The organism is Nostoc sp. ChiQUE02, assembly GCF_034531305.2.
In the GTDB taxonomy this organism is placed as follows: domain Bacteria; phylum Cyanobacteriota; class Cyanobacteriia; order Cyanobacteriales; family Nostocaceae; genus Nostoc.
Genome location: NZ_JAVRBN020000020.1, coordinates 1 through 57,671 on the forward strand (window position 1 = coordinate 1; position 57,671 = coordinate 57,671).

At 42.9% G+C, this 57,671-nt stretch carries 55 protein-coding genes and 1 pseudogene (1 of these 56 running past the window's edge); 31 read left to right on the top strand and 25 right to left on the bottom strand.

The genetic code is table 11. From position 1 onward, the window contains the following. Positions 1 to 340 precede the first annotated feature (340 nt). The 3 genes from RM347_RS20370 to RM347_RS20380 all read right to left on the bottom strand — a co-directional run bounded on the left by RM347_RS20370 (position 341) and on the right by RM347_RS20380 (position 3,622). Positions 341 to 1,048 (bottom strand): PEP-CTERM sorting domain-containing protein, encoded by a 708-nt coding sequence (locus tag RM347_RS20370; protein WP_322720155.1) that lies wholly within the window; start codon positions 1,046 to 1,048, stop codon positions 341 to 343. Between the two features lie 577 nt (positions 1,049 to 1,625). Beyond that, entirely contained in the window at positions 1,626 to 3,002 is a 1,377-nt protein-coding gene (locus tag RM347_RS20375) for an FAD-dependent oxidoreductase (protein WP_322720156.1), read from the bottom strand. A 452-nt stretch (positions 3,003 to 3,454) separates the two neighbouring features. Next, positions 3,455 to 3,622, bottom strand: a complete 168-nt coding sequence (locus tag RM347_RS20380; protein ID WP_428850586.1) for a hypothetical protein — start codon at positions 3,620 to 3,622, stop codon at positions 3,455 to 3,457. 72 nt (positions 3,623 to 3,694) lie between these two features. On the opposite strand from RM347_RS20380, the gene polA reads away from it, so the two are divergent. Continuing rightward, on the top strand, positions 3,695 to 6,637 hold the full coding sequence (gene polA / locus RM347_RS20385) for a DNA polymerase I (RefSeq protein WP_322720158.1): 2,943 nt from the start codon (positions 3,695 to 3,697) through the stop codon (positions 6,635 to 6,637). Positions 6,638 to 6,754: 117 nt separating this feature from the next. After that, a complete protein-coding gene (locus RM347_RS20390; protein WP_322720159.1) occupies positions 6,755 to 7,690 on the top strand; it encodes an ABC transporter substrate-binding protein in 936 nt (311 codons plus the stop codon). 131 nt (positions 7,691 to 7,821) lie between these two features. Here RM347_RS20390 and RM347_RS20395 read toward each other — a convergent pair whose 3' ends face one another. The 4 genes from RM347_RS20395 to RM347_RS20410 form a co-directional block, all read right to left on the bottom strand. Then, positions 7,822 to 8,790 carry an FTR1 family iron permease gene (locus tag RM347_RS20395; RefSeq protein WP_322720160.1) on the bottom strand — a complete coding sequence of 323 codons (969 nt, stop codon included), beginning with the start codon at positions 8,788 to 8,790 and terminating at the stop codon, positions 7,822 to 7,824. A gap of 120 nt (positions 8,791 to 8,910) precedes the next feature. Next, positions 8,911 to 9,345 carry a ferritin-like domain-containing protein gene (locus tag RM347_RS20400; protein WP_322720161.1) on the bottom strand — a complete coding sequence of 145 codons (435 nt, stop codon included), beginning with the start codon at positions 9,343 to 9,345 and terminating at the stop codon, positions 8,911 to 8,913. A 188-nt stretch (positions 9,346 to 9,533) separates the two neighbouring features. After that, positions 9,534 to 10,571, bottom strand: coding sequence for a helix-hairpin-helix domain-containing protein (locus tag RM347_RS20405; RefSeq protein WP_322720162.1), 1,038 nt, complete (start codon positions 10,569 to 10,571; stop codon positions 9,534 to 9,536). Positions 10,572 to 10,738: 167 nt separating this feature from the next. Further along, positions 10,739 to 11,764 (bottom strand): multicopper oxidase domain-containing protein, encoded by a 1,026-nt coding sequence (locus RM347_RS20410; RefSeq protein WP_322720163.1) that lies wholly within the window; start codon positions 11,762 to 11,764, stop codon positions 10,739 to 10,741. Positions 11,765 to 12,474: 710 nt separating this feature from the next. Between RM347_RS20410 and RM347_RS20415 the strand changes: the two genes are divergently transcribed. The 7 genes from RM347_RS20415 (at position 12,475) to RM347_RS20445 (ending at position 20,761) form a co-directional block, all read left to right on the top strand. Beyond that, positions 12,475 to 12,666, top strand: coding sequence for a CbtB domain-containing protein (locus tag RM347_RS20415; protein WP_292740972.1), 192 nt, complete (start codon positions 12,475 to 12,477; stop codon positions 12,664 to 12,666). A 623-nt stretch (positions 12,667 to 13,289) separates the two neighbouring features. Then, positions 13,290 to 14,459, top strand: a complete 1,170-nt coding sequence (locus RM347_RS20420; RefSeq protein ID WP_322720165.1) for a hypothetical protein — start codon at positions 13,290 to 13,292, stop codon at positions 14,457 to 14,459. 127 nt (positions 14,460 to 14,586) lie between these two features. Further along, a complete protein-coding gene (locus RM347_RS20425; protein WP_322720166.1) occupies positions 14,587 to 14,727 on the top strand; it encodes a hypothetical protein in 141 nt (46 codons plus the stop codon). A 295-nt stretch (positions 14,728 to 15,022) separates the two neighbouring features. After that, positions 15,023 to 16,519 carry a glycosyltransferase family 39 protein gene (locus tag RM347_RS20430; protein WP_322720167.1) on the top strand — a complete coding sequence of 499 codons (1,497 nt, stop codon included), beginning with the start codon at positions 15,023 to 15,025 and terminating at the stop codon, positions 16,517 to 16,519. Between the two features lie 104 nt (positions 16,520 to 16,623). Then, positions 16,624 to 17,769: a 7,8-didemethyl-8-hydroxy-5-deazariboflavin synthase subunit CofH gene (cofH, locus tag RM347_RS20435; RefSeq protein WP_416211923.1), complete on the top strand. Its 1,146-nt coding sequence runs from the start codon at positions 16,624 to 16,626 to the stop codon at positions 17,767 to 17,769. Between the two features lie 141 nt (positions 17,770 to 17,910). Further along, positions 17,911 to 18,315: a photosystem II protein Psb27 gene (psb27, locus tag RM347_RS20440; RefSeq protein ID WP_322720168.1), complete on the top strand. Its 405-nt coding sequence runs from the start codon at positions 17,911 to 17,913 to the stop codon at positions 18,313 to 18,315. Positions 18,316 to 19,261: 946 nt separating this feature from the next. Continuing rightward, positions 19,262 to 20,761, top strand: a complete 1,500-nt coding sequence (locus RM347_RS20445) for a family 10 glycosylhydrolase (RefSeq protein ID WP_322720169.1) — start codon at positions 19,262 to 19,264, stop codon at positions 20,759 to 20,761. A 107-nt stretch (positions 20,762 to 20,868) separates the two neighbouring features. Here the strand turns inward: RM347_RS20445 and RM347_RS20450 are convergent, their stop codons facing one another. From RM347_RS20450 to RM347_RS20460, 3 genes are all read right to left on the bottom strand, one after another. Beyond that, positions 20,869 to 21,465, bottom strand: coding sequence for a molybdenum cofactor guanylyltransferase (locus RM347_RS20450; RefSeq protein WP_322720170.1), 597 nt, complete (start codon positions 21,463 to 21,465; stop codon positions 20,869 to 20,871). 45 nt (positions 21,466 to 21,510) lie between these two features. Then, complete coding sequence (locus RM347_RS20455) at positions 21,511 to 23,568, bottom strand: thioredoxin domain-containing protein (RefSeq protein WP_322720171.1); 2,058 nt, start codon at positions 23,566 to 23,568, stop codon at positions 21,511 to 21,513. Between the two features lie 283 nt (positions 23,569 to 23,851). Beyond that, the gene (locus RM347_RS20460; RefSeq protein WP_322720172.1) at positions 23,852 to 24,007 is read right to left on the bottom strand and encodes a hypothetical protein; all 156 of its coding nucleotides are present in this window, start codon (positions 24,005 to 24,007) and stop codon (positions 23,852 to 23,854) included. A 478-nt stretch (positions 24,008 to 24,485) separates the two neighbouring features. On the opposite strand from RM347_RS20460, the gene clpP reads away from it, so the two are divergent. Continuing rightward, positions 24,486 to 25,097, top strand: coding sequence for an ATP-dependent Clp endopeptidase proteolytic subunit ClpP (gene clpP / locus RM347_RS20465; RefSeq protein ID WP_069068590.1), 612 nt, complete (start codon positions 24,486 to 24,488; stop codon positions 25,095 to 25,097). 380 nt (positions 25,098 to 25,477) lie between these two features. On the opposite strand, the gene RM347_RS20470 is transcribed toward clpP, so the two are convergent. From RM347_RS20470 to RM347_RS20480, 3 genes are all read right to left on the bottom strand, one after another. Then, a complete protein-coding gene (locus RM347_RS20470) occupies positions 25,478 to 25,675 on the bottom strand; it encodes a hypothetical protein (protein ID WP_416211924.1) in 198 nt (65 codons plus the stop codon). Between the two features lie 73 nt (positions 25,676 to 25,748). Then, positions 25,749 to 26,639 carry a hypothetical protein gene (locus RM347_RS20475; RefSeq protein ID WP_322720173.1) on the bottom strand — a complete coding sequence of 297 codons (891 nt, stop codon included), beginning with the start codon at positions 26,637 to 26,639 and terminating at the stop codon, positions 25,749 to 25,751. Positions 26,640 to 27,073: 434 nt separating this feature from the next. Further along, positions 27,074 to 27,223, bottom strand: a complete 150-nt coding sequence (locus RM347_RS20480; protein ID WP_322720174.1) for a hypothetical protein — start codon at positions 27,221 to 27,223, stop codon at positions 27,074 to 27,076. Positions 27,224 to 27,692: 469 nt separating this feature from the next. Here RM347_RS20480 and RM347_RS20485 point away from each other — a divergent pair, with 469 nt between their 5' ends. From RM347_RS20485 to RM347_RS20495, 3 genes are all read left to right on the top strand, one after another. After that, positions 27,693 to 30,047 carry a ribonuclease R family protein gene (locus tag RM347_RS20485; RefSeq protein WP_322720175.1) on the top strand — a complete coding sequence of 785 codons (2,355 nt, stop codon included), beginning with the start codon at positions 27,693 to 27,695 and terminating at the stop codon, positions 30,045 to 30,047. A gap of 17 nt (positions 30,048 to 30,064) precedes the next feature. Then, on the top strand, positions 30,065 to 30,685 hold the full coding sequence (locus RM347_RS20490) for a flavin prenyltransferase UbiX (RefSeq protein ID WP_322720176.1): 621 nt from the start codon (positions 30,065 to 30,067) through the stop codon (positions 30,683 to 30,685). Between the two features lie 173 nt (positions 30,686 to 30,858). Then, positions 30,859 to 31,560: a LapA family protein gene (locus RM347_RS20495; protein ID WP_322720177.1), complete on the top strand. Its 702-nt coding sequence runs from the start codon at positions 30,859 to 30,861 to the stop codon at positions 31,558 to 31,560. 19 nt (positions 31,561 to 31,579) lie between these two features. On the opposite strand, the gene RM347_RS20500 is transcribed toward RM347_RS20495, so the two are convergent. After that, positions 31,580 to 31,774: a hypothetical protein gene (locus RM347_RS20500; RefSeq protein WP_322720178.1), complete on the bottom strand. Its 195-nt coding sequence runs from the start codon at positions 31,772 to 31,774 to the stop codon at positions 31,580 to 31,582. A 526-nt stretch (positions 31,775 to 32,300) separates the two neighbouring features. Between RM347_RS20500 and RM347_RS20505 the strand changes: the two are divergent. Both RM347_RS20505 and RM347_RS20510 read left to right on the top strand, forming a co-directional pair. Next, positions 32,301 to 32,492, top strand: a pseudogene (locus RM347_RS20505) (NB-ARC domain-containing protein); the annotation flags it as partial. 174 nt (positions 32,493 to 32,666) lie between these two features. After that, positions 32,667 to 33,212, top strand: a complete 546-nt coding sequence (locus tag RM347_RS20510; protein ID WP_322720265.1) for a shikimate kinase — start codon at positions 32,667 to 32,669, stop codon at positions 33,210 to 33,212. Positions 33,213 to 33,223: 11 nt separating this feature from the next. Here the strand turns inward: RM347_RS20510 and RM347_RS20515 are convergent, their stop codons facing one another. After that, positions 33,224 to 33,847, bottom strand: a complete 624-nt coding sequence (locus RM347_RS20515; RefSeq protein WP_322720179.1) for a Uma2 family endonuclease — start codon at positions 33,845 to 33,847, stop codon at positions 33,224 to 33,226. Positions 33,848 to 34,058: 211 nt separating this feature from the next. Between RM347_RS20515 and RM347_RS20520 the strand changes: the two genes are divergently transcribed. Further along, positions 34,059 to 34,421, top strand: a complete 363-nt coding sequence (locus tag RM347_RS20520) for a pentapeptide repeat-containing protein (RefSeq protein WP_322720180.1) — start codon at positions 34,059 to 34,061, stop codon at positions 34,419 to 34,421. A gap of 162 nt (positions 34,422 to 34,583) precedes the next feature. Here RM347_RS20520 and RM347_RS20525 read toward each other — a convergent pair whose 3' ends face one another. From RM347_RS20525 to RM347_RS20535, 3 genes are read right to left on the bottom strand one after another with little or no spacing between them, the layout of a single operon-like run. Then, positions 34,584 to 34,877: a PIN domain-containing protein gene (locus RM347_RS20525; RefSeq protein ID WP_322720266.1), complete on the bottom strand. Its 294-nt coding sequence runs from the start codon at positions 34,875 to 34,877 to the stop codon at positions 34,584 to 34,586. After that, entirely contained in the window at positions 34,805 to 34,972 is a 168-nt protein-coding gene (locus tag RM347_RS20530) for a hypothetical protein (protein ID WP_322720181.1), read from the bottom strand. Before RM347_RS20530 ends, RM347_RS20525 begins: the two co-directional genes overlap by 73 nt. Beyond that, positions 34,962 to 35,189, bottom strand: coding sequence for a hypothetical protein (locus RM347_RS20535; RefSeq protein ID WP_322720182.1), 228 nt, complete (start codon positions 35,187 to 35,189; stop codon positions 34,962 to 34,964). Before RM347_RS20535 ends, RM347_RS20530 begins: the two co-directional genes overlap by 11 nt. A 291-nt stretch (positions 35,190 to 35,480) precedes the next feature. Here RM347_RS20535 and argB point away from each other — a divergent pair, with 291 nt between their 5' ends. After that, positions 35,481 to 36,377 (top strand): acetylglutamate kinase, encoded by an 897-nt coding sequence (gene argB, locus RM347_RS20540; RefSeq protein ID WP_322720267.1) that lies wholly within the window; start codon positions 35,481 to 35,483, stop codon positions 36,375 to 36,377. A gap of 163 nt (positions 36,378 to 36,540) precedes the next feature. Here the strand turns inward: argB and RM347_RS20545 are convergent, their stop codons facing one another. After that, positions 36,541 to 36,978, bottom strand: coding sequence for a hypothetical protein (locus RM347_RS20545; protein WP_322720183.1), 438 nt, complete (start codon positions 36,976 to 36,978; stop codon positions 36,541 to 36,543). A 169-nt stretch (positions 36,979 to 37,147) separates the two neighbouring features. Here RM347_RS20545 and RM347_RS20550 point away from each other — a divergent pair, with 169 nt between their 5' ends. Both RM347_RS20550 and RM347_RS20555 read left to right on the top strand, forming a co-directional pair. Beyond that, positions 37,148 to 37,690 (top strand): tetratricopeptide repeat protein, encoded by a 543-nt coding sequence (locus RM347_RS20550; RefSeq protein WP_322720184.1) that lies wholly within the window; start codon positions 37,148 to 37,150, stop codon positions 37,688 to 37,690. A 283-nt stretch (positions 37,691 to 37,973) separates the two neighbouring features. Then, complete coding sequence (locus RM347_RS20555) at positions 37,974 to 38,909, top strand: DUF3153 domain-containing protein (RefSeq protein ID WP_322720185.1); 936 nt, start codon at positions 37,974 to 37,976, stop codon at positions 38,907 to 38,909. Between the two features lie 26 nt (positions 38,910 to 38,935). On the opposite strand, the gene RM347_RS20560 is transcribed toward RM347_RS20555, so the two are convergent. After that, positions 38,936 to 39,310 carry a winged helix-turn-helix transcriptional regulator gene (locus tag RM347_RS20560; RefSeq protein WP_322720186.1) on the bottom strand — a complete coding sequence of 125 codons (375 nt, stop codon included), beginning with the start codon at positions 39,308 to 39,310 and terminating at the stop codon, positions 38,936 to 38,938. Positions 39,311 to 39,459: 149 nt separating this feature from the next. Between RM347_RS20560 and RM347_RS20565 the strand changes: the two genes are divergently transcribed. Continuing rightward, positions 39,460 to 40,077 carry an FMN-dependent NADH-azoreductase gene (locus tag RM347_RS20565; protein WP_322720187.1) on the top strand — a complete coding sequence of 206 codons (618 nt, stop codon included), beginning with the start codon at positions 39,460 to 39,462 and terminating at the stop codon, positions 40,075 to 40,077. A gap of 134 nt (positions 40,078 to 40,211) precedes the next feature. Here RM347_RS20565 and pdxH read toward each other — a convergent pair whose 3' ends face one another. Then, a complete protein-coding gene (pdxH, locus tag RM347_RS20570) occupies positions 40,212 to 40,856 on the bottom strand; it encodes a pyridoxamine 5'-phosphate oxidase (RefSeq protein WP_322720188.1) in 645 nt (214 codons plus the stop codon). Between the two features lie 127 nt (positions 40,857 to 40,983). Between pdxH and RM347_RS20575 the strand changes: the two genes are divergently transcribed. The 3 genes from RM347_RS20575 (at position 40,984) to RM347_RS20585 (ending at position 44,711) form a co-directional block, all read left to right on the top strand. Then, positions 40,984 to 42,069, top strand: coding sequence for an AI-2E family transporter (locus RM347_RS20575; protein WP_322720189.1), 1,086 nt, complete (start codon positions 40,984 to 40,986; stop codon positions 42,067 to 42,069). Positions 42,070 to 42,479: 410 nt separating this feature from the next. After that, entirely contained in the window at positions 42,480 to 43,310 is an 831-nt protein-coding gene (locus tag RM347_RS20580; protein ID WP_322720190.1) for a ScpA family protein, read from the top strand. Between the two features lie 231 nt (positions 43,311 to 43,541). Continuing rightward, the gene (locus RM347_RS20585; RefSeq protein WP_322720191.1) at positions 43,542 to 44,711 is read left to right on the top strand and encodes an NDP-sugar synthase; all 1,170 of its coding nucleotides are present in this window, start codon (positions 43,542 to 43,544) and stop codon (positions 44,709 to 44,711) included. Positions 44,712 to 44,946: 235 nt separating this feature from the next. On the opposite strand, the gene speA is transcribed toward RM347_RS20585, so the two are convergent. Continuing rightward, positions 44,947 to 46,962 carry a biosynthetic arginine decarboxylase gene (speA, locus tag RM347_RS20590; RefSeq protein ID WP_322720192.1) on the bottom strand — a complete coding sequence of 672 codons (2,016 nt, stop codon included), beginning with the start codon at positions 46,960 to 46,962 and terminating at the stop codon, positions 44,947 to 44,949. Between the two features lie 250 nt (positions 46,963 to 47,212). Between speA and ndk the strand changes: the two genes are divergently transcribed. After that, positions 47,213 to 47,662, top strand: a complete 450-nt coding sequence (ndk, locus tag RM347_RS20595; RefSeq protein WP_322720193.1) for a nucleoside-diphosphate kinase — start codon at positions 47,213 to 47,215, stop codon at positions 47,660 to 47,662. Between the two features lie 90 nt (positions 47,663 to 47,752). On the opposite strand, the gene RM347_RS20600 is transcribed toward ndk, so the two are convergent. Further along, on the bottom strand, positions 47,753 to 48,475 hold the full coding sequence (locus RM347_RS20600; RefSeq protein ID WP_322720194.1) for a TerC family protein: 723 nt from the start codon (positions 48,473 to 48,475) through the stop codon (positions 47,753 to 47,755). 1,070 nt (positions 48,476 to 49,545) lie between these two features. Here RM347_RS20600 and fldA point away from each other — a divergent pair. From fldA to RM347_RS20615, 3 genes are all read left to right on the top strand, one after another. Continuing rightward, positions 49,546 to 50,058: a flavodoxin FldA gene (gene fldA, locus RM347_RS20605; protein ID WP_322720195.1), complete on the top strand. Its 513-nt coding sequence runs from the start codon at positions 49,546 to 49,548 to the stop codon at positions 50,056 to 50,058. Between the two features lie 260 nt (positions 50,059 to 50,318). Continuing rightward, positions 50,319 to 51,071 (top strand): alpha/beta fold hydrolase, encoded by a 753-nt coding sequence (locus RM347_RS20610; RefSeq protein ID WP_322720196.1) that lies wholly within the window; start codon positions 50,319 to 50,321, stop codon positions 51,069 to 51,071. Between the two features lie 239 nt (positions 51,072 to 51,310). Further along, positions 51,311 to 52,174 (top strand): GNAT family N-acetyltransferase, encoded by an 864-nt coding sequence (locus RM347_RS20615; RefSeq protein WP_322720197.1) that lies wholly within the window; start codon positions 51,311 to 51,313, stop codon positions 52,172 to 52,174. A gap of 328 nt (positions 52,175 to 52,502) precedes the next feature. On the opposite strand, the gene RM347_RS20620 is transcribed toward RM347_RS20615, so the two are convergent. Then, positions 52,503 to 53,816 (bottom strand): ABC transporter ATP-binding protein, encoded by a 1,314-nt coding sequence (locus RM347_RS20620; protein WP_322720198.1) that lies wholly within the window; start codon positions 53,814 to 53,816, stop codon positions 52,503 to 52,505. Positions 53,817 to 53,995: 179 nt separating this feature from the next. On the opposite strand from RM347_RS20620, the gene RM347_RS20625 reads away from it, so the two are divergent. From RM347_RS20625 to RM347_RS20640, 4 genes are all read left to right on the top strand, one after another. Beyond that, entirely contained in the window at positions 53,996 to 55,252 is a 1,257-nt protein-coding gene (locus RM347_RS20625) for an FAD-dependent oxidoreductase (protein ID WP_322720199.1), read from the top strand. A 30-nt stretch (positions 55,253 to 55,282) separates the two neighbouring features. Next, positions 55,283 to 55,426 (top strand): hypothetical protein, encoded by a 144-nt coding sequence (locus RM347_RS20630; RefSeq protein WP_322720200.1) that lies wholly within the window; start codon positions 55,283 to 55,285, stop codon positions 55,424 to 55,426. Between the two features lie 122 nt (positions 55,427 to 55,548). Continuing rightward, the gene (locus RM347_RS20635; RefSeq protein ID WP_322720201.1) at positions 55,549 to 56,229 is read left to right on the top strand and encodes a single-stranded DNA-binding protein; all 681 of its coding nucleotides are present in this window, start codon (positions 55,549 to 55,551) and stop codon (positions 56,227 to 56,229) included. A gap of 296 nt (positions 56,230 to 56,525) precedes the next feature. Further along, on the top strand, positions 56,526 to 56,924 hold the full coding sequence (locus RM347_RS20640; protein WP_322720202.1) for an HNH endonuclease signature motif containing protein: 399 nt from the start codon (positions 56,526 to 56,528) through the stop codon (positions 56,922 to 56,924). 316 nt (positions 56,925 to 57,240) lie between these two features. On the opposite strand, the gene RM347_RS20645 is transcribed toward RM347_RS20640, so the two are convergent. After that, positions 57,241 to 57,671 carry the 3' portion of a hypothetical protein gene (locus RM347_RS20645; protein ID WP_322720203.1) on the bottom strand. It continues 364 nt past the right edge of the window, so 431 of the gene's 795 nt are visible here — the last part of the coding sequence; the start codon falls outside the window, past its right edge; it ends in the stop codon at positions 57,241 to 57,243.

A 57,671-nucleotide genomic window follows, 5' to 3' on the forward strand; every position in this document is an offset into this window, starting at 1 on the left:
GTTGCCAGCTTTCGTTGGGAGCCTTCTTGATTATTATATGCGTCAATTACTTTTTGACGGAGGTCAATGGAGTATGCTTTCATGCTAGATGCACTTTGCTGTTGACTTTGTTCATCCTCCCACATTTTGTATTTCACTCAAGCGAGAACCGCTATAATTCACTTTATATCAATAATATTTACGGTAATTACCAAAAATAGTATTTTTTAGATAATAAGAAAAATTCTGACTAATAGTCGCAACAAAAAAACCCGATTCTCGAAAAAATCGGGGATTTTAATTTAAATTAGATAGCCTGACCGATAGATGGGATGGGAAAAATCTACCTATTCAAGAAAGTCTATAAATTGGACACCTTGAGCCAGCTTTTTTTACGTTGTGACAACAGACAAAGCCCAGCAATTAAACCAACTCCAAGTGTGGCAGAGGGTTCAGGTACTGATTTTACATCATCGTAGTCATAAGTTACTTTGATACTTGCTTTGGCATATGTATCAACATAGGATCTGATGTTGCCCGATCCTGTAACTACTGAGTTGGCTAGAGCTGAGAACAAAAAGTCTATGTTGCCATTACCAATGAAAGACTGCAAGAATTGGGGATTAGTGAAAGACTGGGTAGCAGATTGTGTGGCAGTTAAGTTAGAAACAGTCTTTCCAGAGGTGCCACTATAATCAGTGATGTTGTCATATTTAGCAACTTGGTAACTGTAAGCATATTGCGGATTGAACCCCAATAGAGACTGATTATTTAGTTGCAAGCTGAAGTCACTAGTAAGATTTAGTGTCACCTGACTGGAGGTTGGACTCCTGTTTTCAAAACCTGCATTTCCAAGTACGTCCCCAGTAAATTCTATTGTTACACCTTGGAGTGTACCTAGAGATGAGTTAAATTGTTGGACGCTCAGAGGTGCATCAATGATATCTGTGAAATCGTAATTACTGGAACTAGTGTACGAGAGAGAAGCCGCGTTAGCCACTCCAGAAGTTGCAACAATTCCTGCCAAAGTTGTGGCAGCAGCTAGAGTGTTGAATAGTTTTGTTGTCATGAATGGAAGATGCTTTTCTAAAACGAATCATTACGGGATTGCTAACTTATTTCTAACTTTGAAACTTTGCTTATAGACTTGATAAATATACGTAAATTCCTGTAAAGTTTTTATGTTCAAATTCCTTCGATAAATGTACTTTTTATCGATATATATAAAGTTTTGTTAAGCCAAAGAGGCTTGATAGTGGTAGTGATATGTCGAAATATTAAGTTAGTTTTTGTTTGTTCCTGATAATTGAATTCTAGTAAGCAGGTCAATCTAATTAAACATAAAACGTTTAGGAGATAGATCCTCGACTTATGGTAAGAAGTTGGGGATCTGGCTATTCTGGTTATTATATTTATTTATACTCATGTACTTAATTCCTACCAAAAGTTGGTTCTACTTGGCTTCCGTACTAAAGCTGCAAATGCGTAGACATAATACATAAAATTATACATGCACTACATTAGTATCGGGGATAAATGAGCAATCAAATAGAGAACGGTTTTGTAGCCGAGTCAAGAGGATGACTTCCTAGCTTAGGCATCCACTTAATTAATGCCAACTGAAGTTGTGCATCAGTAAAATCTCTTCACATATTCGGACACCCTGGCATGTTATCCCCAAGCAGCAACCGTGCCAGACTGGGTAAAGCTTCACCATAGGTGGGATGGATGTGAACCGATCGCTCTAGCAACTGCCAGGTTGCTCCTGCTTCCATCAGGGATAAAAATACATGCACCAGTTCAGCAGTTTCGTACCCCACCAGGGTTGCTCCCAGGATTTTATCTGTGTCGCTGTCGATCACCATGCGATAAAATCCGAGGTCATGCCCCCACTCGATCGCACGCGCAATTTGGCTCATGGGTAACGTGACAGCACACGCGTTGATGTCTTGTTTCTGAGCCTGTTCTAACGTCATACCCACTCGCCCAACCTGGGGTTCTGTGTAGACCGCATAGCCAAGGATGCGATCGCTCCGTGTCCGGTTTTCTCCACACAAAATTGCTTTTAGGCGGCGATAGTCCTCCCACGACACATGGGTAAAGGCAGGCTGTTTGGCAGCATCCCCGATCGCATAGACTCCAGAACAGGTGGTATGGAACTGGTCATCAATTTTGACAAACCCTCGATCGTCTAGCTCAATTCTGCTGGCGGCTGCATTTAATGCACTTGTATTAGGTTTCCGTCCAATCACAACCAGCAACGCTTCTCCCTGGAGTTGTTCGCCACTGCTCAGGGTCAGGTTAAACACATTATTCTCGTGGGCGACGTGATTCACATTAACTCCAAAGTGGAGCTTAATCCCATCCTGCTTTAATGCTTCTGCTAAGACCTTACTGACATCAGCCTCTTCTCGATCAAGGACGCGATCGCCCCGCACAATTAACTGGGTTTGACTGCCCAAACGCGCTAGTCCTTGTCCCAATTCCAAGCCAATATAGCCACCTCCAATCACCAATAAATGGGCTGGTAAGGTATTCAAGTCAAAGAAGTTGCGGTTGGTCAGGTAGGGAGTTCCTGCAAGTCCGGGAATGTCAGGTATCAGCGCTGACGTACCCGTGTTAATGATTACCAGAGGAGCCTGAAGGATAACATCCCCACCTTTAACCGTCCGTTCACCCACAAAAGAAGCTTCGGTACAAATGACTTTGACACCCGCAGTCTCCAATCGCTTGCGAATCCCCTGATTAAAGCTGCTGCGGATTCCCCGAACTCGCTCCATGACAGCGGGAAAATCCACTTTTACCTCGGTGTGGATGCCTAACTTCTTACCTTGGCGCGCCCGCCCTGCTGTATGAGCCGCTGCTAAGAACGCTTTGGATGGAGTGCAGCCATAGTTGATGCAACTGCCGCCTAAAGCATCCCGCTCAAACAAGACAACCTTACGTCCCTCATTGGCAAAATCAGCCGCCAGTGGAATGCCTCCTTGACCACTGCCGATCACTATGACATCTGCTGTTTCCATTAGCGCTAAACTCCTTGGAGATAGTTTGCTTTCATAACACTCTCACCGAACAAGGTAAAAGTTAAAAGTTAAAAGAAAGAAAAAGAAAACTGTTTAATCACCATTATTTATTTATGGAACGAAGTAAAAACATTTGTTACCAGTCCTTGTAATAGATTTGCGTACCATCGTTAGTCGTGATTGTACTCATGTGGCTCCTATGTAAATTGTGAGCGTTTCGCAATCTGTATCTGGTTTGGACTGTAAAGATAACTGCATCCGCGATCAATAATTGATCGAGCAATTGCTACTTGATAGTTGATACATAACTGATTTCAGCAGTCTTATTTTGATGATCTGATTGCTCGCAAGGGTGGCTTATCGACCTTTCAATCAGTAGTTTTGATCCTTCAATTTTGGTTCAACTTAGATCGCTCAAGTTCTTTAATTTAAGATACCAGTTAACTTAGGACTTAAGACTTACGCACTACGTGACAGCAACTGGTAACGATAAAGGCAGGCAGAGCGATCGCTACAACATCCTCAGTAAGGGCAGCAGGAACTGTACCAATCCGTTCAATTGCGGCTATCCGCACCGCGCGACCCCCCATACGCACCGACCAGTGCACCCACAACACCAAAGAGCGCTCCAACAAGTGCAGAGCATTTGAAATTGCTAACTATGTGACAAAGCTTCTGGCTAAAATAGGGCTATGTCTGAAATCACTTCTGCAACTGCAACACGCCCCACGTTCATCCTCGTAGATGGACACTCCCTGGCCTATCGTTCATACTTTGCTTTCGCCAAAGGGCGAGATGGAGGACTGCGTACTAAAGCAGGCATTCCCACCAGCATATCTTTTGGTTTTGTGAAGTGCCTGCTGGAGGTAATGGCAACACAACAGCCCCAAGCAATGGCGATCGCTTTTGATTTGGGTGAGGCGACTTTTCGTCACGAAGCTGACGATACTTATAAAGCCGATCGCAAAGAAACACCAGAAGACTTCATTCCCGACTTAGCAAACCTGCATGAGTTGCTGAATGGCTTCAATCTCCCAATTTTCACTGCCCCTGGTTTCGAGGCAGATGATGTTTTGGGAACTTTAGCACAACGAGTAACTGCTGCTGGGTATAGGGTGAAGATTCTCACTGGCGATCGCGATTTATTTCAACTAATCGACTCTGACAAAGAAATCACTGTTCTGAATTTTAGTCCAGATGCCCTAAAACGCTCTACAAATAGCATCACTGAATTTGAAGCAGAACAAGTCAAAGAAAAAATGGGCGTTTTACCTTCACAAATTGTTGATTTTAAAGCTCTTTGTGGTGATAAATCGGATAATATTCCTGGGGTTAAGGGAATTGGGGAAAAGACAGCAGTGCAACTGCTAAATACCTATGGTTCCCTCGATCGTATTTATGCTGCGTTAGATGAAATTAAAGGCGCAACTCAGAAAAAACTGGCAACGGGTAAAGAAGATGCTGATAGGTCTCGCTATTTGGCAACTATAGTTCTGGATGTTCCTATAGAATTTGATTTAGAAGATTGCAAATTAAAAGGGTTTGATACAAGCGTCTTATCACCGATTTTAGAAAAGTTAGAATTCAAGTCTTTTTTAGGCAAGATAAACGACCTTCAGCAACGTTTTGGGGGCAAAGTTGCAGAAAAGCAAGAAGCCAAAACAGACGCAATTACTCCCAATTTTACTAACTCAGAATTCAGCGCTGATGAAGATAATGATTTATGGTTTTTCAGTGCTAGTGATACAGCAGCAGTTCCACAACAATCTACTTCCCCAATTACACCACGCATCATCAATACCGAAGCAAAACTGACTGAGTTAGTGAAACTTTTGCAAAAATTCACTAACCCAGAGACACCCGTTGCTTGGGATACTGAAACCACCGATTTAGAACCAAGAGATGCTGAGTTAGTAGGAATTGGGTGCTGTTGGGGAACGAAACCAGATGAGGTAGCCTATATTCCTGTGGGGCATAAAACTGGGGAAAATTTGAATAAAGATTTGGTGCTAGAAGCATTACGCCCACTTCTCGAAAGTGCTGATTATCCCAAAGCTTTACAAAATGCCAAATTTGACCGTTTAGTTCTAAAGTGTCAAGGAATTAATTTGGCGGGAGTGGTGTTTGATCCCATGCTGGCAAGTTACATTCTCAATCCAGATTCTAGTCATAATTTGATGGATTTGGCACAGCGATATTTGGGATTGATCGCAAAAAGTTACTTAGATTTAGTTCCTAAAGGTAAAACCATCGCTGATATAGATATTCCCGCCGTAGCAGATTACTGCGGTATGGATGCTTATTCTACCTTTGGTTTAGTGGCGAAATTGCGTGAGGATCTGGATAAAATTCCAGCTTTATCTAAGCTATTAGTGGAAGTGGAACAGCCGCTAGAAGCAGTTTTAGCTCAAATGGAATATACAGGCGTTCGCATCAATTCAGCTTATTTACAAGAACTTTCACAGCATTTAGAAACTGAGTTAGCCAGGTTAAAAGAGGAAGCAACTAAAATAGCTGGGGAAAATTTTAACTTGGGTTCTCCTAAGCAATTGAGCCAAATTTTGTTTGAAAAGCTGGGGTTAAGCACCAAACATTCTCGTAAAATCCAAACGGGCTACTCTACAGACGCAGCAACACTAGAAAAACTCCAAGAAGATGATAACACTGGATTTGTTGAAGCGATTATTGAGTATCGCACCCTATCTAAATTAAAGTCTACTTATGTTGATGCATTGCCAGCATTGGTGCGTCCAGATACTCAGCGGGTGCATACTGATTTTAACCAAGCAGCTACATCAACTGGTAGGTTATCTTCTTCTAATCCGAATTTGCAAAATATCCCCATTCGTACAGCTTTTAGTCGTCAAATTCGTAAGGCGTTTTTGCCTGAAGCTGGTTGGTTAATGGTGGCTGCTGATTACTCACAAATTGAATTGCGGATTTTGGCTCATTTAAGTCAAGAGCCGATATTAGTGCAAGCATATCAACAAAATGAAGATGTTCACACTGTTACGGCGCGGTTAGTATTTGAAAAAGAAAATATAACCTCGGAAGAACGAGGAATAGCAAAAACTATCAATTTTGGCGTGATTTATGGCATGGGTTCTCTAAGGTTTTCGCGCTCAACTGGGATAGATAAGTCCATTGCCAACGAGTTTATTAAGCGGTTTAATGAACGATATCCGAAAGTATTTGCATATTTGGAGCGAGTGAAAAAAGAAGCGATCGCTCTTGGTTATGTAGAAACTATTTTCGGTCGCCGTCGTTACTTTGACTTTACTAATAATAGTTTACGCAAATTAAAAGGCAGTAACCCAGAAGATATTGATCTGAGTAAATTAAAAAATCTGGGTGCTTATGATGCAGGTTTACTACGCTCCGCTGCTAATGCACCAATTCAAGGTTCCAACGCTGATATTATCAAAATTGCAATGGTGAGATTGCATGAGGTTTTGAAGAACTATCAGGCGCGTTTGTTGTTGCAAGTTCACGATGAATTAGTGTTTGAAATTCCCCCTCATGAGTGGGAAGAATTACAACTGCAAATTAAGTCGGTGATGGAAAATGCAGTCCAGTTGAGTGTGCCGTTACTAGTGGATGCACGTGTCGGTGAAAATTGGATGGAGACCAAATAAGTTGAACTGGGGATTGGAAGAATTACATTAGTATGGGCGTACATCTGTTTTCGTAATTACAACAGCCCTACTCCATATCGATCTTATACCATTCTTACCCCCAGAAGGAATTTTAATATGTATCGTCGTTGGCTCTTATCTACTTTAGCAATTTTGTTGAGTATAGTTTTAGTTGCTTGCACCACTGCAAATACTCAGCAGCCACAAACACAAGTGGAAAATACCACTGAGGCGACTAACGCGAACTCTCAGCAATTACCAAAAGGATCAGCAAAAAGAGTGGTTGCTCTTTCTTCTCTATCGGCTGATATTATCTCTCGACTCGATCAAACAAAAGTTGTTGGAATCACTGGTAGTAAATTATTTAAGAATGACTCAAGATTCAAGGATATTCCCCGCGTTAGCGAAGGTCAAAATCCACCAAATTTAGAGAAAGTTGTAGCACTCAAACCAGATTTAGTTATTGGTGCTGAAGGTTTTTCTAACATCCCAATTCAAAAACTTCAGCAGCTAGGAATTTCAACTTTGCTGACTAAGGTGAATAACTGGGAATCTTTAGAAGAACTTACGAAAACACTGGCTCAGTCAATTAATGCTGATCCTCAACCTTTGTTAAATCGTTACAAAACTTTCTTGCCAGATAAACCAACTCAGAGTCCTTCTACTCTAGCGCTGGTTAGTCGTCAACCAATTTTAGCGCCAAATAAAAACAGTTGGGCAGGGGATTTGCTGGCGAAATTCCAAGCGAAAAATATAGCAGCAGATTTACAAGGAAAAAGTCCAATTGGTGGCTATGTGACGCTTTCGGCTGAGAAAGTTTTAGAAGCAAATCCGGAGGTGATAATTTTAGTTAATCCTCCACAAGGAAATTCGGAAGTGGCGCTTTTAGATTCGTTGAAAAAGGAAGCTTTTTGGCAACAACTGCAAGCAACTAAAAATAACCGAGTCTATGTGTTTGATTATTTTGGTCTAGTGAATCCAGGTAGTATAGATGCAATTGAAAAGGCTTGTCAGCAGCTTAAGCAAGCGTTGTTCGTACCACAGGGCACTTAGCTGAATAAATATAAATTAAAATCTTGTTTTTAGGTTCTATCTTGATGATGAATAGGGGAGGCAGAACCTCCCAATAGGCATTCCCAGTCATTGACTGGGAACGAGGCAAAAATCTAAAGTTGACTGTGCTTTTAATCTTTTGCAGAACTAATTGGTTTTTGAGGAAAGCGGACATTCTTTTTACCTTCAGGAGAAGAACTTCCAAGGCTGCGGAAATACAGTCCTCCAATGGTGAGTAAAAATGTCATATATCCCACTGCTTGCACAAGATAGAGATTGTCTCTGTAACCAAATAAAGATTTGAGAATAATCCCAGGAAACTGCTCGTCAGGCAAGATTGTGGAAGTATTGGAAACCATTGGCCCCAAAATACAGGAGTGGACTTTTGTAAAACGTTCGTAATATAAACAAAGGCTTTCTGTCGCACGACTGCTAAGGGCAAGATTAGCCACAGCTTCGTCAAAGTGTTTCAAGGCTGAAACTACCAATCCAGCCACAATCAACACTAATAAAATGCCCATTACCTGGAAAAACTGGCGGATGTTAATTTTGACACCCCATTTAAATAGCATTACCCCAATGGCAGATGCCGCTACTAAACCAGCAATAGCGCCCAATGCTGGCATTAATCCCTGTTGAAAATTAGCTGCAACGAACAGAACAGTTTCAAAGCCTTCGCGGACAACGGCAATCAAAATTAAAGTAAAGACACCCCAGCCAGCATTTGAGTTTTGTGTCAGTGCTTCTGTTACTGCTCCCTCAACTGTAGCTTTCATGAATCTGGCTTGTTTAGTCATCCAGATTAGCATCCAACTGAGCATTGCGATCGCTAATACACTAAACACACCTTCTAGCGCTGGCTCAACTACCGTGGTGTATTGAGGATTCGCCGCTCCCAGTACTTGAATTACCCAACTGAATAACACACCTATTAAGGCACTGACGACAATGCCAACACCGACACCAGCATATACCCATGAATTGAGTCGGGATTGTTTAGCTTTTTTTAGCAAAGCTAGCACAATGCCAACAACAAGAGCAGCTTCCACTCCTTCTCGGAGTGTTATTACAAAAGTAGGTAGAGCAGTACTAAAATTCATCTTTTGTCCTTTGTCTTTTGTCCTTAGTCATTAGTCCTTTGTAATTAGTCCTTTGTCATCTGTCCTTTTAATTTGTTTTTGACTAATGACCAATGACTAAGGACTAATGACTAATGACTATTAACTAAAATCGCGTAGCATCTTTTTCAGTTCGAGATTATGCATCTCTTCTTGCCCAATCATACCGCGAGCGAATTCTTCAAGGTATATGCTGGCATTGGTGACAGTATCGAGCAATTTTTTATACAGTTCCAATGCCTTCTTTTCATGGGATAAGCTTTCTTCCAAGATATCCTTGACTTTATGCTGGTAGGTTTCTTCCATTGGGGCGATTTTCAGGGAAGGATGCCCATCTAAACCGGTGAGAATTTCTCCCACTTGTTCGGCATGAAGTAAAGATTCACTTGCCTGTGCTTTGAAAAAAGCCACAATTGGAATACGGTTAGGGCCAGTGACCATCAAAGAATAATGTGTATAGCGCACTACCCCTGCTAGTTCAAATTCCATGATGGCGTTCAGCAGGTCAATGGTCTTTTTCTGGTCAAGTTCTTGCATCAGTTGTTAGTTCAAGTAACGAATGGAGTGTAATTTAGTTAGGAGTTAGAAGTGAGAAGTTGGAAGTTAGTAGATCGCGATTCATAACTCATAATTCATAACTCCTAACTCTTGTATAGACGCGGTTAATCGCGTCTCTCCTAACTATTTTAAACTCCTTGCCATATACTTCCCATTAAATCAAAGTGTTATCGTTGTGCTTGAGTATTGGATTTGTCAACCACTTTTTGAGAGTTTTCCTCAATGGTTTTCACCAGCTTGGTAACATCATTAGGAGTTTTGACTGCTTTTGCTGGTGGGATAGCGGCGGGCCAAACTTTTATTAGTTCAGCGAAACTAGCATCGATCGCTTTGTGTGCTTCGGGATCTGCTTGAGCTACTTGACTAGAAATTCCTTTGTATAAATCATTGGCGTAAATGACAAAACCACGGGAATCTTGATACTCAATTGGCGCGGTTACTTTACCATCTGCGATCGCTGCGCCATATTCGGAGTTAGCTGAATCTAGCAATTCGTTAACTACCTGGAGCACAAATCCTGGCTTTGAACGTTGATCTGCTGGCAAAGCTGCGATCGCTCCATCAACCGCTTGCACTGAAGAAGTAAAATTAGTTTTAACTTTGCTATCCTTCGGACTAGATTTCACTAAATCTTGCAAACTCACCAATGTTGTTTTAAATTCTTTGACTTTGCGCTCATTCAATTGTTCTTCTACGTCAACGTAAATCTCCTCAACTGGATGTCCAATATGAGGTTCTGCTTGTTTTGGCTGATTTTGATCCAGAAGTTCTCGTGCTACCAAAAGATGCCCTTTCATTAAGCCTAATTTAGACATATAGTCAACATCTTTTGCCTCACCTGTGAGTACCACTTCTTGAACACCAACCTGGTCTTTAATTTGGTCGAACTGTTCTTGAGTAATTACTTTTTTAGTAACTAAATCTTCTGGGCTACCATAAGGACGAGCTGCCTGGATTTTGTTCGATAAAGCCGGAACACCTAGTTTTGCTTCAAACTTATCCAATTCTGACAATATAGCAGTGTTAATGTTAATTTTTTCTTTGCCACCGTGACCACTGTGACTGTTATTACTTGCTGCCTCTGTAGCTTGAGGGGTAGCAACTGGTGCTGATGGATTTTCTGCGGTTGGTGTACCGCTACAGGAACTCAAGGTAACTATTAAGGCTGCTGCTGCTGTTAAACAGATATAACGAAGTTTTATCATCTTTGCTCCTCGCACAACTAAAAAAGGTATTAATTGAAACATTGCAAACTATTACTAAAAGCTAGTTTGTTTGACACGTTGTCATAGATTTTACTGTCGCATATAATGATATTTTTTATCAACTACTTATCTAAAACTTTATTACAAATTACTAATAATATTATTTGTTAGGAATTTTTCATAGGATTTTGAGAGTTACTCTCAGCAAGTACTTCAAATTGACCCATGCAACCATTTTCTGCGATCGCATCCTGATGGGGATGGAACATATACTTACCTGGGTAGCGAAAAGAAAATTCTAAGATGTGCCTTTCTGCTACACCCATCGTCAGCACATCTGTTTTCTCGCTAGCAGTCATACTCATGCCATAGCGATAGACATCAAAGAAGTTGGCGTGGAGGTGAAACGTCACTGCCGGATCGTATTCAATGATGTTGAGAACATACAGCCGAATCAACTGATCTTTGTAAATGCGAATCGGATGATGCATGTAATGGTGGGGTAGACCGTTGAAGGCGTAATAATCGTTATGGCTATCATCATTCACGTCATATCCACCCATCACTAATACAATCTCATCAGCCGGGGGACGGGGAGTAGGTGGATCGATGATAAACATTCCGTACAGTCCCTTGGCGATGTGACGGGTGACTGGTTCAATATGGCAATGGTATAAGTGAACGCCATAAGGTTCAGCATCAAATTCATAAATTGTGGCACTACCATTGCTGATTGGGCGAACACCATCCATTTCCGCCGGATGAACGCCATGAAAATGCAAAGAGTGAGAATGTCCCGCATTGTTGAGAAATAGTACCCGAATGCGATCGCCTTGTTTTGCCCGTAACGTTGGCCCTGGTATGCGACCGTTTAAATCCCAAATGTTGTAAGAGACAGCACTATTGAGCTTAATGATGGAAGTACCCGCTGTTAACTGAAATTCTCGGATAGTCCGCCCATTTTCTTGCTTCACCGTCCCATAATCAAAATCCCTTAACATCTTCATCGGGTTAGTAACGTCGTTGGGTGCTTCCATTTCGAGTGGTGGCACTTTGACTATTGACTGACTTTGTAGATTTAGCATCTGCCAAAGTCCAGCTGCACCAGTTACTCCAGCACCTGCTAGGCCCAGCTTCAGTAATTGACGGCGGCTCCAGGGTTTTCCGTTACCCAGAGCGAAGTTGTTGGGCATGACATTTAATTACGGTTAGCACCAAAAAAGAATTGCAAAAGATTTTCAATTGCTTTTAAATATTAGAGGAATTAATAATTATTGTCAATAATTTTCCAGTGCTTTAAAACTTTTACTGAAGTTATTCAATCTAGAACAACCGAGAATCAGTCTCTAAAAACTCCAGCCAAATTTCCTTAATTCTAACGGTATTATTACGCTCGTTTATGTATAAATGATATTCAGAGAAAACTAACTGTTTTATACCTGTTCTTGATATGTTTATTGCTTTAGTAGTACTTGGAGTATAAACAGTGAGTATAATAGCATCTTGGATATGGACACAAGCAAATAACTGTCGGTAATCTGTGGTGTATTTAATTTGGTTAGAGATAGCATAAATCCCATATCAAGGAAATTTGGATGCTTGGCAACATAACCATTTTTAATTGTTTATTTTTATCTGTTATCTTCGTGTTATCAGGTTTGAAAATGCCATCGCTCAAAACCATGTGTCATTCTTTTGTTATTTGTATGGACTTTATGTGTAGATTTCTGCATCGTGATGAACTGATGTTCAAAGGATAGTATAGTATTCACTAAAGCCGAGTTACATAATACATTTGATACACACTTGTCAAACACAAAGTAGATCGTATATCTTTTTGCAATCAACCGGCATCATGCCTTTTGATTGATGAATTACCCAAAATTATTATAGGAGGTCAAAAATGACTACTTTTTCTCATATTTCACTATTGCAGAAGACCGCAGGTATTACCTTATCAAAACCTGTACAGGTAACGCTTTATATGCTGTTATCTTCTTTAGTTATCTGGACTGTTTTGTTCTCCACTTATCCTGCGGTTCATAACACAGCACACTCAGCACGTCACCACACCTTAGGCGTTGCATGTCACTAAATTATCAGAATCCCAAAATTTTTTAGGTGCATGAAGCTTTGCTAGGTCAAATAACAAAGTTACTACGCTAAAATAGTGCGGATTTCGCGCCAGTGTTTTTGCTTGGAAATAACTTTTAGGTTTTGTAGAGATGGGCAACAAACCATCTCTACATCACCTTAAATTGATTAAAGATAATGTCTGAGTTATGACTAATTCTTTGACTGGTATTCTTGTACTTAGTAATAATAACCTCTAAGGCTTATGTGCTGTACAAATTGGCTGTTATGTGCATAAGGATTGGTTCAGAAAACAAGTCCGTTGGTTCAGAACACAAGTCTGTTGGTTCAGAACACAAGTCCGTTGATTCAGAACACAAGTCTGTTGGTTCAGAACACAAGTCTGTTGATTTAGAACACAAAACCTACGCAGTATTGAAATCCGTAGCGATGCCTGTGCCCGCCGTACTCCAGAGGAGAAGCAAGCTACGTAGATCAAGTGCGTTAGCGCTTCGCACTATCTCCTATAGAATTTGGATGAAAATATTGCTAGCTATAAACACTACATTATAGTAACTTTCATCTACTGCTATTAAGGTTTAAGTTGCAGAGAGTACATCAGTTTCACATTTACCAGAAGTTTTTATGAAAAAATATCGACTGTTTGGAGTTATCAGCGCTGTTTGCATTGCTTTGTCAATTCTTTATTCTTTTGTGGGTAGTTCCCAAACTCCTAAATCCAGAGTGCTACTCTCCACCAACCCACCTTTAGAACGTATTCTCCCTTTTGAAGCAGAGGCAGAAAAACCACAATCTCCCGTTAAGCTGACGTTACAAGCTATTGATGCTGCGGGTAAATCTTTAGCAAATACCAAAATTAGTTTACAAATTCTGACACCACCGCGTAATCCTTGGTTAACAACAGATTTTCCCATTGTCGAGGGAACAAAATTGCTGCAAATGAATGCCACAGCACCTGATGGTAAGCTAGAAATTCAGCAGATGTTACCCATCCGTGGTAATTATCAACTGCAAGTGAATGTGTCACCTTTGGTAGCAAATGCCTTTGCTCCATATCAGCAAACCTTAAATCTGAATGTCCGAGAAAATCCAATAAAATATAAATATTTTGCTGCGATCGCAGCTATTTTACTGTCACTTGGATTGTTGGGTGGTTGGGTTATTGGCGGACAAGAAGAACTACAACAAGGAGAAATTGCACCACAGTCAGTCCGCCTTTTATTAAGTGCATTGACAGTAGTGGCTATAGTAACACTATTAGTTATCAACATTAGTGCAGAAGTGGCAGAAGCTCATGGTAGTGAACACCACTCAAGTACTACCGAAGCAATCGCACCATCATCTCAAAAATCTCAGGGATTGGAAATTAGTCTTGATGGAGATAAAAACGCGACTGTAGGAAAACTTGCAAATTTAGCGCTACAGGTAAAAGATAGTGCAACCGGACAACCTATCAAAGATGTAGCATTGCAGGTGAAAGCGATCGCCACAGAACATAATTTAACAGTCTTTGACTACAAGGGTATTCCCGACGAACAAGGTAAGTTAATATGGCAGGAACAATTTTTTGATGGTTCACCCCACAAAATCGAGGTGGAAGCAACTCCTCTAACAGGATCTAGCCGTCAATTTCCACCAGTGAAGGTAGCACAAGAAGTTGAAGTTGAAGCGATCGCACCACCAATTTATATCCGATTGATTGGTTTATTCTACTTTACAGCCTTTGTCGGTATTGGCATGGCGGTTGGTTTGTTAATACAGCACCGACGAACACCACAAGCAAGGGAAAATTAGTAAGTAGGTAAGAATAAATAAACCAGGAGCCAGAATACAGAATTAACGCAGTCTGCAACTTTCTCTCAAACCTAACCCCCAACCCCCTCCCTTGTAGGGAAGGGGAGTAAGACTTAGGTGATTTCTGATGAAAAAAATATCTATGTTGGCGAGTTTCGACTTACCTCGGCTCCGCTACTTCGACGCCGCTCAGTACAAGTCGGCACAAGTCGCTCAACTCTCGACCATTCAGTTGGTTGAGCGAAGTCGAAACCAACGGCTATGGTAATTTTATTACTAGAATTCATCTTAATGCCTAACGACAGGCTGATGCCAGCAGGGAGAGGAATGGAAGCGGGGTTTTAAGAATAAGTCGTACATTGCGTGAATTCAGAGATTAATTTTAAATATTTAAAAACTGGTATAAAAACTGCTACTGTACTTCATGAACTTGCAATCTGCGGTAGAGTTCGATATTTATGATAAACAGACAATCAATACTTGCAAAATATTTTCCTCCTATTTGGCTAAGATTTTTACTTATTATTTTATTAATATTAGGAATATCTTTTCGTTTTGCCTATTTGGATCGAAAAGTCTATTCGCACGATGAAGCTTATACCTCACTACGAATTTCTGGTTACACTAAGACAGAATTTGTTCAACAAGTGTTTAATGGTCGCGTGTTTGCTGTTGGAAATATACAAAAATATCAACAGCCTAATTCTGAAAAAGCTTTAATCAATACAATCAACTCTTTGGCGGTGGAAGATGCCCAGCATCCTCCATTTTATTACGTGATGGTTAGATTATGGATGCAATTTTTTGGCAATTCAGTAGCGACTACGAGAAGCTTATCAGCCATAATTAGCCTGCTAGCCTTTCCTTGCATTTATTGGCTGTGCTTAGAATTATTTCAGTCACCCATAACGGCATGGATCAGCGTAGCTTTTCTAACAGTCTCGCCCTTCCATGTGCTGTACGCCCAGGAGGCCAGGGAGTTCGGTTTGTGGATGGTGACTACTTTGCTAGGGAGTGCTGCACTGCTGCGAGCAATAAGACTGCGTAGCAAGAAGCTTTGGGGGATTTATGCAGTAACAGTGGCACTAGGATTGTACACCTTTTTATTTTCTGGGTTGCTTGCGATCGCCTACGGTATTTATGTATTTGCCATTGAAGGCTTTCGATTCACCAAAACCGTTAAAGTTTATCTAATAGCAACTAGTGCCGGGTTTTTAGCTTTCGTTCCTTGGATTTTAACTGTTATTAATAGCTTGCCTGAAATTGCTCGCACAACAGCCAGCGCTCAAACCAGACAATCTATGTCAGCTTTGGCTTTTGGTTGGATTAGCAATATTAGCTGTTTATTTGCTGATTTTTGGCGCTACGAACCATTTTTTCCAGATTTGAATTTGCCAGTTTTGCGCTGGGGTCGATTTTTAATTCCCTTACTAGTAATCTTGGTAGTGTATTCATTCTTATTTCTTTATCATCAAGCAGGAAAACGAGTTTGGTTATTTATTTTTATCTTAAGTGGAGTACCTGCTTTAGCTGTCATATTGCCTGATTTGATTATTGGAGGAAAGGTTAGTCTGCGACCTAGATATGTCATTCCGTGTTATGTAGGCATTCAGCTAGCTGTTGCTTATTTACTGGCGGCTCAAATTATTTCTTCTAAGTTAATAGCCCGCAAATTTTGGCAATTAATAATGGTAGTAGTAATTTCCGCTGGTGTTGTATCTTGTGCCGTCAGTTCTCAAGCCGAGACATGGTGGAATAAAAGCAGCCATGCCAACCCTCAAATAGCTCGCATCATCAATAAAGCCAATGACCCACTATTAATTAGTAGTAATTATTCTCTAAACATTGGCGATTTAATGTCTCTCATTCATCTGCTAGATCGTAAAGTGCAGATGCAACTGGTAATTGAACCAAGTATGCCAAATATTCCTGATAGTTTCAGTGATGTATTTGTGTATAATCCTTCTCAAGAATTTAAATATGAGCTAGAGAAGAAATACAAACTAGCCGATGTTTTCCAGTATAGTAGGCTGTGGCGGCTAGAACAGAAAAGCAGCTAAATTTTATATAACTGAGATTCTCCTGAGCTTGGTGGATTTATTAAGTAAAATTTTATTATTTTCCAGATTATAAAATTAAGATTTACTGAGAACTTAAGAAATTTATGCTGACAAAAATTACTGTTGAAAAAATTCTTGAGCGTGCCTTGATGGGGTACGACTTATCTCTCGAAGAGGGAGTGGTGTTACTACAACAAACTGACCCGGAAGCGATCGCAGCAATACGTGATACATCCGACACACTCCGCCACACTCAAGCAGGCGATACAGTTACATACGTAATTAATCGTAATATCAACTTTACTAATATTTGTGAGCAGCACTGTAGTTTTTGTGCTTTCCGTCGAGATGATGGTGATGTCGGTGCATACTGGTTAGATTCAGCGCAAATTTTGGAAAAGGCGACAGATGCGGTGCAACGGGGTGCGACGGAAATCTGTATGCAGGGCGGATTAAATCCACAAGCGCAGATAAATGGTAAATCTTTGCCCTATTATCTCAAGGTCGTAGAAACCATTAAACAGGAATTTCCTCAGATACATCTCCATGCTTTCTCTCCCCAGGAAGTGCAATTTATCGCCAGACTTGACGAACTTGAGTATGCTGATGTCATTACCGCTTTGCGCGATGCTGGTGTTGGCTCAATGCCGGGAACAGCAGCTGAAGTATTAGACGATGAAGTAAGGCGGATACTGTGTCCAGAGAAGATTGACGCAGCCACTTGGCTAGAAATTGTCAGCACCGCTCATAAATTAGGCTTGCATACCACTAGCACCATGTTATCTGGGCATATTGAAACCCACGAGCAGCAAATTGGGCATTTAGAAAAATTGCGATCGCTCCAAAAAACCGCCATCAATGAGGGATATCCAGCAAGGATCACAGAGTTTATTTTATTACCCTTCGTTGGGCAAGAAGCGCCCAAATCCTTACGTCGCCGTGTCGGACGCGATCAACCAGTTTTGAGTGATGCACTACTGCTAGGAGCTGTGGCGCGGATTTACTTGGGTAATTGGATTCCCAACCATCAGCAAAGTTGGGTAAAACTGGGGCTTGCTGGTGCAACGGAAGCCTTAGTTTGGGGTTGCAACGATATCGGCGGCACATTGATGGAGGAGCATATTACCACAATGGCAGGTGCTTTGGGTGGTACATGTATGGAAGTGGAAACCTTGCAAGCTGCGATCGCTTCTTTAGGACGACCTTATCAACAACGGGATACTCTTTATCAAAAAGTTATTAGTCATTAGGCATTGGGGATTAGGAACTGGTTATTAATTCTTCTCCCCCTGCCCCCTGCCCCCTTGCTTCTTCCCCACTCCCCACTCAATTGATCCCCAAGATACCAATCCAAGATAGGATGGACGTTGATTTACGTATTCTTTTACTTAATGCATATGAAGCGCTATTGGTCGCGTTTGCTTGCGCTGGTTTTGGTTATATCTATCGGCTTAATGGGTTGTTCTGGCAGTCCAGATAGTTTGACTGGGGATTACCGCCAAGACACCTTAGCTGTGGTCAATGTTATGAGACAAGCTCTGGATGTTTCACAAGATTCACCAGACAAAGCAGCAGTTCAAGCAGAAGCGCGTCAAAAAATTAATGACTTTTCAGCTCGCTACCAGCGGGTTAACTCTGTTTCTGGACTTGGCTCCTTTACAACCATGCGAACAGCCCTCAACTCCTTGGCTGGACATTACAGTTCTTACCCAAATCGTCCCGTACCCGAAAAACTCAAAACTCGTTTAGAGAAGGAGTTACAGCAGGTAGAGACGGCGTTGAAGCGTGGCGGTTAGCTATTAACTATTGCCTACTCCATCGTCAAGAGTTAAGAGTCAAAACTTTTGACTCTTGACTGTTTTGTCAACTTCATAATAATCCTGAGTTTTAAATTTTTAACTAAACTGATTGACACTCTCTTAGCTAAAAGCCAGGGTGTTCCTGGTAAAGTTTTGCGTAAAAGCGCAGTGTTTTTGTTTTTTGCAGAGGAACGCATTAACAATGCAAGCTGACGCATTAACAGTGCGGCCGATGCATTAACAATGCAAGCCGACGCATTAACAGTGCAAGCTGATGCATTGGCGTTGAAGGTATTGCCAAATTTAATTCGCTATTAATGAAATTCTGTACTTAGTTCAACGAAGAGGCAGGGGGAAAGGGGCAGTTATTGCTGGGGGAAATGACCCCATCAGCAACTCGTTTGGCATGAAGTGGAGATGGTGCAACAGGTGGAGTGGTCACGAAGCTCTGTCGTTGGCGCAGCCTCTCCAAGAGTTGTGTCGAATCCTCATCTTTTCCATCCCCCTTGCTCCCTGCTCCCTTGCTTCTTCAAAAATCTTACTGGTTTTAACAAATTTTCACTAACTAAGGTAGAAGCAGAATCTACCCAATAGCATACTAAACTTGCTTTGTATTCAAGTGTTTTATACTGCCATTTATGCATTTATGCGTTTATAAAAGAATACGGCAACAGTAATAGCCCTTTGGGAGTCTTGAAAGAATAGGTTTTAAAACCCTTAGTAGTTAACTATATAATTTGATACAAGTTGCCCACAATTATCTGAGTTGGGGTCGATGATTAACCTAAATTAAAGGGTTTAAGACCTGCAACGTCAACACGTAGCTCGGAGGCGGAGTGGCTCCGACTCTGCTCAGTTCCCCTGCGGGATCTTGCTACAGTCTGAGTTTAAATCCCCGTCTGAAACTCTTTTGAATTTTGAATTTGTTCATCTACTGGTAGGTATGTCTAACCGTCCCTTGAACGTTGCAAGATCAACATTATTTTGGCGGCGTCTATTCGCTGTTGTTTTCACTAGTAGTTCATTGCTCCCCAACTTTGGGGGCGAGCCAGCAAGAGCGCAAGTAACTGAGTATTGTCAGTTATCATCAGCGGCGGCGCAAGAAAAAGAAAACTTACGTTTGTCAGCCTTCAAAGGCAATCAAAATGCTCAAACGCGCTACCAAAACATACTAAAAGAACAGGCACAGGAATTAAAAGAGTGCCGCACTCGGACTTGGCCGCAAACCCAAGCCCTCTGGTTGCGCTTGTATCCCTGTGACATTCAGCCAGGAATAATTGATCAGGTTATGGATCGGATTGTTAACCGTGGCTATAACCAAGTTTATTTGGAAGTATTTTACGATGGGCAGGTATTATTGCCAGCAAAAGCTAACCCGACGGTTTGGCCTTCTGTGATTCGCACCCCAGGAGCAGAAAATATCGATATACTCGCCACAGCAATTAAAAAAGGTCGGCAACGTGGTTTGAAGGTCTACGCCTGGATGTTTACCACAAATTTCGGCTATACTTACGCCCAGCGCCGAGATAGAGAAGGAGCGATCGCTCGTAATGGCAAAGGTCAAACGAGTTTATATGTCGTAGATAACGGCTCTCAATTATTTATCGATCCCTACAACCCGCAAGCAAAACGCGACTACTACCAATTGGTACAAGAAGTTTTGCGCCGTCGTCCAGATGGTTTGTTATTGGACTACGTGCGCTATCCCCGCCAAGCTGGAAGTGATTCCATCGCCACCAAAGTTTCAGATTTATGGCTATTTAGTCCGGCAATCCAAGAAGCTTTATTTAAACGGGCACAGAATTATAAAGGGCTGGACTTGATTCGCCGCTTTTTGAGGAAGGGATTCGTCACTGGTGGAGATATAACCGAAGTCGATAAACTTTATCCCCAGGAAGGGGAACCTCTCTGGCAAGGACGCATTCCCCCATCAGCGCAAAAGTCAATCCTGTCTGCAACTGATAGACAACCACTTTTACAATGGGAGTTGTGGCAGCTTGCCGTTGCCCACGCTATGCAAGGAATTCTAGATTTTGTCACCATAGCTAGTTACCCAGCAAAGCAGCAAGGCATTCCCACGGGAGTGGTGTTTTTCCCTGATGGTAACCAAACTGTAGGACAAGGGTATGATTCCCGTTTGCAACCTTGGGATCGCTTCCCGACTACATTGGAGTGGCATCCTATGGCTTATGGGAATTGCAATAATGTTAGTTGTATTGTGACGCAAGTGCAGCGGGTTTTGAGTATGACAAAACCTGGTACTCAAGTGATTCCAGCTTTAGCCGGCAAATGGGGAGAATCCGTCAGTAATCGTCCATCCCTAGAAGCGCAAATGCAGGCACTTCGCAAATTCTCACCCCAACTGAAGGGAGTTAGCCATTTCGCCTATTCTTGGCAATATCCTCAGAACGATAACGATCGCAAATTCTGCCGCACTCGGTAAGCAGCAGAGAATTTTACTTTATTCACTACCGCTACACTAGTACCAAGCGACTGGCGAGACTTTCTGCTGAATCCCCCACTAAATTCTCCCAGTCCCCAGTCCCTAATTCAACTTAAAGCCAAGTCCTCTGGTGTATTACAGTTAAACAGCATTTCTGATTCTGCTAAGGGCAAAACTTCTACCGGATATTGCCGAAGCCACTGTTGAAACGATCGCCCCCCTTGGTTGATAAACTCTGAGAGTTGTGGCAGACAGCGACGGCGATAGAAACCACACAGGGGTTCCCAGCCTTTTGGATGATGAGCTAAAGCTGCGATCGCATTATCCCCCACGCTATCAAGTCTAGTTATCCAATCTTGCAATACCTCAAGCCGCAACCTCGGCAAATCGCAAGCTAGCAGGAGTACCCATTCTGTCTCTACTTGGGCTAGTCCTTGGGCAAAACCAACTAGAGGCCCGTGGGCTAGAGATTCTCCAGATAAAGGTACTTCCCGAATGAACTGACAACCAGACAAAAGCAAGTCTTGATAGCGTTCTGGCCAGGGAGTGACTATATAAATAGTATCGGCACAGCTTTGAGCAATCCCATAAACTCGCTGCAACAAAGGCAATCCTTGAATAGGAATCAAGGCTTTATCTTGACCCATGCGAGAACTCTTACCGCCAGCTAAGACAATTGCTGTTAATTTACTACGGGTCGTCATTCTCACTTCACCTAATTCATGGTTATGCGTCTGATGTCGCCAAAATTATCCTCTATTTTGACTTTGCTGCACTTGCCGCAATAAATGCTCTACATTTGCTGCTGGTGCAAGGCACTTCAAACCTTGGCAAACTAACCCAACGCTTCCCTCCGGTAAATCAGATGTTACGGCAAAAACAGCCGTCGGCAAATACTTGGGGATCAAAGAGTTTATTTGCTCAGTTGTGCTGCGAATCAAGGTAGAGTTACGATACCAATCCAAAGCTGTAAACAAGCTGGGACAAGCTTGAGGAGCGCGATGCATCACACTTCTAAAAGCTTTTAAGCCAAGTTCCGCTAAATCCAAATAATCTAGATTATCAGTGAGTAGGGCGAGACGGACAAGGTTAGCGATCGCAATTCCATTAGCTGATGGTGTGGCATTATCAGCATAACTGCGCTCTCTGACAATTAAATCTTGACTAGAATCACTTGATGTGTTATTATAACCACCTAACTCCACACTCCAGAGAAATTCGTTGAATTCATCTTGGATAGCGATCGCTTTTTCTAACCATTGTTTCTGCTCAGGGTTGGAAGCTTGTAAATCTAAGAGAGCTTTGATAAAAAAGGCGTAATCTTCAGACTGCGCTAACACAGTCGGTTCTCCTTGATAGTTGAGTCGTTGGAAACGCCCATCTACAAATTGATTTTCCAAGATAAAATTCGCCGCTCGGGTTGCTAATTCCAGATATAACGGTTCTTGGAAAACTCCAGCAGCCTTAGCCAGCCCAGAAATCATCAAGCTATTCCAGGCGACAATCATCTTCGTATCTGTAACTGAAGGAATGCGACCTGGCCAGTTAGCGGTTTTTGCTTCCTGGTTGTTACGAGCAGGGGGAAAAGTTTCTAAAGACTCAGAACTAACGCCATAGCGGGCTGTAAACAGCTTGCTCAGTGCCGTTTCCAGCATTACACCCAGTTGACCTGAATGGCGTCTTTGCAAAACATTACGTCCTTCAAAGTTGCCATTAGGCGTCACCGTAAATTGCTGTTCTAATTCCGTTAATTCTTCAGGTGTTAACAGTTGTTGTAGCTCGCTGTAACTCCAGACATAAAAGGCTCCTTCTTCTGGTTCAACTGCCGTAGGAACAGTAAAGCTGTCGGCATCTTGAGCAGCATAGAAGTAACCTTCGGGTGCGGTCATTTCCCGCTTCAGCCATTGTACAGTACCAGCAACTGCTCTCTCAAACGCTAGTTCTTGTATTCCTGTACTCCATAAATTTGCTATATACTCCACAATTTGTCCATTGTCGTAGAGCATCTTTTCAAAGTGGGGTACTGTCCAAGTAGGGTCAACAGTATAGCGATGAAAGCCACCACCCACATGGTCATAAATGCCTCCCAGTACTAAATCTAGTCCCCGCTGGGTGCAAACTTGCTTGCCATCAGAGCGAGATTCAAAATTAAATCGAGTTCCCCGCAGTGCTAATTCTGTATAGGGAATCATTGGAAAACTGTTGCCAGATTGACTAGGAGTAATTATGCCTGTACTGGTTTCCCAACCTTGGCGGAGTAATTCATAGTCTTCAAGCTCAGTTGTTGTACCGTCTTGCAACACCGCAGACGTGAGCAGAGACTCAATAATTAAGGCTTTGCGTTGCTGTAAATCTTCTTTTTCTGTATCGTAATAACGGCGAAGGGCTTGCAACACCTGCAAAAATCCCGGACGACCATAGCGCGGGTCTACAGGGAAATAAGTACCAGCGTAAAACGGCACTAAATCTTCTGGGGAAAGAAAAATATTCAAAGGCCAACCCCCTTGACCGCTCATCATCTGCAAAGCCTGCATGTAGATGCTATCGAGGTCAGGTCTTTCTTCCCTGTCTACTTTGATGGGAAGATAATTGGCATTCATGTAATCAGCGATCGCAGTATCAGAAAAAGCCTCGCCTTCCATGACAGTACACCAGTGGCAGCTAGAGTAGCCAATGGAGAGAAAAATTGGTTTATTTTGTGCCCTTGCAGTTGCAAGTGCTTCGTCACACCAAGGCCACCAATCAATGGGGTTTTCGGCGTGTTTGCGGAGATAGAGGCTCTTAGCTTCAGCAAGGCGATTAGTCATGATCAAATGCAAGTAGTTGCCTTCTTTGCTCAGTCTACCCTGTTCCCAGGAGTGTTAGCCTAGACGGCTATGTACATAAGCAAGAAACCCTACAAGCGAACTATCCCTTGGGTAGGAGGTAATAGTGCATGTTTTTGATATCGCCTAAGTAAGTTGGTGTAAAAAACTCCCGGTTTATAGTCAGCGGTTTAGCGCTAAAGTGCTGACTAAAAGGCAATCATCTTTATTTAGTTGGGTTTATTTGCCCTGACTTACTTATACCTGTGCAACTTATAAAACATTCTTACTGAAAAGAACGCAATAGCAAGCTAACAATATTTGGTGATGTTTCTGGCGCAGGTGATGCTGTCTTTGAATGAATTAAAGTATTTGGGCTAAGTCCTGCTATCAGGTGGAGCAAGAAGGTGATGATGGCGGCTTGTACAAGTTTTTCCAGCATGGCACGTCTCTCTCTGAGTGGATAGCATTTCAAGTAGGACTGGTTATTCTAAATACACCTCGTACTATCGATTTACCGAATCTAACAAAAATAACTTGATAATTGCTGAGGGAAATCCTAAAAAAATGTTTAAAATGTTACTGAAAATGAACATAATTCCCTAAGCAAGTCGGATTTCGGTTCTCGGTTTAATCACCACATCGCCAAGGTTGTGCAGCAAAGGCCGAAACATGAGATTGGTGAGAGTTGGGGTTTTTTGATATCTTCTTCCCTAAATCGGGATATTCTCTCAGACAGCTTTTGTCGCTAAAAAGTGCCCTTAAGGGTTGAATCTATTGCAAAATGTGCTTTTACTCCCTTGTTAGATAAGACAGAATGGAAAAGATATACTTCTATCTACCTGGGAACGGTAGAGATCAACCCCAGTTTCGTGCTGTCACCGATAAAATGTATTTAAAGTAGCCACAAACACGCTTCCATGATTCCTATCGTTATTGAACAATCGGGTCGAGGTGAACGCGCCTTTGACATCTACTCACGGCTGTTACGTGAGCGCATCATCTTTTTGGGACAACAAGTTGATAACAACATTGCTAACTTGATTGTTGCCCAACTGCTGTATTTGGATGCTGAAGACCCGGAGAAAGACATTTATATGTACATCAATTCTCCCGGTGGTTCGGTGACGGCTGGTATGGGCATTTTTGACACTATGAAACATATTCGCCCGGATGTCTGTACAATTTGTACCGGATTGGCGGCGAGTATGGGCGCTTTCCTCCTCAGCGCTGGTGCTAAGGGTAAACGGATGAGTTTACCTCATTCTCGGATTATGATTCATCAACCTTTAGGCGGTGCTCAAGGACAGGCGACTGATATTGAAATTCAGGCGCGGGAAATTCTGTACCACAAGCGGCGGCTAAATGACTATTTGGCTGAACATACAGGTCAACCAATTGAGCGCATTGCTGAAGATACTGAACGTGACTTCTTTATGTCGCCAGAGGAAGCCAGGGAATACGGTTTGATTGACCAAGTGATTGACCGTCACGCTGCTGGTAGCCGCCCAGCAGTTGCTGCTGTTAATTAATACTCACAATTGGTAGATGGTGATTTACCACTTTTAATTCCCTTAAACCCTAAAAATAACCCCTCTTCAGTTATGAAGAGGGGTTATTTGACTTAAAAACCTTTATATCATGTCCGGTAAATTAGTTGTGATATGTCATTGCGTTCGCCCCTGGCGTTCCCAAAGGGTACGGAACGAAGTGCAGTGTTCGCAAAGCGTCTTGTGTTTAACCGCAATACGGTTCAGTTAAGGGCTAATTGTACAAAATCGTGGGTTTTCGAGACGCGATAAATCGCCGTCTCTACAAGTGTTTTGGTATTATCTGAACTATATATCTGAACTATATTGGGTTTAACCGGACATGATATTAGAAGTTCAAAACTCGATTTAGAAGTTGGAAATCAAAATCCCGCTAACGGGTCTGGCTGAGATTGGAGATATTGGAGGAAGTCTAATAATTGTACTTTTGTCAGCAAAGCACGCGATCGCTTCCGATAATTTTTTATCAGATGTTCCCGTCCCTGGTCTATTGTCCACCCAAGTCGCTGTATTTCGATATCTGTTTGAGCAATTACTTCAGAAAAATTCACAGGTTCCATAGCTTCGTTACTGTTTCAAGAGCCTACGTTATTAGTCATTAGTCATTTGTAAGGACTAATGACTAATGACTAATCAAAATCCCGCTAACGGGTCTGGCTCAGATTGCAGGAATTTGAGGAATCCGTGCAATTCTTCTTCAGTCAGCAAAGTGCGCCCACGCTTGCCGTAGGTTTTAATCAGATGCTCCCGTCCCTGTTCTGGTGTCCAACCTAAACGCTGAAGTTCGACATCTGTTTTAGCAATTACATCCGATAAATCAACTGGTTCAGCTTTCTTCTTTCTCTTTCCTGTTACTGAAGGGGTAGCGACATCCTCTTGAGGGCTGTAACTCCGAGGTGTAAATGGTGTGACATTATTGGCAGAAATTGCTGGAAAGGTTTGATTTTCCACTTGGTTATCAAAGGTTATTTCCAATTTTTCAACTGGAGGATCAAATTCTAGCTCCCGATTAGCGGGAACAGGAAAGTTTTGACTTAAATCCTGGCTATAGCTATCGCTTGCTAGGGGCGCAGTATTGCTGTACTCGTACTGTTCGTTACTGCTTGTTACTACTTCTGGCTTGATGCTCCGCCCTTTGGAAGGCGGTATAGATATTTCTTTATCACTGACTACTGACCACTGACTACCAACAAAATCTCCATCTTTTGCAGAGGAGTAGGCAGCAGGCTCATTTAATCCACTTTTGGTATTTAAAGGAGGGTTTAGCTGTGTCGGGGAAATTGGATTTGAGGCAAATGCTACTGTTTCCTGTGGTGTCGCATTTGTAATACCCAAAACTATCAGCGCCCTAGTTCTGGCTTGGTCTTCTGCTGCTTCTACTGTTTCTGCCGCTGCCATACCCGTAGCACGGGTTACGCCTTCAATTTGCACGCTTGCCCGAACAATATATTTTCCTTGAAAAATTTGCACTAATTCAGAAATCAGACTGCCCGTGGGATACAAGCTCTGGAATTGAGCCAACATAATACTGCTACCAATCTAAATCTTTTGGGGACTGGGGACTAGGGACTGGGGACTAGGGACTGAGGAAGAATTATTTTAATCCTAATCCCTAATCCCTAATACCCAATCCCCAGTCCCTTTTAAGTAATATTCTTGCTTTGCCTTGTGTCCCAATTGTAGCAGTAGCTCTTTTTTGACGAAATTTTACGTTAGTGCTAACTTACCTGGTAGTCTTGCCTGCAATGCTATACTGATTACCCAACTCATTATCTAGAACTATTTTCTGGAAGTGTGCTCTAAATCTACAATAATGGAGATAAGGTTCGCCCTCACTGCTTATTAAGCTGCTCACCTAATTGTTACCGATTCTACATGTGGGAAAATTGGGTTCACGGCAGTTCCTCCTAGTTAAAAATCAGAGTCTAATGGCGTAAAATTACCTTCATTCTAGACAATCAAACACCTGTACTTTCCACGCCACTTGCTCCACTTGGGGAAACCCCAAGACCCTTCGGGTTCGGCAGTCCCCCAGACGCTCGTTCGCCCTTGGCGTCTCCCTTTGGGAGAAGACTCGCTAACGCTGCGCTATCGACGGGAACCGCCATCGCGCTTCGCGTCTCCCCTTCTCCCAAAGGGAGAGGCTAACGCCAAGGGAGAAGACGGGGGCTGCCTCACCGCAGTGGCTCCCCTGCATAGCGCTTTTGGGCAGTATGGATTCTCTAAACCCAGCTTCTCAAAAACCCGTCGCGTAATTACCTAGCGGGGCTAAATTTTAATCAGGCGTGCAATCTTAAGTTTGGTTAGGTGAAGGAACTTGAACGCAGGCGAATTCTGAGAGCATCTTGCAGTGAGAAGTTCGTAGACGCCCAGAGTTGTCCGTGGGTCGGCTTCCTTTGCTCGGAACTGCGGGAGTAGTTTCTCGCTCTTGCTGGGTCGGGCTTCCTTTCCTTAGAACTTAGGAAGTCTTGCTTCAGGGCAATTAGTTTCCAGCTTGTTTCTGTAAGCCGTGAGGGTATACAGAAAAGAACCAGATTAAACAAAAAATGATGTTTTGACCAAAGGTCGGTTCACTGCATGGAATTTTCAATCGCTACACTCCTTGCCAATTTCACCGATGATAAATTGGTAGCTCGGAAGGTTTTAGAAAAGAAACTTGGCTGTGAGGATGAAAAAAGTTTACAAAAACTTCACATTGCCTTAGATGTTCTTGAAAAAATCGGTATTTTAGTGAAGGAACGGGGCAAGTACCGCCGTGTCTCAGAAGAGGGAATAATCGAGGCAAAACTGCGCTGTTCTAGTAAAGGCTTTTGCTTTGCTATTCAAGATGTGGAAGGAGCCGAGGATATTTACATTCGCGAAAGTCATCTGAGTAATGCTTGGAATGGCGATCGCGTTTTGGTCAGAGTTCTCAAAGAAGGCAGTCGCCGTCGCTCTCCCGAAGGGGAGGTGAAGCTGATTCTAGAACGTTCTAACCACACTTTACTGGCACGAATTAAGCAGGTGGAAACTGGTTTCCGGGCTGTGCCTTTAGATGATCGATTGCTGTTTGAACTCAAGATCCAACCGAATGGGGCAAAGTTGGAAGAAGCGATCGATCACCTTGTTCATGTGGAAGTTTTGCGTTACCCGTTAGCACAATATCCTCCCCTCGGTCGAGTGGTGCAAATCCTCGGCAGCGATGCCGAAGCCGCTGCTGATATAGATTTAGTTACGTGCAAACACGACCTTTCCCGGACTTTTCCAGATAATGTCCTAGAAGCAGCCGCCAAGTTACCCAAAAAGCTGCTTAAAGCAGACCTGAAAAATCGGCTGGATTTGCGTAATTTGTTTACTCTCACTATTGAAGGGGTAAATGGCGATACCAAAGTTATAGAAAACGCTTTTAGTTTAGAAAAAAACCTAGCTGGAAATTGGCTTTTGGGCGTTCATATCACCGATGTTTCCCACTATGTCCAACCTGACGAACCCCTCGATAGAGAAGCACTCAAACGGGGCAAATCAGTGTATCTAGGAGAATTGGTGTTGCCAATCTTGCCTGCAACGGTGGCAGAACGCTGTTCTTTAGTACCTGGGAGCGATCGCTTAACTATCTCTTTTTTAATTACCATTGATCCCCAATCGGGACAAGTGCTGGAGTGGGAAATTCAACCCAGTGTAATCAACGTAGAGACTGCACTGACTACTGAACTTGCCCAAGCAATTCTCACGGGTGAAGCGCAGGATCAATCATCACAGGTTTCCCAAATACTGCAAGACCTCCAAGCCTTGCAAACAGCCGTGAAACAAGTACGGTTGAATCGTGGTAGCCTCCAGTTGAATCTGCCGCCCAGCCAAAACGCCTATTATGATGAGGGGATTCTCGGCGCTGTGGTGGTGAATGATTTACCAGTGCGATCGCTACTCACGGAATTGGTGCTGTTAGTTAATCAACTGATGGCAACTCACTTAAATGCCCTTGGTGTTCCCGCTATCTGGCGAGTCCAAGGTACACCCGATGTTGAAGATGTCCAGGAAATGCTGAAATTGGCAGTCAATTTAGGCGTTGACCTCACACTAGATCCAGAAGTTGATATCCAACCCTTAGATTACCAACATTTGACCACAGCTTTTGCCGAATCTCCCTCTGAGCAAGTTCTTACTTACTTATTACAAGATACACTTAAGCCGTCTGCGTACAGCACTACCAAAGGATCTCACTTTGGTCTGGCACTACCGCAATACGTCCACTTTAGCGCTCCCTTGCGGCGTTACCCAGATTTGCTCATGCAGAGAGTGTATTACACGCTACTCGAAAACGGACGCGATCGCCGCAATACCCGTGTGAGAGAGCGCGTTAACCTGCGCCACTCCTCCAGCCACGAGGAAATTAACTGGAACGTTTTACCTCCAGAATTGCAACAAGAACTGCAAAGCGATTTAACTAGGGTAATTGTCCAAATCAACGACCGAGAAAAAGAAGTCCAAGAAGCTGAAGCCGATTTAGCCGGACTGCAAAAAGCCCAACTGATGAAGCAGCGCATCGGTCAGGTATTTCAAGGCGTGATTACCGGGGTTCAATCCTACGGTTTCTTTGTGGAAATTGAAGTACCAGCAGCGGAGGTGCAGTCCAGCAGCAATCCTGGTGTGCCTTTGAGGGTGGAAGGATTGGTACACGTCAGTTCTCTCAAAGACGATTGGTATGAATATCGTGCCAGACAACAAGCACTGTTTGGGCGCAAAAATCGCGCTTCTTATAGATTAGGCGATCGCGTCGCCGTGCAAGTTAAAAGTGTCGATTACTACCGTCAGCAAATTGATTTGGTAACAGTCGGCAGCGATGGTGTCGCCAAAGGTTTAACTGGCAATGATTCTCGTGACGAGCTTTCAGACCTTTACTTACCAAATGACATTGAGCCTGATGACCTAGATCCTTACGCTGAGGATGAGTAAAATCCAGTAAATTTTACGTGTCAAATAACACTAAACCTCTAATTTTAGGCGTATCGGGCGCATCTGGTCTGATTTACGCTGTTCGCGCGATCAAATTTTTGCTGGAAGCGGAGTATAGTATTGAATTGGTTGCCTCTAAATCAACTTACATGGTTTGGCAGTCAGAACAGGAAATTCGGATGCCACCAGAACCAACCGGGCAAGAACAATTCTGGCGAGAGCAAGCTGGAGTATCACTTTCCGGTAAACTACGCTGTCATCCTTGGAGTGATGTTGGAGCCGGGATTGCCAGTGGTTCCTTTGCCACTCTGGGAATGATGATCATTCCATGCAGCATGAGCACAGTGGCAAAGCTAGCAGTTGGCTTGAGTTCTGATTTACTAGAACGGGCAGCGGATGTCCAACTCAAAGAAGGGCGAAAGCTGGTGATTGTCCCGCGTGAAACGCCTTTTAGCCTCATCCACCTCCGTAACTTAACCTCTTTAGCAGAAGTTGGAGTTAGAATTGTCCCCGCGATTCCCGCCTGGTATCACAATCCCCAAACCATCGAGGATTTAGTTGATTTTGTAGTTGCCCGTGCTTTAGATCAACTAGATATTGACTGCATTCCAATTCAGCGGTGGCAAGGTCGTCGCTAACATCCTGAGCGGATTTATTGGAAATTTCACAATAGTCCTAAAAGGGTAATGATAGAGATGGCTGATAGTGTCAGTAGTCAGTGAACAGTAATTAGTGAAGAGTAATCAGACTGATAACTAACAACTGACCACTGACAACTGACCACTGACAACTGACAACTGACAAAATTGCTATGGCTGTAATTCGCTTAATTCTATTGGTGGCAGTACTGGGAGGACTAACGCTGTTGTTAGTCCAAAATTGGTCACCTGCCCTATCGCTAGTATTTTTGGGCGTGCGAACTCAACCATTACCACTAGCGATATGGATTTTGTTCAGTACTGCCACTGGTGCTTTCACATCTATATTGATTGCTACCTTGTTTAACTTATCCAATTATCTTGTGGGAGGACAGCGCCAAACTCCTGACCGCCGCAGCGCAACTTCGCCTCGTGCGAAGGCAACCCGTAGAGAAGAACCTACATCTCGCCCTGCCAGTCCCCCACCACCAGCTAGTAAAAAAGAAGAGCCTACTAGTGATGTATTTGATGATTGGGAGACAAATGGCAGTGGAGATGATGATTGGAACTTTGATGAAAGGTCAGAGGAAGCGCCTACCCCTAATCCTCAAGCTCAACAGCCCAGAGACTCTAAAACTTACGAACGTGAATCAGAAGTCAAAAGCAGTTCTCAGTCTGGTTCAGTTTACTCCTACAGCTATCGCGAACCAAAAAATACAGCTGTGGGAAAAACCGAATCTGTTTATGATGCTGATTACCGGGTAATCATCCCCCCTTATCAGCCGCCGACTAATAATCAGGCGGATGATGATGATTGGGAATTTTTTGATGATGATGATAATGATTTTGAGGATGATAAACGCCCCCGTCGCTGAGATGTCGGAGGCTACGTATCTACTTAATGCCACACCGCTCTCTAGACTCCTGCTTGACCTTACCAGTCATAGCAGCTTCCTGCAAAGTCATGAAAGCATTAAAATCTTCCAAGTCATATCGGGTAGTCAACAGTTGTCGTAGTTGATTTTCAGCTTCCACTGTCAAATAGCCAGTTGCTAAAGCTTGTTGTACAACGTCACGAATTCGAGTCATAGTTGACACCTCATTCATTCTATATTTATTCATTCAGGGTTAATGGGGTGAAATATGCAGTAGTTTTTGTGCCAAAACTTTAATTTTGCAAGTTTTTTTTGGGCGATCGCAGGAAATAAGTCATTATTTACACCTTCATCAGAAACATTTAATTGAGCGGGGCGTGTTATACCTGAATTTTTAAAATAAAGATGTTGTGTTGTTAGGAACACAGTATTGTGTATACTTAAAATTACCCAGCAGAGTAAAAATCCTGATTATTTAAATAGACAGAAATTGTTTGGATAAAGTTTCAAACAAGCTATATTAATTTTTTTGTTAAGCATAGCGATCGCTATGCAGCAATTACCAAGTTACTTGAGGAAAGTTACTACATTCCTAAGAAATTTATCATTTATTATTTATGGTAATTTCACTGAAGAATCGTTAATCTATTGCCTAAGTTACTTTAAATACATTCGTAATAGTAATAACAGCAATTCATTCAACTAAAATAGAAGATGTATTTGTATAAGCCAAAAACAATATAAAGTTATAAAAGTTATACGTAAATTTGGACTTTACAAAGGAAAAAGCTTTGACACCCGTTGAAAATAAATTCCTGAGATGTTTCCTTTGCAGTTGTAGTTCTGCGGAAAATTCTAATGGAGTTTATCAAAGTCGTAGCAGTAATACTGCTAGAGTTTATCTTTCTAATTGATTATATAAATACATAGAATAAATGCTGAGTAACCAAGTCAGATACTCAATCAAAGTGAAAAACTGGAGTCGCCCAGGATGCGTTGGCGCAGCCTAACCAGGCATTGCTTGAATACGCACGTATGAGTCGTTAAGTTTATAATTGGAAACTATGACTCAGCACTTAGAACTCATAATTGGAGCGAAGCAACTGGTGAGCAGCTTATTACAAGGAGTCAACCTGTACTTAATTGGGATAATGGGCGTTGGTAAGACGACAGTAGGGCGCTTACTGGCAAAGGAACTGGGTTATGGGTTTGTGGATACAGATGATGTCATTGCCCAAGCAACAGGTAAATCTATTAATCAGTTATTTGCCCAGAAAGGTGAAGCAGGGTTTCGCCAATTAGAAAGCGACGTGCTTTCACAGGTTTGTGCTTTTACAAAGTTGACTATAGCAACCGGTGGTGGCATTGTACTGCGGCGAGAAAACTGGGGTTACCTACACCACGGTTTGATAGTGTGGCTAGATGCGCCAGTGGAACTAATTTACAGCCGTTTGGCTGAGGATACCACAAGACCACTGCTGCAAGATGTTGATCCCAAAGGTAAATTGCGATCGCTCCTCGAACAACGAACACCACTTTACTCTCAAGCCGATTTGCACATCACCGAGCAAGAGGGAGATACACCTGAAGTCGTTGCCAAGCGAATACTTGAGGCAATTCCTAACGTTCTTAAAACACAAGTTTCTCATTAGGAAGACTCAAATTACCAAATTTTGGCCATCCGTAGAATAAACTCGGGTAATTCTGGATTGCCAGTAACCGCTTCGGGATTTTCCAAAATCTCAACTTCTCGATTAGGACGGTAAATGTAGACTTTTCGATTCTGCCGATCTATTAACCAGCCTAGTGATGTACCGTTATCGATGTACTCCTGCATTTTCTCTTGTAATTTTATCAAGCGATGTCTACGACGGGCTACGCCTACACTGGATGAGCGTAACTCAATTACAAAGCTGGGACAAATTGGTGCAAATGAAGCTTTTTGTGCATCTGTTAAAGCATTCCAGCGCTCCAGTTCAATCCAAGAAGCATCAGGGGAACGCATCGCTCCATTAGGTAGCGTAAACCTTGTACTGGAATCAAAGCCTATGCCAGTGCCATCTTTTTCAGTCCAAAATCCAAGCTGTGCAGCAATGTTAAAGTTACGGTTGCCCGTATCTGAAAAAGCTGGTGGCATAATGATGACTTCCCCATTGGCACTGCGCTCAATTCGTAAATCTCCATTGGCTTGACATAATTCGTAAAACTGCTCATTTGTCATCTGCACAAGGAAGGGGAAATTTACCATTAGGGGTGTGCTTTCAGTTTGAATTAGCAGCGTGGTCATTTTCATTCCCTAGCTTCAACCGAATGATTTCAATTTTAGAGGTTTGAAGGAGCGATCACTTGTTTGTTGTGTCGGGTAATGAGGGAATAGTTAATTTGTAGGGTACATTACTTCGTTAACGCACCATCTTGATCTAGCCTGCCTCATCCATCATATTTATGGGATTGATTCTAGAGCTTGAAGTTTTACTGCTGTGTCACCAAAGAATTCAATGGATATTGAAGAGTTTTTCAGTCGTTTAGATGCTGGGGAAAATGATTTTTCAGGAGTCGATCTCAGTGGTGCAGTCTTAAGCGAAGTTGACTTGTCTGGTATTAATCTCAGTGGTGCTGATTTGAGTGGGGCGATCCTCTGTAAAACTAAGTTATGGGGTGCTGATTTAAGAGACGCTAATCTGAGCGGTGCTGATTTACGTGGTGCTGATTTGAGAGTTACTCGTATGGAGAGCGTCAATCTCGAAAATGCTAATTTATTGGAAGTTAACTGGCGCGGCGCGGAAAAGTATGGGGCTTATTTCTACAATACCGTTATGCCAGATGGTGAACTCGTAACAGAACCAAACAGCTATGGCTGATCAGTACAAACATACTCGACTTTGGCATCAGAGATTGTGACGAGTTACAAAGTCTTCTACACTGACTGAAATAGGTTTTGACTCTCTCTGTTAGGCTCCTCATGACGGTCAACGATTCTGAATACATAAGACAAGCTGAAGCTACTTGTGTACAAGACGTATTCACCAAGCTACTGTTTGCAGGTTTTCAACCTCTTGAAAATGAGCATCTTGCGTAACAAGAATTAAATTATACTGAATTGCAACAGCTGCAATCCAAATATCATTTTCGGGTAATGGACGACCTTTGAGGCGTAATCTATTCTTAACTTCACCATATTCACGGGCAGTTTCTATATCACATCCAATGACCGTATTTCTGGAAATGAATTCCTCAATACGTTCTAAATTTCCTTGCGATCGCCCTGATTTTCTTGCACCGTAAAATAATTCACAATAGCAACACTGGGAATAAATATTTCTTTTGCATTTACTAGCTGATTATTTACTGTTATGTCATTTGCAAATAAAGCAATAATAATATTAGTGTCAAGCAGGTATCTACCACTCATCTATATCTACCTGTTCGCAACCTTGTTCAATTGCTTCGCGCATCAGCTGAATATCATTTGGCGATATTGTACCTGCAAAATTTAATAATTGTCTACCTGGAACACCATGAATTTGTGAACCTACTAAAGTTCGGGCAAACTCCAGCACTCGATATTGCAAGTCTTCAGGCATAACTTTTAATTCTTCAATTAGCCGCTCGATAATCGGTGTATCCATATTTTTCCTGATAATTTTCGATTCTGGTTACTAGTCCTTCTTTTATGGTGATAGAATCGCAATTCCTCCTAGGTTAGGTGGAACGGACTGTTACCCAACATCAAGTAGTTTTTTTATTAATGTTGAGTTCTGCTAACGCTGCACCTAATCTTGTATCTTAAAATTAGGTTTTTGTGAGTAATATTTATACAAAAAGCTTATTTTGCCTTTGGCAGCTATGAGATATTGTTACAAGTTCCAAAGTCTTCTACACTGACTGGAATAGGTTTTAACTCTCAACGGCGGCTCCTCATGACGGTCAACGATTCTGAATACATCAGGCAAACTGAAGCCACTCGTGTGCGTGTACTAAGCGAAGCACTACCTTATATTCAACAATTCGCCGGTCGCACTGTTGTTGTCAAATATGGTGGCGCAGCGATGAAAGATAGCACACTCAAAGACAAAGTTATCCGCGACATTGTATTCTTATCCTGCGTGGGCTTGCGTCCGATTGTAGTACATGGCGGTGGCCCAGAAATTAACAGTTGGTTAGATAAGCTGGGAATCGAACCACAATTTAAGAATGGTCTGCGAGTCACTGATGCCGCCACAATGGATGTGGTGGAAATGGTTTTAGTTGGTCGAGTTAACAAAGAAATTGTTGCGCTAATTAACCAAGCTGGTGGATTGGCTGTAGGACTTTGTGGTAAAGACGGTAATCTATTTACAGCCCGCCCCCAAGGTCAAGAAGGCATCGGTTTTGTGGGGGAAGTCAGCAATGTCAATATCAAGATTTTGGAGACCCTCGCTAGCAATGGCTATATTCCGGTAGTGTCCAGCGTCGCGGCAGACGAAACAGGGCAAGCTTATAACATTAACGCCGATACCGTAGCTGGAGAAATCGCCGCTGCACTAGGAGCAGAAAAGTTAATTTTACTGACCGACACCAGTGGAATTTTAAAAGATTACAAAGACCAATCTACTTTGATTCCAAAAGTCGATATCCGCGAAGCCCGCGAGTTGATTGCTAATGGTATAGTCAGCGGTGGGATGATTCCCAAAGTCAATTGCTGTGTGCGATCGCTTGCTCAAGGAGTCCGTGCAGCACACATCATCGATGGTCGCATTCCCCACGCCCTGTTACTAGAAATTTTTACTGATGTTGGGATTGGGACAATGATTCTCGGTTCGCAGTTTACTTCGTAGAGGAAGGGGAGGTAGGGGGCAGGGAGCAGGGGGAGTAGAGAAGTGGAGTTTGAATCTGCGTCAGCGAGTAAAAAAGACTCATTAACGGAGTTCAAAGACTCGTCTATGAATCTTAATTTATACCAAATTACAGTTACAAACATTTTCTCCCTGCCCCCTGCCCCTAACGGGGATAGGTAATAATAACCCGCGATCGCCCACCACTAAATGGTGTACGACGCCATGAATTATTAATAATCACCGGATTAACTACGGTTGAGTCTCGAATTGTGGGATTAATTAAAGTTGGATTAATCAACGTGGAATTTCTCACGTTTTGCCTAATCTGGGGATAGTAATAATCGGGGTAATTATTGCGTTGTGGCATTAGTCCCGTTGCTGGGTCTACAGGCATAGGTGTGGGAATCGGACTACCATAAATAAAAGAACCGACAGCAGGCGATGTCTGACGACAAGCTGCTTTGCAGCTACGCCTGACTCCATAACCACCATCAATCACGATTACACTCTGGGCAGAAGCTGGAGCAATGCTTACACCCATCACTGCTAAAGTCATACCGGCTAAGAGCCAATTCAGTTGCGAATGCTTGATTTTCAACATATTTTGCTCACCTGCATTTGATACCGGAATTTTTAATCAGAAAATAGTCGCACCTACTTAGTTAAAATTTTAGAAGTTTATCCACTTTCAAATTGCCAGCTTTTGAAAAGATTCCAAAAAGATTGCTGGTATTGGCAAAATTAAAACAGTGCTGATTTTTGTATAAGCCGTGAGTACAGAAAGTTTAGAAATTGCTAAAACCCGCTACCAGACTGGGAAAGTTGCCTTTGAAAATGGGCAATACCGCGAAGCCGTAGAAAATTTAGAAAAGGCCAGCGCCCTGTTAGCTCGTAATTCTCGCCTTGGGGGCGAAGTAGAAATTTATCTGGTGACAGCTTATGAAGCAGCTGGACGCACGGATGATGCGATCGCTCTTTGTGAAAGACTCAAACGCCATCCCCATTTTGAAACCAGCAAACAAGCGCGACGGATGCTTTACATTTTAAAAGCACCAAAGCTGAAAAGACCCAGCGAATGGATGACCCAAATCCCCGATTTGGGCACACTACCCGATAATGAACTCAAAATTTCTGTACCTGCTAAGTCTACTAAATCTTCTGTGCAGCAAAAGCCTAAACCTGCCGAGCTAGAATTCGTTGACCTCAGTCAGGTCAATACCAGGGATAATCGCTTTATCTGGGTGGCGCTAATTGTCATTGGTTTAACCATCTCGTACTTGGTTTGGTTGAATTTTTCAGGAACCCCTGGCTGATCCTAACAGGAGGATATTTCCGTGCTGAGGTTCCTGCCCGCCCTTGGAGAACGTCCGTTACTCAGCAATATAGTTCGGATAAGATCCCCCCGCCTGCGGCGACCCCCTTAAAAAGGGAGGAATGAAACAGCTCTACTTTTTAAGGGGGTAGAGGAATAAAAATAGCCCGCCTTTTGAAGGGCAGGGGGGATCTTCGAGAGATAAGCAAGTTAACCAAACCGTATTGCGCCGCCCAGTAGTAGAAGTCAAGATTAGTTAAAAAGTTTGACTTTATGGGAGATTTATGATTTCAAATTCTTCAATTTTCGGAAAGATTTTCTTTTGGTTAATCAGACCATTTAGTTTTGTGTTGACAAAAATGAAATTTCTCTCACCAATGAATGGTCGAAATCGAATAAACCGCATCTTTCCCATCCGAAATCCTATTCTATGGCTAGTGCTGTTAACATCCCTACTACTGTCTGGCTGTGTGAAGTACGATGTGGGGGTTAACTTTGATAATTCAAATAGTGGTGAACTAGTACAGCATATTAAATTGGGAGAGCGGCTAACCAGTTTTAGTGGCGATTATGTATATGAATGGTTAAACAGCATAGAACGCCGCGCCCGTAAACTTGAGGGTAAAGCACAGCGAGTTTCCCAAGAAGAAATCATCGTCACAATTCCTTTTAGCAGTGGTAGGGAATTGCAAGAAAAGTTCAACGAATTTTTTAACTCCCGTGCGAATCAACCCTCTGAGTCTGTGCAGGGTGAATCTGATTCAGAACTGCCGAAAATTGAATCAAATGTCCTCTTAGAGGAGAACAATTTTTTACTTTTAGTCCGAAATCGGTTGATTTATGATTTGGATTTGCGATCGCTGTCTCTAATTGCCAGCAAAGGTAACGTCCTAGCGAATGCTGGTTCAATTCTCGACTTAGAATTTAGCTTGAAGACTCCTTGGGGAGCCAAAAATATTCAACTACCTGAAACTGCGATGTCTAACGACAAGCCGCTAGGCGTCTACGCGCCAGAAAAAAATGGCAATCAACTAGTGTGGAAACTCCAGCCTGGTGAGCTAAACCACATAGAGGCTGTTTTCTGGCTTCCTAGCCCCCTTGGTATTGGTGGGTTGCTAATTATCCTGTTTGTATCGGGAGGATTGTACTTGAGATACAATTTCATGCCAGATCCCAGAATTCAGTTTCCTCCCAAAGCAGCAGCGATCCAGGAACAGTAGATTGTTTGTCTATTGAATATTGTCAGTTAAGCCGATGCATTTTCCATCGGCTTTTTTGCTTCACATTCAGACTGTTGTTCGCTGCCATACCAGTGTTCAGCAAGTGCATTGAGTTGATAAAGGATTTCAATGAGTTCCTGACCACGTTCTGTGAGACCGTAAGTTACTTGGGGTGGAACAGTTGGTTCATAGTGGCGATAAATAATCTCTGCTGCCTCAAGCATCCTCAGCCTTTCTGTTAGAACTTTGGTTGAGATACCCTCGACTAGGTGCTTCAATGCACCAAAGCGAGTAGGTCCATTATTACACAACACCCACAGTATATACATTGTCCAGGGTCCTGATAGTAAGGACATCAGAATACTGACTGGGCAAGCATCAGGATTTTTAGAAACAGACATCGATAAGTTAGCTAAAATTGTCCGACAGTTACTTTATGGTAACTACTTTACTTTAGTAACTAGTTACTTTTAGTATCTGATGTAATGCTTTGAAATAGAAACTCAAAAAAAGTAAAAGCAGCAAATCCTAGCGAATCAGGAGATATTTGGTGGTCAACATCCTACATATTGATTCCAGCCCCCGTGGTGAGCGATCGCACTCAAGAGAACTATCTAAGGAATTCATCAGTGCTTGGAAAGCAGCGCATCCTGAAGACGCGATCGCCTATCGAGATATAGGGCGTCACCCAGTTCCTCACGTTGATGAAGCTTGGATTGCAGCTGCATTTTCACCACCAGAAACCCATACTCCAGAATTAACTGAGGCAATTAGGATTTCTGACGAACTGGTTGATGAGTTTTTGGCAGCCGATCGCTACGTTTTTGGAGTGCCAATGTACAACTTCAATATACCTTCCACTTTTAAGGCTTACATCGACCAAATCGTTCGCATTAACCGGACTGTTGCTTTAGATGCTCAAGGTTTTAGAGGGTTAGTCGAGGGTAAAAAGGCAGTTATCATTACAGCTCGCGGCGGTGACTTTAGCCCGACATCTCCTGCATCTGCATACGACTTCCAAGAACCCTACCTGCGGACAATTTTCGGCTTTATTGGAATTACAGACATTCAATTTATTAACGCTAACAGCCTCAACGAGGGTGATGCCCGTACCCAATCTCTAGCAGAAGCACGGGCAGCAATTCAAGATGCGATCGCCCAGTGGTAATGTGACGCGGGGCATTGGGAATTGAGAATTGGGCATTGGAAAGAGACAAGGAAGAAAGAAACTTGTTCAATAATTCTCCCTTGTCCCCCTCATCTCCCTCTGCCTCCCCTGCTCCCTGCCCCCCTGCCTCTTCTTCACGGTGACAACCGCTGAATATTCCAAGTGCTATTATCTAAACGGCTATAGAGCAAGCGATCGTGCAGACGGCTAGGGCGTCCTTGCCAAAACTCAATTTCTGTGGGGATCACTCGTAAGCCTCCCCAATGAGGCGGTCGGGAAATCTCCTGATTTTCATATTTGCTCTGGAATTCCTGCAAGCGTCGCTCAAGAACTTCTCGGCTTTCTATCACCTCGCTTTGATTAGATACCCATGCACCCAGGCGACTGTTGGCAGGGCGACTGTGAAAATACTGGTCGGACTCAGCTTCGGAAATTTTCTCCACATACCCCGAAATTCTGACTTGACGTTCCAGTTCTGCCCACCAAAAGACTAAAGCCGCCTGGGGATTTTCTGCCAGTTCTTGTCCTTTGTGACTGTTGTAGTTGGTAAATAAGACAAAGCCCCGTTCATCAAAATCTTTGAGTAACACCATTCTGGCTGAGGGCTTACCGTCTGGTGTGGCAGTGGCAATGGTCATGGCATTGGGTTCAGGAAGTTGTGCTGCTAGTGCTTGATCAAACCATTTTTTAAATTGAATAAAAGGATTGAGGTCTACTTCTAGTTCGCTCAAACCTTCCAAGGTGTAGTCTTTGCGAAGGTCAGCTACAGTTTTGTCCATTTTGATTTACTTCCTTGCTATCAGATACGCTTATACATGTCTTTGTTAAAAATATCTATGATGATGATCAGTGCCATCAAGAATTTTACAAATTCTCTCCAAGAATATCTAAAATAGGTTGCATAAGATGCGCCGTTCGGCCTCCCTTCAACGCCTGTTAATTTATGGTCTGAGCGGCCCGATTATCGCTCTCAATGTCTGGCTGCTGTCCGTGCTTTTTCGCTATTTCCAGCATCCCATTACCGTCTTGAGCATTGCGGCGATTCTGGCTTTTCTACTAAATTACCCGGTTAAGTTCTTTGAACGTGCTCAGATCACGCGCACTCAGGCGGTGATCATAGTTTTACTTGCAACATTAACCCTGCTTGGTATTCTGGGCATCACCCTAGTACCGCTGATCATTGACCAAACAATCCAACTCTTAAATAAGATTCCTGATTGGTTAGCCGCCAGTCAAGCAAACTTAGAGCAGTATGAGATGCTGGCAAAACAACGACGTTTGCCAATTGATCTGAGGGTTGTGAGCAGTCAAATCAATGCCAACATTCAGAATCTAGTACAACAACTAGCTTCTGGTGCAGTGGGATTTGCTGGAACACTGCTGTCAGGATTACTTGACGTAGTGTTAGTCATTGTGCTTGCATTTTATATGCTTTTATATGGCGATCGCGTCTGGTCTGGTCTGGTCAATCTTTTACCCTCTAATATTGGAGATCCTCTTACCACATCCTTGCGCCTAAATTTCCAGAACTTCTTCCTCAGCCAATTGTTGCTAGGACTGTTCATGGTGCTAACTCTGACGCCTATTTTCTTAGTAATGAAGGTGCCCTTTGCCCTGTTGTTTGCCATCTTAATCGGGATCTCAGAACTCATTCCCTTTATCGGGGCGTCTCTCGGCATTGGTCTGGTAACAATTTTAGTACTGCTGCAAAATTGGTGGTTAGCAGTTCAAGTTGCCATAGCGGCTATTCTCATGCAGCAGCTTAAAGATAACCTGTTAGCTCCCAGGTTACTAGGCAACTTCATCGGACTGAATCCCATCTGGATTTTTGTGGCTATTTTGATGGGCTATGAAATTGCTGGATTGTTGGGGACACTTGTTGCTGTTCCCATTGCTGGTACTATTAAAGGCACTTTTGATGCGATCAAGAGTGGTAAGCCGAGTGACTTTGTGTCAACTGTCACTATTGCTCATGACCCGCCCCCTGATTAAGGTGGCAGAGGGGCAGGGGGCAGGGAGCAGGGGGCAGGGGGAGCAGGGGAAGAAGAACTATTGATTGATGCTTGAGCCATGCCCAATGCCCAATACAACTCTTGGAGAGGCTGCGCCCTAAGCGTAGCTATGCCGCAGGCTTTACGGCTTTGCGGTTCCTGAGCGTAGTCGTTGGCGCAGCCTCTCGTAGAGAAGGGCAGTACAAGTGCCCAAGGTCAAAAGTTGCACAATCTGATCTCACAATTCACAATGGTGATTGATTACAAATTTCAGGGGATACTGCCAGCAGGCAATTCCTGAATAAAAGAAGCGCAAGGGAATTCATAAAGTACACGCTTTGCCAATAGTCAATGAGTTTACTGTTGAATTTACGGTCTTTTGATTCTGATTAATTAACTTAGAACCCTTTGATGGAAGCTTCCGAGCTATTAGAAACAATCACACTGCTGATTTACCAAGCTGAACAGGGAGAAATTGATCCTTGGGATGTCCAAGTGATTGAGGTGATTGACCGTTACTTAGAACTGATGGCACCGGAGGCAATAGGAAGAGGTTATGAAGCGGACTTGTCTCAATCTGGACAGGCTTTTTTGTCAGCATCAATGCTGGTATTATTCAAAGCCAATACCTTGATGCAATTGTCAACAGTAGGAGAGGTCCAGGATGGTGTATTAGATGATTCCCTGTTGGAAGATGAAAACGGAATATCACATCAGGGTCATCGTCTACCATTAGAACGGCAATTGCGTCGTCGTCCAGCGGCAATGCCGCCACCAAAGCGCCGGGTGACTCTGCAAGAGTTAATCAAGCAATTGCAGATCATGGCGAACCAACTGAAATTGGTAGAAAAAGCCAGCAAACCTATCCGTCCCAGACGTTTGCCTAGTGTCCAAAGTATGCGGGAGGCGCTGGAGTTAGCTCACCAGGAAAATCTGACGGAAGTCGCTGGGGAACTGGAGCAGGTGTTGATTGTGTCGGCAAGGGAGCTAAATTCAGAACAAAATTGGTTGACTTTAGAACAACTTGTAGAGTTGTGGACTCAAACAAAGCTTTTCAAGCAAAATGGGTCTGGACATGAGTCTAAACACAGCCATTTAGTTAGCGTTTTTTGGGCACTACTACTACTTTCGGCTCAATCGAAAGTAGAGCTATTTCAAGAGGAGTTTTACCATGAGATTAAAATTCGGTTACTTACAGATTCAGCTAAGATCGGTAAACCTTTTGAGCAGTCGATGAACTAAAAAAGCGAAAAGTAGCCCTACAGATAATTTACAGATTTTTGATTCAGTCCCAAAATCCGAGTAAATTGAAAATATAAGCGATCGCTTGTCATCTAAGTATACCTATGGTTGCAATAACCACCAAATTCCTGTTATCCCTGTTTTGAGGATGACTTAGAGCAGAAATAAAAACTGATGATTAAGTATCACTCGATGAAAGTAAACTGGCTTGTGGTTGAGGAATAAATTTTTATGAAAGCGATGATTCTCGCGGCTGGCAAGGGTACTCGCGTGCGTCCGATTACCTATACAATTCCCAAACCAATGATTCCCATCCTGCAAAAGCCAGTGATGGAGTTCTTGCTGGAACTGTTACGCCAACATGGATTTGACCAAATTATGGTCAACGTTAGTCATTTGGCTGAGGAAATAGAAAACTATTTTCGCGACGGTCAGCGGTTTGGGGTGCAAATTGCCTATTCCTTTGAAGGAAAAATTGATGATGACGGGAAACTGGAAGGCGAAGCAATAGGTTCAGCTGGAGGTATGCGGCGCATCCAAGACTTTTCACCGTTTTTTGATGATACCTTTGTGGTGTTGTGCGGTGATGCTTTGATTGACTTGGATTTAACTGCGGCCGTTAAATGGCATAAAGCTAAAGGGGCGATCGCTACTATTATTACGAAATCTGTCCCCAAAGAAGAAGTTTCTAGCTACGGTGTAGTGGTCACTGACGAAGAGGGGCGTGTCAAAGCTTTCCAAGAAAAACCTTCAACTGAAGAAGCCCTCAGCACCAACATCAACACAGGTATTTACATCTTTGAGCCAGAGGTTTTTAACTATATCCCCTCTGATGTGGAATATGACATTGGTAGCCAATTGTTTCCCAAATTGGTAGAAATCAAAGCTCCCTTCTACGCCATCCCTATGGACTTTGAATGGGTAGATATTGGTAAAGTCCCAGACTATTGGCGGGCGATTCGCGGTGTGCTGTTGGGTGAAATCAAAAATGTGCAAATCCCCGGTCATGAAGTCGCCCCTGGTATCTACACTGGCTTAAATGTCGCCGTAAATTGGGACAAAGTGGATATCACAGGCCCAGTTTACATTGGTGGTATGACGAGAATCGAAGACGGAGCTAAAATTGTCGGCCCAGCGATGATTGGCCCCAATTGTTGGATATGTAGTGGTGCAACAGTGGAAAACAGCGTCATTTTTGAATGGTCGCGCCTGGGCCCTGGAGTCCGGTTAGTCGATAAGCTGGTATTTGGACGTTATTGCGTGGATAAGACTGGCGCTGCAATCGATGTTCAAGCTGCTGCTTTAGACTGGCTGATTACCGATGCCCGTCAGACACCGCCATCACATACCCCTGTTGAACGACAAGCGATAGAGGAATTGTTGGGGACAAACGTAAATTAGGGAATGGGTATTGGGGAATGGGGAAGAAGCATGGGAGCAGGGAGCAGGGAGCAAGGGAGAAGAGTTTTCCCTCAGCAAGAGCAGCACCCCGCCCCGATGCCTCTTTTCAATGCCCAATACAACTCTTGGAGAGGCTGCGCCAACGGCTTTGCGGTTCCTGAGCGTAGTCGTTGGCGCAGCCTCTCGTAGAGAAGGGCAGTACAAGTGCTTAATGCCCAATTCCCAATGCCCAATCCTAACTATTTAAGTACGTATATCTTCTAAGACTCTGCTCGTAGGTTTGCAGCAGTCGCTGAGATTCCGCTAGGGTGATGCGCTTTTCTTCTAATGCTTTCTCGCAGCGCTGGCGAATGTTTTCCACCATATCTTCGGAGTCATATTGGACGTAGCTTACCACTTCGCTCATGGTGTCACCTTTGACAATGTGTTCAATCTGGTAGCCTTTGGGCGTCAATTGGATGTGAACAGCGTTAGTATCGCCAAATAGGTTGTGCAAATTGCCCATGATTTCCTGGTAAGCTCCATTCAAGAACATTCCCAAATAATATGGTTCTCCGGGCTTGTAGGTGTGTAGTTCTAAAACCGACTTGACATCACGCAGGTCTATAAAGCGGTCGATTTTACCATCGCTGTCGCAGGTGAGGTCTGCCAAAATTCCCCGCCGCGTTGGTTCTTCATCCAAACGGTGGATTGGCATAATCGGGAATAGCTGATCGATCGCCCAGCAATCTGGTGCCGATTGGAACACTGACATATTCACGTAGTAGATGGAAGCCATAATTTTCTCTAGGTCTTCCAGTTCATCGGGTACGTATTCTTGCTGTCTAGTGATGTTGAGAATTTTTTGACAACAAGCCCAGTAGAGGCGTTCGGCTTTGGCTCGTTCTCTAAGGCGTAAAATTCCTAAGTTGAAGCGGCTGATGGCTTCTTCTTTGAATTGTGCAGCGTCATGGTAGAACTCCTGATAATTCTCTTTGTTGATGGATTGGTAAGTTTCCCAAAGATAATTAATAATCGGGGATTCTCCCTCTTGTGGAGGTTCTGGGTTGTCGAGAGGAACATCACTGGTACTGAGAACGTCGAAAATCAGCACCGACTGATGAGAAGCGATCGCTCGTCCACTTTCGCTAATCAGTGTTGGTACGGGAATTTGCCGTTCAGCACAGGTATCTTTTAACTCTGCCACGATGTCATTGGCATAGTTCTGCATGTTGTAATTTTTCGATGCATAGAAGTTGGTTTGGGAGCCATCGTAATCTACGCCCAAGCCGCCACCTACATCAAGGTATTTCATATCTGCTCCCAGCATTGCCAATTCCACATAAATGCGGCTGGCTTCTTGAATAGCATCTTTAATCACATTAATGGCAGAGATTTGTGAGCCGATGTGGAAGTGCATCAGCTGCAAAGAATCGAGGAGGTTAGCTTCCCGTAACTTGTCAACAGCCTCGATTACTTCAGGCATTGTCAAACCAAATTTAGCGCGATCGCCACTAGAGGCTCCCCAACGTCCCATGCCTTGGGTACTGAGTTTGGCACGAACACCTAATATTGGCTTAATACCTAACTGGCGATTGGCATCAATCACCAAATCAACCTCTTCAATCTGTTCTAAGACGATGATTGGTGTTTGCCCTAGCCTTTGGGCTAACATTGCCGTTTCGATGTATTCTCGGTCTTTGTAGCCGTTGCAAACTAACAATGCTCCTGGTGTATCCAAAACAGCCAGGGCAATCATTAATTCCGGCTTAGAACCTGCTTCTAAACCAAATTGGTGGGGTTTGCCAAATTTCACTAAATCCTCAATCAAATGCCGCTCTTGATTGCACTTGACGGGAAACACGCCACGGTAGACGCCAGGGTAATTATAGCGGGCGATCGCTTTGGCGAAACAAGCGTTCAACCGCTCAATCCGGTCTTCCAAAATATCGGAAAAGCGAATCAACATGGGCAGTCCCAAGTTGCGCTGCTTCATGGCGTTGACCAATTCAAACAAGTCAAGAGATCCCCCGCGATCGCCCTTGGGTGCCACGGTTACGTGACCAGCAGCACTAATGGAGAAATAAGGTTGTCCCCAACCTTCAATCCGGTATAAGGCTTCACTATCTTCAATTTTCCAGGAGCGAGGTAAATCTCCTGTGGTAGGACTAGGTGGTAACAGCTTTTTTTGCTTATGATTTTTCACTTCTTTATGTCCATTGGACGGTACTTGTACCACCTCGTCAGATGTAGCAGTTGAATCAACACCCATTTCTTCCTAACCTCTGTTTTTCACCCACGAATTAACAATTTAACGCATTCATTTGGGAACGTATATGCACCCAAAGATAATTTCTGAGATAAACTCTGATTGGTCAAGAGTCATTGGTCATTAGTCATTAGTCAAGAGTGCAAAACCCTTACCCTTGGACAAATGACATAGACGCTTCTGCGGCTTCCCGCAGGGTAGGACAAAGGACAAATGACAAAATAAAAACTTTATTAAGCTTTGGGAGATCGCAATGGAACGTACATTCTTAGCAATTAAGCCAGATGGAGTACAGCGGGGATTAGTGGGGGAAATAATCCGTCGCTTTGAAACTAAAGGTTTTACCCTAGTTGGTTTAAAGTTCCTGAAAGTCAGTCGGGAATTGGCTGAACAACACTATGATGTTCACCGAGAACGTCCCTTTTTTGGTGGTCTAGTCGAATTTATCACTTCTAGCCCAGTGGTAGCGATGGTATGGGAAGGTGATGGCGTCGTTGCATCTGCCAGGAAGATTATTGGTGCAACGAACCCTTTAACAGCAGAGCCAGGAACGATTCGGGGCGATTTTGGTCTGAATATTGGTCGCAACTTAATTCACGGTTCTGATGCTCAAGAAACCGCGCAACGGGAAATAGCCTTATGGTTTAAAGATGAAGAATTAGTTAATTGGCAACCACACTTAACGCCTTGGTTGCACGAGTAATGGAGAGTTAGGAGCAGAGACGCGATTAATCGCGTCTGTACAGGAGTTAGGAGTTCAAAATTCATTAACTCCTAACTCCTAAGTTCTGACTTACTTCGAGACTTCGCTTTTTTCCGGTTCTACTTGGGGCAATTCAGTGCCAATACGCTTGGAAAATCCCCAGCCTAAAATTAGGAAGATAGCAGCAATCATTATCCATTCTGGTGGAACTAGATCATCGTTCACCACTTTCAACAACAAGCGCAAACCTACCAACGCTACAGTTATATAGCCTGCATCTTCTAGGTTTTCATATTCGTCTAGCCAACGGATAAACAATCCCGCCATGAATCGCAACGTAATAATACCAATTGTTGCACCCGTCAACACCAGCCATTTTTCTTGAGAAACTGCGATCGCAGTTGTCACGCTATCCAAAGAAAATGCCAAATCTGTAAATGCAATCACGGGTATCGCTTGCAATAACGAATTAAAACGCGGCCCATGATGGTGATCGTCTTCACTTTGTTGAGAGGTAAAGTGTTGGAATACCAACCACAGCAGGTAAGCAGCGCCCAATAATTCAAATTGCCAGAATTGTTGCACCCAAGTAGCAGTTAGAATCAGGGTGATTCGTAGCACATAGGCAACGACTAAACCAAAGTTGAGGGCCTTACGCTCAAGTTCTTTGTCTTCAAGCCCTTGAGCGATCGCAGCGAGAGCGATCGCATTGTCGGCGGATAACACCGCCTCTAAAAACACCAGAATCAGCAGAACTATCGGGGCTTCAACACTGAAATGAAAGTGGAGGTAATCAAAAATTCGGTCTAGCATTCCGGGTTTCTCAAGCAGAAAAATTATAATTTGACAGGAACAGAGATTTTCATATTAAAAAGCGCAATAATTTTGCTACTTTAATCCAGCTTAACCTGGTTGAGGTACATTCTGAAGAGGGTTGAATGTGGGCGGTCGCTGTGAAAATAAAGTATTTTTAGTATTATCTTATACAATTAGTTTTTTAATCTTTTATTAAAGAAAGGCAGGGCGAAAGAGGACAAGGGGCAGGGGGTAGGGAGAAAAGGGGAAAAAGAACCTGCATCAAGCTTTTCACTTCCCCCTTGAACCCTGCTCCCTTGCCTGTTGTTCAATATGGTTAAACGCGATAACTCTAGTACTTGCAACGATATTTCCAAAATTGAAGCTGATATCCTCACGGTGGGTTCAGCACCTGATATTGAAGGATAAAGCGGTTTAACTAGTTATTAGAAGAAATTTTCTGGTGCCTTATCAACTGAGAATAAATCTCTATTGTGGATGTTTGCCTTCATAATAGACAGAAAATCAAGTTCTTTTCTGCCTCTGCCTGCCTTCACACGTCATTTTTGGGTTGGTCGAGTAATAAAGGGCAATTTCCGTTTGATTCAAACTATGTCCTTGCAGAGTTCGGTATTAATCACTCTAAATATAAAGCTACGGTAACTTTATCGGTTTACCCAACTTTGTTTAGAGTTAGTGTCAGAGAACTTCTCCGAAATCAAGTGTTATATGGCTTCTACTCTAGTTTTCGGTTTATTTGCTGAAATACTTTATAAAAGTTAACTCATGTTAAATAATAAAAGTTCGCAATAAGTCTGATAGTATGTTCTCAGACTTATTGAGATAGATAGTCATTAAGTTAATGATATATCTCAGCTATTTATAAACTTTTTCAGGAGAGAATGCCATGACAACGATGGCTGTTCAAACATCGAAGTCAATCTGTTAACCAATAGCAGTTTGTTTTTTTGAGTTGTACGAACTTGTCTAAGGCTTCCGTACAAGGCAAATAGGTATCCTTGCGAAAATTATTGCGTTCGCGCAGGGTCCCGCAGGGAAGGAGAATCGCAAATCTATCAGGTGACAATATGTCGAAAAAAATCGGTCTATTCTACGGTACTCAAACTGGCAACACTGAATCTGATGCTGAAAAAATTCGGGATGAGTTTGGTGGCGATCTTGTAACATTACATCCCATTTACGAAGCGGATGCTACCACCTTTGATGAATATGACTTGCTGATTATTGGCTCTCCCACTTGGGATATTGGTCAACTTCAGAGCGATTGGGAAGGCTTTTTTCCCGATCTGGATGAAATAGATTTTAGTGGTAAGTTAGTTGCTTATTTTGGTGATGGAGACCAATATGGCTATAGCGATAACTTTCAAGATGCAATGGGAATTTTGGAAGAAAAAATTTCCCAGCGGGGCGGTAAAACTGTTGGCTACTGGACAACTGAAGGGTATGACTTTGAGAATTCTAGAGCTTTGAAAAATGGCAAGTTTGTTGGATTAGCACTTGATGAAGGTAGTCAATCCGATCTAACAGACGAGCGAATTAAAACTTGGGTTGCTCAGTTGAAGACAGAATTTGGTTTGTAGAAAGTATGAGATTACATCTGTGCATCTGTGTCAACTTAAAGTGAAAGCCACTAAGCGACAAAGCTTTGAGATATTGCCTTGTTAAGAATCTTCGACTCTGAATGCTCACCTTATTAGCGACAGAGCCTTAATAAAAGGCATTTCCAGTATACGTGGGCACGAGATTTTCTCTTGTGTTTTAGCTGAATTTGACACTAATGACAGATGTAATTTATTACTCAAAATTGATAATTCAAAAAATATAGGTATAACAGGTATTTATGTCTGATTCATTTGATATTGTGTGGTTAAATGCTAGCCCTATTTTGAAGCGTTTTGATAAACCATTACTTGAATACTTATCTGGGTATATGAGAATTGCCCAGTGGGAATACCACCAAACCAAAGATGAAGCCAGTTTCATAGATCAAGCAGTGGAGTTGCTGTATGAGTTTTTAGAATGGCGCGATCGCCCCGTGCATTTGGCAGGTCATGGAATGGGTGGTGCGATCGCTTTAACCTTTGCTCGTCGATTTCCCCAAAAAGTGCGATCGCTCACCCTGCTGGCTGTAGCTGCTCAACCTGCAAATAATTGGCACGCTCACTATTACTTTCAACGACAACTTTTTAGCATCAGCCGTGAACTAGTTTTGGCAAGCAGCGTTCGCAGTCTTTTTGGAAATCAACCGCCTCATACCACTAAGAAGCTAGTAGCTGCCTTAGATAAAGATTTAGAACAATCTCCCTCCTCACACTCTTTATTTAAGTTGGTTTATTTACCCAAGGGTGGAGTTTCTATGCCCATGATGGTATGTGGTAGCAAGAGTGATCCGGTAGTCAACCCACCTGCATTACATGACTGGTTGAATTGGTTTAAGCCAGAAGATAAACTCTGGGAATGCCCACAAGGGTATCATTTTTTTCACTACTTCTATCCTCAAGAGGTTGGCGAACAGATTTTGAGTTTTTGGAAACGCCACCATCCTCATCTGCTAGAAGCATCTGCACTATCTTTTAGTACTTCTACAAATTAGTAATATCATTAATCGTTCAGTGATATACAAGAGTGCGATGTCTAACTACAAGCCTTACAGCTACGCACTTGTGAAAATTGGGGTGTCAGGGTGTAATAGTTTTGAGTACTATTTCAATTTAATCATCATTGATCAGATATATTGTCAATATCTTCTAAGTCTGGTTTATTCCAAAATTCAAAATATCGATTTTTTGTTCCTTGATCCCAAAAGATTAATCTATCTCTATCAAATATTCCATGACCACAATAACACCAATGACAATGGAAAATTTTACCGTTCGACCAATGAGGAGGTCAGAATTAGATTTAGTAATTGATTGGGCAGCAGTTGAAGGCTGGAATCCAGGAACTTATGATCCTGAATGTTTTTACCAAGCCGATCCATACGGTTTTTTTGTAGGGGAATTGAACAATGAACTTGTAGCAAGTATTTCCGCTGTAGCTTACTCTAAGCACTTTGCCGTTATTGGCTTTTATATTGTCAAACCGCAGTTTCGAGGGCGAGGTTTTGGCATGAAAATGTGGAGGGCAGCAATGGCATATCTTGGTACTGAGCGTAACATTAGCTTAGATGGAGTGATTGCTCAACAGGAGAACTACCAGAAATCAGGTTTTCAAATCACCTACCGTCATATTCGTTATGAGGCTGTAGGCGGCGGTGTTGCGCCGTCCGGCATTGTAGAACTCAAAACTGTGCCTTTTGATAAGTTAGTTGCTTACGATCAAGAGCTTTTTCCGGCTGAACGCAAGCAGTTCCTACGACTTTGGATAAAACAACCAAACAGTGCTGCCTTAGGGGTTGTTAGAGATGGGCATGTTGTTGGTTATGGAGTCATCCGCCAAAGCCACACAGGTTTCCGGATTGGGCCGTTGAATGCTGACGATGAACAGATTGCCGAGCAACTCTTACTCGCCTTGCTTGCTTTTGGTTCTGATGCTCCGGTGTTTCTTGATGTGCCAGATGCTAATTCAAAAGCGATTAAGCTGGCTCAACGTTACGGGATGAAACCAGTCTCTGAAGTCGCTCGGATGTACAATAAAGAAATTCCTAACTTGCCTATAAATCGTGTATTTGCTGTGACAAGCTTAGAAGTTGGTTAGGTAAGTATTATTCGCCAATCAGTCATCCCTTCTAAGAGGATATTTGAAAAGTTATGATGGCAAAAATTTTATGCCAATCGTTTTACGATAATCCGGATCATAGCGAGGTAGATAAATGTGGCAAACTGCAAACATAAATCATCTGGCGAATTCCCATTTTAGGTAAGTTGGCTACTCAATTTTCCATGCGAAAATGAGCTTCACCGCGATTGGATTGACGATGTAATGGAGCAAACAAAAAATTGATTTCTGGGTTCAGACCACTCACTAATTGAAGGTAATAAAGGCTATGCTCCTGTATAGAAATTTTAAAATTGGAGATTAATTTCTAGGGAAATATCGCTAACTCAGTTTCCGGGTCAAAAAAGTGAATCTTCTCTAGATTTAGCGATAACCATAGTTGCTCACCAGGTTGTACAAATCGGTCTGGTGGTATTCGCACTTGTAGGGAATTGGCTGTACTGGCAGGTTGAGATCCCAGTTCGGCAATTTTAACAGCGAGAAAGGAATCGTTGCCGAGATTCTCTACCAAATCTACTTGCACTGGTAGATTTTTGGTTGCAGGCATACTCAAATTCAAATGTTCTGGGCGAATGCCTAAAATTAGAGTTTTCCCATCATATTTTTGTAAAGCTTTTCCCCAAACTTCTGGAAGGGTGAAACGCAACTGGGAATGAGTAATCAACTGTGGGGCATGAAATTCTACAGGAATAAAATTCATCGGTGGTGAACCAATGAACTCTGCTACAAAAAGATTGGCAGGACGATTGTAAAGTTCTAGGGGAGAAGCGACTTGCTGAATTTTACCCTCAGACATAATCGCAATGCGATCGCCCATTGTCATCGCTTCTGTTTGGTCATGGGTAACGTAAATTGTTGTTGTCCCCAATTGGCGCTGCAATTTGACAATTTGAGCGCGGGTTTCCGCCCGCAGTTTGGCATCTAAGTTAGAAAGCGGTTCATCCATTAAAAACACTTGGGGGTCACGCGCGATCGCTCGTCCCAGTGCAACTCGTTGCCTTTGTCCCCCAGATAGCTGTTTAGGTAAGCGATTCAGCAATGTTTCCATTTGCAACAGTTGGGCAACACTACGCACCTGCTCATCCACCGCCCGTTCTTTGTCAGAAATGTAGCGCAATCCTTTAGGTAACTTTCTTGTCGCACCCACAAAGAGATTTTCTGCCCACGTCCGAAGATAAGGAGATGAGGAAGTAATTTTTTCTCCTGCTTCTCCTGCTTTCCCAGAACGGCGACGTAACCCAAAAGCGATGTTGTCATACACCGTCATGTGGGGATAGAGGGCGTAATTTTGAAACACCATTGCGATGTCGCGTTCTTTGGGTGGTAGGTCATTGATCAAGCGATCGCCTATCCAGATATTGCCTCCAGTCATCACTTCCAAACCAGCGATTAATCGCAACAGAGTGCTTTTACCACAACCAGAAGGGCCCACCAGCACCATAAATTCGCCATCTGCGATCGTCAGGTTAATCCGCCGCAAGACGTTGACACTTCCCGCACGCTCTTGCGCTGCATCATTTTTCTCGCCAGGCGTGAGGGGAGATTGGGTTTGTGAGTTCACACTTTCCCCTTTACGTGGGGAAAAACTTTTATAAACGTTTTCTAAAACAACTTGGGACACAACTGTTAATTATTGTCATTGGGCATGGGGCATTGGGCATGGGGCATTGGGCATTGGACAAATGACAGTTTAGCGCCAATCATAATACACGTTCTATGTAAATACGAAAAGTTAAAAAAACAGCTTGCACCATCAAAAGCAAACTACCCTGAATTTTAGGGCTGTTAAGAGGTGTTGTTATGACTACCGATGTACCTCAAAATCTTTCCCAAGACCCAAGCGTTAATCCTATCCATGACATTGTAGACGTACAAACCACAGATTGTTGCATTGTGGGTGGGGGGCCAGCAGGAGCAGTATTGGCGCTGTTGTTAGCGCGTCAAGGCATTTCTGTGATGCTGCTGGAAGCACATAAAGACTTCGATCGCGACTTTCGCGGCGATACGATTCATCCATCAGTGATGGAAATTATGGAGGAATTGGGATTAAGCGATCGCTTGCTAGAACTTCCCCATACCAAAATGCGCCAAATTAGGATTCAAACTCCTCAAGATACTGTCACATTCGCAGATTTTAGTCATCTGAAAACCCATTATCCCTACATTACAATGCTTCCCCAGGTAAAATTCCTGGAGTTCATCACCCAAGAAGCACAAAAATATGCTAGTTTCCATCTGGTGATGGGTGCGAATGTGCAGGAATTAATTTCCGAAAATAACGTGATTCAAGGTGTCCGCTATCGAGGAGGCGGTGGTTGGCATGAAATCCGGGCAATACTGACAGTTGGTGCAGACGGTCGCCACTCACGTTTACGCCACCTGGGTGAGTTTGAGTCAATCGAAACCTCACCGCCAATGGATGTCCTTTGGTTTCGCCTACCGCGTCAGCCAGAAGACGCGGAAGGGGGAATGGGGCGCTTTGGTCAAGGTAATATCATTGCCATGCTTGACCGTGGTGATGAGTGGCAACTTGCTTATGTCATCCCTAAAGGAGGCTATCAACAACTGCGGGCTGAGGGTTTGGAGGAATTAAAAAAATCTGTTGTCGAAGTAGTGCCAGAATTCCAGCAACGCATTCAAAATTTACATGATTGGTCACAAATAGCTTTTCTCTCAGTCGAGTCCAGCCGTGTCAAACGTTGGTATCATCCGGGACTGTTACTCATCGGTGATGCCGCTCATATAATGTCTCCGGTTGGTGGAGTTGGCATTAACTACGCGATTCAGGATGCTGTAGTCGCGGCGAATGTACTTAGCAAACCGCTCAAAAACGGGCAAGTACAACTTAGCGACCTAGCAAAAGTACAGCGTCAACGCGAATTGCCCACACGCATCATTCAGGCGTTTCAAACTTTTATCCAAAAGCGGGTATTTGCCCCGGTTCTCACCTCAAATCGCACCTTTGTACCACCTGCATTTTTGCGCTTACCTATCTTGCGCGACCTTCCAGGCAGGTTGATTGCCTTGGGTGTTTTTCCAGTTCACGTCAAGACTTAATTTTTGCCAATAATTTTTTCTATTTAATCAATGGATGGTACAATTATACTACTCGATGCAGAATTCAATGCTCAATTTAGTCAGGCGAGGGTGGCGAGCAGCATACTCAATGCTGTTCAAAGCGATCGCTTGGCTTTTATGCTAGAAATGACTAAAAACGTAGAGTTGATGTAGGAAATTTATTCAGGCATTATTAAAAAATGCAAACAATTAAACATATCTAGATATTAATTGGCACTACATAGAAAAACCCTCTCTTTTTGAATCAGTACTTTTTGCAGTCAGGAGTAATTTTAATGAACAACTGCGTTTTGATGGCGGAAATTATTAACGAGCCGCAACTCCGCTATACAGCGGATAATTTGGGAGTCACGGAAATGCTGGTGCAGTTTCCCAATTCCCAGAAACCAGAAGATCCGCCAGCCACCCTGAAAGTTGTCGGCTGGGGGAATTTAGCAACAGAAATTCAGCAAAACTACCACCAAGGCGATCGTGTCATCCTGGTAGGACGTTTAAGTATGAGTACTGTTGAGCGTCAAGAAGGTTTTAAAGAAAAACGTGCTGAATTGACAGTGCAACAAATTCAATCTGTTGGAGGTAGTTTTAATACCGATCCATTGCCATCAGAAACCGTAACTCCATCATTTACTGAAACTGCTCCCCGACAAGCATCTTCAGCATCTCGTCCTGAACAGAAAGACGTTCCCAGTTACGAGTCACCACGTCCAGCGCCTACCCCAGCTAAAAATCCTGTTGCTGTTACTCCCCAAGCGAAAACTTACGAACCCGTACCCCAACCCACAAATTATGAGCGAACCACTTATCCAGCAGTAAAAGCGGAAGAACCAGATCCAGATGATATTCCCTTCGTGCGCTCCGTTGATTCCAGAACTGCTTCATCTGGCTTGCTTGATTTCTACGAAATCGAAAGCCAATGCCCGCAGGTAGGAATCAGTCATAACTTCAAGTTTATTTAGCTTGAGTTTGACTAACTTGTTTGCGGTGTGAGTGTAATTCTCACCACCTTGGTATCAGGTTGATACATAGCCCAGTTTAGGAGAATTGGCATCCCTCCTAAATCGGTGCATGGGCTAAAAGCTGGTAACTTAAAACCGCATTAGGAACCCCAGCGAGTATAGATAGATATGGTTACGAGAGAAACCTGTGTCTGAACTGTCGTTATGTCGAAGTAGCCAAAAGCGGTTGATAGGCTGCAACCAAAAGGTGATGGATTAAGCGGAAATACTTCCGCGCTCATGGCAAATTTATATGGATGTTTAAGTCCGAAGATGGTTGGTTTTTACAACCTCACGGAATGTATAAAATTAAGCGTCATACCAAGGTCAAAGGCATAAAATCACCTTTTGATGGTGACAGAGCTTATTGGAGTAGTAGAGCAGGCAAACATCCACTATTACCGGAGAAACTTTCAAAGTTAATGAAGGTACAAAGCGGTAAATATAGCCACTGCGGTTTAAGCTTCATCGCGAATGAAATTATGGAACTTCATCACTTGGATGGAAATCACAAAAATAACAAACCTGAGAACTTAACGCTAGTACATGGACACTGCCACGACCGTATCCACCGAACAGGTATGCTTGTCAAACATCAAGAAATTGAGGAGCCGAATGAAAGCGAAAGATTCATGTTCGGTTCTGAAGACCAGTAATCACGGTGACGGGATTACTGAGTTCATCTAAAGTTGGTAGTTGAGCGTGTATTCAGTTTGCTCACATACTTAGGAAAAAGCATTACGATTAGACAATTTCTACAAATAGCCATCCTAAAGGATGTGCTATTTTTTTGTCTGCGTTGACTTTGCGTTTTGTCGTGAGACATCGCTTACCTACTCTTATTTCATCAATTCTCCATCTCAGCAAGCATAATAAATTGTGTCTTTTCGTAGCAAGATTTCTGAATTTATATAAGAAGCAATAGCTTAGTAAAGATATTATTTAGAATTTAAATCTATGAATATAGTGCCTTTATTTAGTAAATTTAGGAATATCAACAGGTAGCCCAACACGCATAAAAAATCGTGCAAATGATTGGGAAAGATGTTCTCTATAAGGTGGCAGTAATCTAACTCTACTTTCTTTTTTGGAAACAAAATCTCTTAAAATCTCAGCTTTTATGCTATACGTTCTTTTTAAATCAACTAACATAAATTCATAATTATGCTCTCCTAAATCACAACAGTTCAATACGTGAAAGCCTAAATGTTTCCCTAGCCTTGCATTCTCCCATTCACTTTGTTTACTATAAGTTCCATGTTGCTTAAGTTCATTTTTAAAATAAATTGGACAGAGAAGAACGTAATCTATTTTGCTGCGACCGTCTGAACGAACAGCTAGATCACATGATTGTGTCATTACAATTAGATTTTGAAAGTTGATTTTAATTGATGTACTAGCCT

Excerpts from the sequence above, each read along its gene's own strand:
- clpP (WP_069068590.1), top strand. The coding sequence starts at position 24,486 with ATGATTCCTATCGTTATTGAACAATCGGGTCGAGGTGAACGCGCCTTT.
- ndk (WP_322720193.1), top strand. The coding sequence starts at position 47,213 with ATGGAACGTACATTCTTAGCAATTAAGCCAGATGGAGTACAGCGGGGA.
- RM347_RS20485 (WP_322720175.1), top strand. The coding sequence starts at position 27,693 with ATGGAATTTTCAATCGCTACACTCCTTGCCAATTTCACCGATGATAAA.
- argB (WP_322720267.1), top strand. The coding sequence starts at position 35,481 with ATGACGGTCAACGATTCTGAATACATCAGGCAAACTGAAGCCACTCGT.
- RM347_RS20640 (WP_322720202.1), top strand. The coding sequence starts at position 56,526 with ATGTTTAAGTCCGAAGATGGTTGGTTTTTACAACCTCACGGAATGTAT.
- RM347_RS20425 (WP_322720166.1), top strand. The coding sequence starts at position 14,587 with ATGAAAAAAATATCTATGTTGGCGAGTTTCGACTTACCTCGGCTCCGC.
- RM347_RS20460 (WP_322720172.1), bottom strand. The coding sequence starts at position 24,007 with ATGCTGGAAAAACTTGTACAAGCCGCCATCATCACCTTCTTGCTCCAC.
- cofH (WP_416211923.1), top strand. The coding sequence starts at position 16,624 with ATGCTGACAAAAATTACTGTTGAAAAAATTCTTGAGCGTGCCTTGATG.
- polA (WP_322720158.1), top strand. The coding sequence starts at position 3,695 with ATGTCTGAAATCACTTCTGCAACTGCAACACGCCCCACGTTCATCCTC.
- RM347_RS20500 (WP_322720178.1), bottom strand. The coding sequence starts at position 31,774 with ATGACTCGAATTCGTGACGTTGTACAACAAGCTTTAGCAACTGGCTAT.
- RM347_RS20530 (WP_322720181.1), bottom strand. The coding sequence starts at position 34,972 with ATGAGTGGTAGATACCTGCTTGACACTAATATTATTATTGCTTTATTT.
- RM347_RS20455 (WP_322720171.1), bottom strand. The coding sequence starts at position 23,568 with ATGACTAATCGCCTTGCTGAAGCTAAGAGCCTCTATCTCCGCAAACAC.
- RM347_RS20610 (WP_322720196.1), top strand. The coding sequence starts at position 50,319 with ATGTCTGATTCATTTGATATTGTGTGGTTAAATGCTAGCCCTATTTTG.
- RM347_RS20545 (WP_322720183.1), bottom strand. The coding sequence starts at position 36,978 with ATGTTGAAAATCAAGCATTCGCAACTGAATTGGCTCTTAGCCGGTATG.
- RM347_RS20635 (WP_322720201.1), top strand. The coding sequence starts at position 55,549 with ATGAACAACTGCGTTTTGATGGCGGAAATTATTAACGAGCCGCAACTC.
- RM347_RS20470 (WP_416211924.1), bottom strand. The coding sequence starts at position 25,675 with ATGGAACCTGTGAATTTTTCTGAAGTAATTGCTCAAACAGATATCGAA.
- RM347_RS20445 (WP_322720169.1), top strand. The coding sequence starts at position 19,262 with ATGTCTAACCGTCCCTTGAACGTTGCAAGATCAACATTATTTTGGCGG.
- RM347_RS20600 (WP_322720194.1), bottom strand. The coding sequence starts at position 48,475 with ATGCTAGACCGAATTTTTGATTACCTCCACTTTCATTTCAGTGTTGAA.
- RM347_RS20555 (WP_322720185.1), top strand. The coding sequence starts at position 37,974 with ATGATTTCAAATTCTTCAATTTTCGGAAAGATTTTCTTTTGGTTAATC.
- RM347_RS20410 (WP_322720163.1), bottom strand. The coding sequence starts at position 11,764 with ATGCCCAACAACTTCGCTCTGGGTAACGGAAAACCCTGGAGCCGCCGT.
- RM347_RS20585 (WP_322720191.1), top strand. The coding sequence starts at position 43,542 with ATGAAAGCGATGATTCTCGCGGCTGGCAAGGGTACTCGCGTGCGTCCG.
- RM347_RS20515 (WP_322720179.1), bottom strand. The coding sequence starts at position 33,847 with ATGACCACGCTGCTAATTCAAACTGAAAGCACACCCCTAATGGTAAAT.
- RM347_RS20575 (WP_322720189.1), top strand. The coding sequence starts at position 40,984 with ATGCGCCGTTCGGCCTCCCTTCAACGCCTGTTAATTTATGGTCTGAGC.
- speA (WP_322720192.1), bottom strand. The coding sequence starts at position 46,962 with ATGGGTGTTGATTCAACTGCTACATCTGACGAGGTGGTACAAGTACCG.
- RM347_RS20395 (WP_322720160.1), bottom strand. The coding sequence starts at position 8,790 with ATGAATTTTAGTACTGCTCTACCTACTTTTGTAATAACACTCCGAGAA.
- RM347_RS20630 (WP_322720200.1), top strand. The coding sequence starts at position 55,283 with ATGGATGGTACAATTATACTACTCGATGCAGAATTCAATGCTCAATTT.
- pdxH (WP_322720188.1), bottom strand. The coding sequence starts at position 40,856 with ATGGACAAAACTGTAGCTGACCTTCGCAAAGACTACACCTTGGAAGGT.
- RM347_RS20415 (WP_292740972.1), top strand. The coding sequence starts at position 12,475 with ATGACTACTTTTTCTCATATTTCACTATTGCAGAAGACCGCAGGTATT.
- RM347_RS20560 (WP_322720186.1), bottom strand. The coding sequence starts at position 39,310 with ATGTCTGTTTCTAAAAATCCTGATGCTTGCCCAGTCAGTATTCTGATG.
- RM347_RS20480 (WP_322720174.1), bottom strand. The coding sequence starts at position 27,223 with ATGGCGGTTCCCGTCGATAGCGCAGCGTTAGCGAGTCTTCTCCCAAAG.
- RM347_RS20375 (WP_322720156.1), bottom strand. The coding sequence starts at position 3,002 with ATGGAAACAGCAGATGTCATAGTGATCGGCAGTGGTCAAGGAGGCATT.
- RM347_RS20580 (WP_322720190.1), top strand. The coding sequence starts at position 42,480 with ATGGAAGCTTCCGAGCTATTAGAAACAATCACACTGCTGATTTACCAA.
- RM347_RS20475 (WP_322720173.1), bottom strand. The coding sequence starts at position 26,639 with ATGTTGGCTCAATTCCAGAGCTTGTATCCCACGGGCAGTCTGATTTCT.
- RM347_RS20495 (WP_322720177.1), top strand. The coding sequence starts at position 30,859 with ATGGCTGTAATTCGCTTAATTCTATTGGTGGCAGTACTGGGAGGACTA.
- psb27 (WP_322720168.1), top strand. The coding sequence starts at position 17,911 with ATGCATATGAAGCGCTATTGGTCGCGTTTGCTTGCGCTGGTTTTGGTT.
- RM347_RS20615 (WP_322720197.1), top strand. The coding sequence starts at position 51,311 with ATGACCACAATAACACCAATGACAATGGAAAATTTTACCGTTCGACCA.
- RM347_RS20420 (WP_322720165.1), top strand. The coding sequence starts at position 13,290 with ATGAAAAAATATCGACTGTTTGGAGTTATCAGCGCTGTTTGCATTGCT.
- RM347_RS20400 (WP_322720161.1), bottom strand. The coding sequence starts at position 9,345 with ATGCAAGAACTTGACCAGAAAAAGACCATTGACCTGCTGAACGCCATC.
- RM347_RS20405 (WP_322720162.1), bottom strand. The coding sequence starts at position 10,571 with ATGATAAAACTTCGTTATATCTGTTTAACAGCAGCAGCAGCCTTAATA.
- fldA (WP_322720195.1), top strand. The coding sequence starts at position 49,546 with ATGTCGAAAAAAATCGGTCTATTCTACGGTACTCAAACTGGCAACACT.
- RM347_RS20520 (WP_322720180.1), top strand. The coding sequence starts at position 34,059 with ATGGATATTGAAGAGTTTTTCAGTCGTTTAGATGCTGGGGAAAATGAT.
- RM347_RS20370 (WP_322720155.1), bottom strand. The coding sequence starts at position 1,048 with ATGACAACAAAACTATTCAACACTCTAGCTGCTGCCACAACTTTGGCA.
- RM347_RS20535 (WP_322720182.1), bottom strand. The coding sequence starts at position 35,189 with ATGGATACACCGATTATCGAGCGGCTAATTGAAGAATTAAAAGTTATG.
- RM347_RS20625 (WP_322720199.1), top strand. The coding sequence starts at position 53,996 with ATGACTACCGATGTACCTCAAAATCTTTCCCAAGACCCAAGCGTTAAT.
- RM347_RS20450 (WP_322720170.1), bottom strand. The coding sequence starts at position 21,465 with ATGACGACCCGTAGTAAATTAACAGCAATTGTCTTAGCTGGCGGTAAG.
- RM347_RS20390 (WP_322720159.1), top strand. The coding sequence starts at position 6,755 with ATGTATCGTCGTTGGCTCTTATCTACTTTAGCAATTTTGTTGAGTATA.